We start from the raw sequence: 56,678 nt of genomic DNA, 5'->3' as shown, positions 1-56,678 counted from the left end.
CGTGGGGCGCGTCAAGCTTTCGCCGATCGTCCTCAAGCGCGGCATGTTCTCGGCAGGCGCCGGCTCGCCCGCCAACACCGACCTGTGGATGTGGCTCACCCGCATGGTGAGCGGAGTGCTCCCCGTGACTCGCTACAACGGACGGATCCAGATCCTGGCCCCCAAGGCGCGCACCCCTCTCGCAACGTGGACGTTCGAGCGCGGGCTCCCGCAGAAGGTGAGCGGCCCGAGTCTCAACGCGAAGACGGGCGAGATCGCGATCGAGGAGCTGCACATCGTGCATGAAGGCCTGCGGATGGAGCTGCCCCGATGACGACCACGCTTGTCCCGGCAACACTCACGAAGCTCGCCGACAAGGCGGCAGGGGGTAAGAACGGCTCCCGGACCTATGAGGCCGTCGGCAAGCCGTTCGAGGTGCAGTTCAATCCGACGACGCTCAAAATCTCTCGCACGAACAACATCGACAAGGGCGGGTCGACCACCAAGACGCAGAAGCGGCAAGTGCCCTCCGTGCAGCCTGCGACGCTCACGTTCGATCTCGAGTTCGACACTGCGGAGGGTGGCCCGGACGGACGTCCGAAAGACGTACGGGACCTGACGCGCATCGTCCGCCAGTTCACAGAGCCGAACGAGGACGACCCGAAGAAGCCGCCGCCGGCGATGCGGTTCCAATGGGGCAGCTTCATGTTCCAGGGGATCGTGACGCAGCTGACGGAAGACCTCGACTACTTCGCCCCGACCGGAATGCCGCTGCGCGCGAAGGTCTCGGTCACCGTCACCGAGGTGAATCCGAAATGGGATGCCGGTGACGTCGGCGCCGCGTCCAGGAATGCGCGAGCGGCCGTCCGGCTCGAGGGGAAGCCCAAGCCGGCCGCGACGGGAGGAGCGACGAGACCGACTCCCCCGCCGGGAAGCGGTCCCGGATCGTCGCCCACGTCGAACCCGATCTCGACCGCGCTGGCCCAGGCCGGGGAGAGCGTCCAGCAGCTGCTCACGCGTCTCGACCAGGACCCGGCCACCTGGCGGTCGGCGATGGCGGGCCTCGACAGCCCGCTGAGCCTCGCCGCCGGCACGCCCGTCCAGCTCGGCGCCTCCGCATCGGCGAGCGCCGGGATCGGGACCGGCGCGGGCGTCGGCGTCGGCGCCGCCGCGGTAGTCAGCGCCGGCGGCGGCTTCACGTCGTCCGCGGGTGTCGACTCGGCCGGTGCGGTGCGCGCGGCACTGGGATTCGAGGGCACGGCCGCATTGGGCGGCGGCGCCTCGGCAGAGGCGAACGCCGGGTTCGTGCTCGCCGAGGCGGGCGGCATCGCCCGTGCCGGCGCGCGCGTCGACGCGGCGGCCGCGTTGTCGGCAGAGGCGAGCGCGCGGGCCGCTTTCGCCGTTCCGGCGGGCCGGGCGGATGCGCAGGCCGGCGTCGGCTTATCGGCTCAGGCTCGCGCCGGGGCTACGGCGCAGGTGGACGCCCGCAGCCTCACGTACGGCCGCGGCATCCCGCTCCGGGCCCGCGTGTCCGGTGACGCTGCGGCGACGCTCGGGAAGTGAGACTGCCGTCACCACTCCTGGAGAGGTCACCGCGATGGCCGTGCACGTCGGCGAGATCCACACCGAGCTCTCGGGGACGCGCGCCGAGACGTCCGGCGCGAAGGACGCGGGGCCCGACGCGCCCCCCGTCTACCCGGGCGCCCGCGAAGACGAGTGGCGAGGCATCCAGAGCCACCTTTCGCGGCTCCGCAGGCGGGTGTGCGCGGAGGACTTCGATGACTGACACCCTGCTCGCGCTCGCGTCGCCGGTCTTCACCGTCGCGCGCGAGGCGGTCGGCGCTCTCGCGCGCGATTGCGTGCGTCTCGTCGTCGACGAGGGGGTCGAGGGGTTGCGGACGTTGGAGGCCCAGTTCGTCGCGAGCGGCATCGGAGCCTCCGGGCCCCCCGCGCAGATGCTGCACGTGGACGGCAGCGAGTTCGACTTCGGCACCGACGTCGAGGTGGCCGTCGGGGGCGAGGGCAACCAGTTCGTCGTGTTCGACGGCGCTGTCTCGGGGCTCGAGGTGCTGCTCGGCGACAGCGAACCGCCACGGGTCGTCATGCTCGCCGAGGACCGGCTCATGCGCCTGCGGATGACGCGCCGCATGCGCACCTACACCGATGTGACGGACGCCGATGTCGTGCGACAGGTCGCGCAGGAGCACGGGATGGATGCCGAGGTCTCGGCCGACGGTCCTCGCTACGACGTGCTGCAGCAGGTGAACCAGAGCGACCTCGCGTTCCTTCGCGAGCGCGCGCGCCTGCTCCAGACCGATGTGTGGTGCCAGGGACGCACGCTCCATTTCAGCGACCGGCCATCACGGCGCGGCGAGAAGATCACGCTCGTGCACGGGGCCGACCTGCTCGACTGCCGCATCTCGGCCGATCTCGCGCATCAGCGCACCGACGTCGTGGTCGGCGGCTACGACGCGCGAGCCAAGGCGGTCATCGACGAGCGCGCCGGATCGAGCACGATCGAAGCCGAGGCATCCGCCGGCCGCACGGGGCCGCAGGTGCTCGAGCGCGCACTCGGCGGCAGCGCCGGAGTCCGGGTGCGCGAAGTGCCCCAGACCACCGCGGAGGCGTCCGCCTGGGCGCGCGCCGAGATGCTGCGCCGCGCTCGGCGGTTCGTCACCGCGCGTGGCATCACGCGGGGCACGCCTCAGCTCACCGTCGGCAGCCAGCTGCGGCTCGAGCTGGTCGGGGCGCCGTTCGAGGGCGACGGCTACTACGTCACGCGGGTCACGCACACCTACGACAACGTGCGCGGACTGCGGACCTCGTTCGAGGCCGAGCGCGCGACCCTGAACGAGGCGGCGTGATGGGACTTCCGGAGCCGTCGGACGGGCAAGGCCCCCGCTTCTTCGGGGTCTACCCGGCGCTCGTCACGAAGATCACCGACGATCCGGCGAATCTGGGCCGCGTCCAGGTGAGGTATCCCTCGCTCGGCACCGACGGAGACCGCGACGTCCGCGGATGGGCCACCTTGTGCTCGCCGTACGCCGACAAGGACCAGGGGCTGCAGATCATGCCGGAGGTCGACAGCGAGGTCATCGTCGCCTTCGAGGCCGGTGACTTCCGCCGCGGATACATCGTCGGCGCCGCATGGAACGGCAAGGCCGGGCAACCCGAATCGCCCGCGGCACCCAACAACATCCGGGTTCTGCGCACCCGCGAGAACAGCCGCCTCGAATTCGACGACACGGTCGGGTCGCCGAAGATCAGCCTGACGACCAAGACCGGCCACAAGGTCGTGCTCAAGGAGAGCCCGCAGGAGATCACGATCACGCACATCAACGGGTGCACGATCACGCTGAACTCCTCGGGCGGCATCGACATCACTGCGAACACGAGCGTGACCGTCACGGCCCCGTCGCTGTCGGTCAACGCCGCGACATCCACCTTCAGCGGCGCCATCACGTGCCAGACCTTCACGGCGAATGTGTCGGTGTCGTCGCCGCTCTACAGCTCGGGAGTGGGGAACCTCTGGTGAACGAGTCCGGTTTCGTCCTGCGGTCGCCCTGGTACGAGAGGAGCAGGGAAGGCCTCGACCTCCGCTCGCCGGTCGCGCGACGCCCTCTCATCCAGATGTACGACAACCCAGACTTCGTCGCGCGACTGCTGGAGGATCCGGCGGACAGCCTCGAGTTCGGCGAGGACGACGTGTGGACCTACCCGGTGCCCGTCATCCCCCCTCCCACCGGCAGCACCCGCGTGCGGCTGTCGACGTCGCGGCTCGTGAAGTCGCACCTGCGCAAGCTGTACCAGCCCGTGCACGAGCGGTTCTACGTCGTCGTGGTGGAGATCTTCTGCGATGTCCCGGGCCTGCCCCGGGCCGGCTCGCACCGCGAGATCAGCGTCGGGTTCCGGATGCGGCGGATGCACACGTCGCTCACGGCCAAGGGCCGTCCGGCACGACGGGTCGCGGCCGACCTCGTGGCTGCGATGGCCAAGGAGCAAGGCATCCAGACGCGTGTCACCGCCTCCGACGTGCGCGATGTGTGGTGGGCGGATGCCGCGTGGCGGCGCCAGTTCGAAGAGGACCACAAGCTCGAGCTCGCCGAGATCGACTGCCATAGCGACTACCAGCAGTGGCTGAAGAGTCCCAAGGGGACCGGTCGATGGCGCACGCTCCGCGATGCCGGCGATCCCGTCCGGGAAGGAGAGGTCGAGGAGATCATCCCGATGTGGAAGCTCCCGGTGCGCGCCGTCGATGCCGAGTGCGCCGAGGAGGCCGGTCCGAAAGGACCCGAGTCCCGGTCGCTGTGGTTCGGCGTCATCCCGACCTACTCGGGTGAGCACTGGCTCGCGCCGCAGCCCGGTGGGCGGCCGTCCCTCATCCAACAGAAGCTCGATGACCGCGGCATCTTCGAGATCGAGTGCGTCGTGACCCAGCCGCGGGAAGGATGCCCTCCGCTCACGTGGGTGAGCGCGCCCAGCGAGCCGTTCCGCCTCGCCGACCCCATGGACCCTCAGGGCACGAAGAACCGCACGGTCACGATCAAGCTTCCCGATCTGCGCCGCCTTGCTGCGCGCGCGGGCGAGAAGCAGGGCCCCGGAGGGGTGCGCGTCATCACCCCTCCCGGTTCCCAGCTGAAGGTCAATCCGTTCAAGGGCATCCCGGGGTCGGGTGCCGGCCGTGTCGGAACGGGTGCGGCCATCTGCACGTTCGCGATCGAGCTCTTCTTCATCGTCGCGTTCTTCCTGTTCCTGCTGTTCCTGCCGATCGTCATACTCGCGTTCCAGTTGTGGTGGCTTCTCGCGCTGAGATTCTGCATTCCCCCGCAGGTGGGGTTCTCCGCGATGGCCGACTTCGTCGGGACGGCAGGTCTCGGCGCCCTCAGCGCGACGCAACGTGCCGAGTTCAACATCGCGATGGGGATGGAGTTCGGCGACTTCGCGGTAGGCGATCGCACGCCCGACTGGGTGGACTCGCTCAACGCCGCGAAGAACCCCGACAACACACTCGTGTTCGCCGACAAGGACCTCGCCAAGGCCGTCGTCAAGGGCACCGATCCGCTCGACACCGTGCAGCCCGCCGCGCTCCCCCACGAAATGAGCCCGGACGACCCGCTCTGCAAAGTCCCGGCGGGGCCGTGACCACCGCACCGCCGGAGGTCGAATCCAAAGCGGCTCCCGCGATCCGACCGGCCACGAGCCGGACGGAAGGAAGCCCGGCGTCGAACGGCTCGGTTCGGCGCGCCGAGCCCGGCTGGGACCGATTAGGTGCGGCCTCTCTTGCGACGAGCCTCGCCGTCAGCTCGCCGGGCGACCAGCTCGAACGCGAGGCAGAACGCGCGGCGGACCGGCTCCTGGGCGGTCAGAACGATGCGTCGCGCTCACCGGCCGAAGTCGAAGGTGCCGACGTGCAACGGACCGCAACCACCTCGGGTCCCGCACGCGTTGACGCGGACCCGACTCCCACGGGCCCGGGGAGGCCGCTCCCCGCGGCCGTGCGAGCCTGGGCCGAGCCGCGACTGTCCCCCGACCTGTCGCGAGTTCGCGTGCATGCCGACGGTGCCGCCGCGGCCGCCGCGGCTCAGGTCTCCGCGGATGCGTTCACCGTCGGTGACCACATCACCTTCGGTGCCGGACGTTTCGCTCCGGATTCGCTTTCAGGGCGGCGCCTCATCGCGCACGAACTCGCACACGTGGTCCAGTCATCCTCCACGTCACGCGGGCGCGTCGTCCACCGACAGCCCCATGACACGAATCCGCCGGTGGAACCCGACCTCTCCGCGCAGGAGGCAGCTCTTCGGGATCCCAACCTGATCGCGCATTGGAAAGCTCTGGAGGGACTTGCGACCACACCGTCGGCGCGCGCCTTCGACCTCATCCTCACTCGCATCGAGGATCTGTACGACGCGCAGCACGCGCTCGATGCGGCGCTTGTCTTCTTCATCTTCCAGCCAGACCTCGCGCTGTCGCGATTGGATGCCGCCACAGCCGGCGGCTCCCAAGCTCCCACCGCAGTGACCGCCCTCACCGGACTCCTCGCCAGTAGGGGAGGAGCGCGCGGACCCGCCGTCGACACGGCTTACCGCAAGTTGGACGAGTGGATCCTGGCGAAGGACCGCCGGGAGGGTGGGGCGCTGACTCGGGTTCTCCAACGTCGGCAGATCAAGACGACCGTCGAACGCCTGCGCGCCACTATCGCGAAGTCCTACTGGATCAAAGCCGAGAAGCTGCCCGGCGCTGCGATCTTCGTCGCAGCAGCCGACACGCTGCTGGCGGGGCTTGCGACGCGCCCGGAGAGCGAGATCACCACCCTCCACGCTGCCGTCCTCGCCGCCGACCCCGTAGTGATTCGCGTCGAGCGACGGCTCGACGCACTCTTCCGGCGACGCGTGTCCCTGATCGTCGACGAACACGTGCCGGTCGACTCCGACGAGATCAGGTTCATCGACGAAGAGCTCATCCGTCCCTACGATGCCGTTCTCGCGAAAGGCACCGACTTCGCGGCCATGGCTCCGGCTGCCGCCACGGCAGACGCGGTCCACCGGGATCAAGCCTCGCGCTATCAGGCCCGTAAGATCAAGCAGCTGCGGGGCATCTGGTCCGTGATGGAGCCCCCCGGGGGTGCATGGCCGGTCAAGGACAACAGTGGTCTCCGTGCCGGCGCGGAGACACTCTATACCCTGTGGGAGAAGCACCACGAGAACCTCAAGCCTCGGATGGAGTCACTCCTCACGCGCCACGAATCCGGCGAGCGACTTCCCCTTGCAGACGTTGCTGAGATCCAGAGGGACCTCCTGACACTGCAGATCGAACATGCGGCCGTGCGCGACTACATCAGCATGTTCCTCCTCTATGAGGAGATGTGGCGGATCGAACCCAAGGGCGTCAGCCGGCACGTGGTGTTGGATTTCGAGGACCTCAAGACGAACGCACTGTCGTTCGCGATCACCATCAGGAAGGCGGTCACCGGAGGCGATCTCAAGCCCTATGTCGCACTCACCGAGAACGTCGAATTCCGGGTCATCTTTGACCTTGCCAAGAGCCGCGCCGAGGCGATACAGGATGAACAGCTCGCGCTGGAGATCGGCGTCCTCGCGCTGAGTTTTCTGGCAGGCTTCGGTGTGGGCCTCCTAGCCAGAGGCGGCGCCGCTCTCGCATTCGGGGCCGAGGCGATCGAGGCCGGCACGCTTGGCGCGCGAGCTCTCGCGGGGGCCGAATTCGTCGGCAACGTCACGGCGTTCACGCTGTCGAATGAGGCACTCAACTCGGCGGCATTCGGCACCAAGTTCGATGTCGCCGGGCTGCCGTCGAAGCTCGCCGAGAACGCAATCATGTTTGCGGTATTCGGCGGCGTGTCCAAGCTCACGGCGGGCATTGGCAAGGAGGCTGCAACCTCCCTCGAGGCCGTTCTGGGATTCAGTGCGAGGCATGGACTAAACATCGCGCTCTTCACCGGCGTGGGCGCACTCGGCCAACGCGTCTTCCACGGCCAGTTCCCTTCCGACTGGAAGCGGTTCCTCATTCAATCTGTTGCGTCTTATGCCATGCTCGCGGCGCTCGGCGCGGCGCTCGACCCGCTCCGCATGCAGCTCGACGCCAAGACCCTCGGCCCGATCATGGCCAAGCGGATGGCGTCCCTGGAGGCGCGACAGGAGGCACTGGGCAAGCGGCTCCACGAGATCACGGGAGGCGAATCCGCGGAAGCGGGCGCCACGAAGGCGGAGGCCGAGGCCCTCCGCAAGCAGATCAAGGAGTTGATCGGCGACTATGGGCGCTTGCTCGATTTCCTCAAGGCGGGCGGTCACCTAAAGGCGTCTGACGCCGACCTCCTCCGGGATGCTCTCGCGGGAACTGAGAAGGCTCTGAACGATGCCGTGCTGAGCGCCGAGCGCGCACGAATCGTCTCACTCGACAGGCTCCCCGACCTCATGCCGACCGGCGATGGCATCACGTACCGATACCCTGCACGGAAACCAGCGAAGACCAAAGAACGGGGTGGGCGGCCGAAGGCGAGCGGCCTGGACAAGGCTCTGGCAGCGTTCGGCGAGGCGAAGTTCGAGATCGAGATCAACGCCGAATCAGGCGAGATCAGCGTCTTCACGCCCGGCCGAGGCGAGCTGGCTGCGCGGTTCGTGCCCGATCTGGCGGCGATCCCCGACGCCGCCAGCGAACCGGGCAAAGCGCCGCGCCGGGCCAAGGATCTCAGAGAGTTGCTGCGCCGCAACGGGTTCGAGGAGTGGGAGATCGTCGGTCTCGGCGACGCGGACGCGAAGTCGCTGCGCGCCCATAACGCCGACCGCGTCGCGCGACTGATGGAAAAGCTCACACTCGCCGACATCCGGGCGCTCGCTCGTGCCCTGTTTGAGTCGGACACCGTGCTCACCGAGCGGATGACGAAGCAGATCCTCGAGCACGTCGAGGCCGGGCGAATGCAGGAGTTCCTCGAGGGACACGAGGCAGCGGCGCGCACCAAAGCGGGAGATGCCGGCGAAGGACCCGGCGCGGGCACAGAGGTCGATGCGGAGCATGCCGCCGAATCCGGACTCGCGGTGCTGGACATCAACGTGCGCAAACCCCGCCAGAAAGGGACGGGTGGTCAGCCACCGTTATGGCGGCTGGCTGAGCTCCACACAGGCGTCGCCCTTTCCGCTCAGTTCGGTGGTGAATGGTCGCCTGCGCGCCGGTTCGAAGCACCCGGGACCGAGAAGGGCGAGGCCCAGCTCAGCACGGTCCCAGACTTCTATCGCGAGTCCAGCAACACGGCAGCCGAGGTCAAGCGATGGGACCTGACAAAGATGGGCATCGACCCGCAGAGTCCAGCGGCGCGGACGAAGCCCACCTCCGACTCCGTCGATGCATTGCGGCGTGCCGCGAGCCAGCTCGGCAGTCGACGCTGGAATCTCCCCGGGCACGAGCAGGGCGTGACAGCGGCCGAGCAGTGGCTCGTGCTGGATGTGCGAGGGCAAGGCTTGACGGACGTGGGCGCCGCGAAAGGCAGCATCAACTCGCTTCTCACCGAGTACAACATCTCTTACGACAAGGTCATGGTGCTGACCAAGAACGGGTTGGTGATCATCAAGTAGCGTGCGTCGCGTGCGATGTAGTCTGCCGACCGCTCAGGGCCCCTTGTACGTGACCTTGACCTTCGTGAGGCCGATCACGCTGTGGTAATTGAGCTGCTTGATCGCGTCCTCGTTGTTCCAGTCGATGTGGACGCAGCCGTGCGACGTGAGGTCGAGCGGACCCGCGTGGAGGGCCTCGCCGCCGTTGTAGAACACCGCGAAGCTCATGTTCGCGGCACGGAATCCCGTCGAATCCTTCTTCGTGTATCGCTTGTTCGGACCCTCCCGGTCCGACCAGTTGAAGTCGACTCCTGGAGTGCCCGACGCACTGCCGCTGTTGTACCCGAACCCCTCGATGCGCTGCACGGTGAACGAACCGGCGTCCGTCCGCATCCCGGCCGAACCCCCTGAGATCGACAGGACGAAGCCCGGAAGTTTGACCGCGTTCGCGTAGTAGCTCACGGTGGCGGTCCCCGTGGAGAACACGGCGCCGTTGGCATCGGTCTTGGTTCCCGTGAACTCCACCTCAACGAGCTGGATCCACGGCTTCTTCTCCTTGTCGGCCTTGACGTCGAACGGCTGCTCGACGAGCGCCTTGGTGTCGCGCTCGCCGAAAGCGAACGATCCCATTGGGCGGTATCGATGCACCACGGCAGCCGGCTCGGGCGTCGAGACGACGTGGGCCAACTCGTGCGCGAGCAGGTGTCGACCGAAGCGCGATGACGATGTCGGCGCGCCCAGCACCACGTGCCTCCCGACGGCGAAGGCCGTGGCATCCACATCCCGGGCAGAGCGCGCGGCGCGGACACCGTCGTGGATGCGCACCGTCCCCAGGTCCGCTCCGAAACGGTGCTCCCATTCGGCGCGGTCTGCCGACGCGAGCGGTCGGCCGGGCTCGCGCAGCACCTCTCGAACGGAGGACGGAGCGGGTTCCGAGCTCGGCGAGGGCACGCCGCTGAGCGACCGCGAGAGTCGCCCGGCCTCGACTTGGCGACCGGCCTCATGCGCCGACCGTTCCGCAGCGCCCTCGTGGTCGTCGAGGACGAGGGAGGGCCGGGCCGCGAGCCGATGCGCCCGCGCGCGTGTGCGAGGCATGCCCACAGGTTAAGCCGCGGTCGCCTGCTCGGCAACGCTCGTGCCGCGTCGTGACCTGTCCCGCGACGCCCCCGTGACGCCTCACCCGTGACGATCGAGCCATGGTCGACGTCGTGGATCAGTGGACGGGTACCGGCATCCGGCTGCCCTTTCTTCCGGCGCCCGATGATCACGGGCTGTCGTGGCTCGATGGGATGGATCTGATCCGGCAGTCGGTCACCACGATCCTCGACACCGAGCCGGGCGAGCGGATCATGCTGCCGGCATTCGGGTGCGGGCTGCGGCGCTATCTGATGGCGCCGAACAACCTCACGACGCGCACGGCGATGGCCTCCGACATCCGATCGGCGCTCGAAGCGTGGGAGCCGCGGATCCAGCTGCTCGAGGTGACCGTCGCCGAGGGTGAGGATCCCTCCCTCGTATGGGTCGACATCGCCTATGTCCGGCGGGCCGACCTGCGACCGGACAACCTCGTGTACCCCTTCTATCTGAGGTGACACTCCGATGGCACTGATCGGGCCGATCCTCGACAATCGCACGCAGCCACAGCTGCACGACGAGCTCGTGCGCCGCATCCCGGCGTACTCACCCACCTGGACGAATCACAACGAAAGCGACCCGGGCATCGTCCTGCTGGAGCTGTTCGCGCATCTCGGCGAGTCGTTGCTGTACCGCTTCAACCAGATCCCCGAGACGACGAGGGTCGAGTTCCTGCGCCTCCTCGGCGTGCAGCCGCGTCCGGCGCTTCCCGCGCGGGTGCTCCTGTCGGCCGTGACCGACGTCCCCGGCGGCGTGCAGGTGCTGAAAGGGTCGCAGGCGGCCGCGGGCAAGGTGTCGTTCCAGACCGTCGACGAAGTGTACGTGTGGCCGCTCGAGGCGGTCGCTGCCGGCAAGACGGCGACCACCGGCGGCGCGGCCGACAGCCGCGCCGACGCACTGAGCCGGGCGAAGCTCAAGAGCGGTGAGACGCCCGCGTTCTATCGCACCGTGCTCACCTCCGCCGACCCGAGCGCTCCCGACGCGCAGACGATCGATGTCAGCGAGCAGATCGACGGCGCGCTGTGGGTCGCACTCCTGTCGACTGCGACGACGGATGCCGCGGCCCTGGCCGGGCAGACCATCTTCCTCGGGGTCGCCTTCGACGAGAAGCTCGACCCTCCCCCGCTGCTCGAGAAGCTCGCACCGGGCGCGGCCGAGGAGTTCCGCGCCGGCATCCTCACCGGCGACCCGCCGCCCACGCTGTGGGAGCTGTGGCAGGGGCCTGGTGCGGCGCGGCCGCTCGTGCGGCTGGCGGTCCTCGGCGACACGACCCTCGGCATGGTCACAACGGGCATCGTCAAGCTCGAGATTCCGGCGCTGCCCGGGCTTACCGGTCTGGGCGGCGGGGGCGAGGACAGCCCTCCGCCGCTGGATGACGAGGAGCTGAGCAGCAGGGTGATCGCCTGGCTGCGCGTGTCACGTCCGGCCGGCAACGATATCGGCGACGCCATCCATCGGGTGCGCTGGATCGGTGCGAACTGCGTCGACGCAGAGCAGTCGATCACGCCTCCTCCCGAGTTCATCGGCACCGGGACTGGCGACTTCGACCAGAGGTTCCCCCTCACCCACTCGCCCGTGCTGCGTGGCACCGTGCAGCTGCAGGTCGAGGAGCCCGACGGGTGGACCGACTGGGTCGAAGTCGAGAGCTTCGCGCGCAGCGGGCTCGACGATCGGCACTTCACCGTCGACCTCGAGAGCGGTGCCGTCGTCTTCGGGCGCGCGCGGGTGCCGCAGCTCGGCGAGCGCGTACGGGTGCCGTCGTACCGCTACAGCGACGGCAAGGACGGCAACGTGCCCGCCGGGACTGTGGCATCCTTCCCGCAGCATCCCGCCGTGACCGTCGCCAACCCGTTCCCCGCGCGCGGCGGCGCGGACGCCGCGCCCCTCGCCGACGCGCTCGCGGCGATTCCGGCGGAGGTGCATCGCCGCGACCGGGCCGTCACGCCGGACGACTATCGCGACCTCGTCGAGGAGCTTCCCGAGGTGGCACGCGCCGAGGTGCTGCCGACATTCCACCCGGACACGCCCACCGTCAAGGCGGCCGGAGTCACGTCGGTCGTCGTCTTCCCCAAGGAGGACATCCGCAATCCGGCGGCACCCATGCCCGACATCGGGCTCCTCCGCCAGGTCGCACGGCATCTCGAGCCGCGCCGCCTCGTGACGGCCGAGCTGTACGTGATCCCCCCCGAATACGTCCCGGTCGCGATCTCGATCGGCGTCCAGGTGCGCGCCGGCTATCAGGTCGACGCCGTCCGGCGCTGGGTGGAGACGATCGTGGAACAGTACCTTTCGGCGATCCCGCCCAGCGGCCCCGACGGCCGCGGATGGCCGCTCGGCCGCCCCGTGCGCGCCGCCGAGCTCGAAGCCGTCGCCGTGCAGGTCGAGGGCGTCGAGTACGCGATCGACACGCGGCTCGCACTGGTCACCGCCGCGACGCCGACGAGCCCGCAGGTCGTCACGGAGCAGGAGACCGTGCCGATGCAGGCCTGGCAGCTCCCCGAAGTCGTCGCCGTCGAGGTGGTCCGCGGAGATCCGCCGGCGCCGGGCACATCCGCCGGACCGGTCCCCTCCGGGAAGGTGCCCGTTCCGCTGCCCCCGGAGGTCTGCTGATGTACGGCGACCGCGGGCTGGCCCTGCTCGCTCACGAAGATCAGTGGGCGCGCTGCGCTCATGAGAACACGGTGCTGCTCCCGGGAGGCGGCATCAGTCTCGACTGGGTCGCCGTGTCGGCACCCGCACCGTCCCGATGGGATGCCGAGAGGGAGCGGTGCGCGGACCCCCGACCAACGCCCGATCCGTTGTGCCCGGCGGGCATCACCCACGATCGCTGGTGCCGCACCTGGCGGACGCGTCCGCTGGAGGGCTGCGTCGAGGTGACGGCACCGAACGACACCGCCCCCGCCCCGAATCGCCCGGGCGCGCTCCGACGACCCACCGGCATCGCGATCGACGGCCTGGACCGCCTGTACATCGCCGAATCCGCCGCGCGGGCCGTGATGGTCGCCGACCTCTGGACGGGTCGGGTGCTTCGGCGTGCGCCGGTGCAGGGCCGACCCGTCGATGTCGTCGCGCGCAGCGGGGGGATGCCGGGCGTCTTCGTCCTCACGACGTCGCCCCATCGCGTCGTTCAACTCGAGGGTGACCGCAGGGCATGCGACCTGGTCCGGCCTCTTCGCCGGCCCTGCGCGCATCCCGATCTGAAGCCCGCGCGAATCGCGGTCTTGGCGGGCGACGTCGTCGTGCTGTGGCGAGGTGGCTATGAAGCGGTCGTCGCCGACGTCACCGGCCGCGAGTTGCTCGACGAACCGGCAGCGACCGATCTGGAGGGCACGGACGACGGCCTGCTCGTCGTCGCGCTGGCCCCCGGCGACGCCATGCGCCGCTTTCGCATGCGGAAGGGATCGCTCGTCGAGGAAGAGCCGCTCGCAGCCGACGAGTACGACGGCGGAGCAGTCACGATCGACCCGCGAGGACGCGTCGTCTACACGACCACCGGCGAGCCGCGCACGACGCAGGGGCCGCGCGCGAAGCACGCGCGGACCGGAGCCGTCACGACCTTCCGACTCGACAGCGGCAGGTACCGCACCCGGTGGGGGCGGATCTTCGTGGATGCATGCCTGCCGACGGGCACGGTGCTGCGGATCAGGACGCTGACCTCCGACGAGGACGAGGTCGAAGGCGCGATGCCCGCCGCTGCACCGGCCCGCGGCATCCCTCCGGTCCGCGATCCCGACGACACGCCGCCGCTTCCGCCCAAGGATGCGATGGCGGCCGTGGTGGCGCAGCCGGTCGTTCCCCGCGGCGACGCGGGGGCGCTCGGCGCCGTGGACCCCCTCGTGTCGGGCAGGGAGTGGGCGACGTACGAGTCGGGGGTCGTCGCCCCGCCGGGCAGGTATCTGTGGCTGCGCCTCGAGCTGACCGGGACGGAGCGCACGTCGCCGCGCGTGCGGGCTCTGCGCGTGGAGCGTCCGGGACACGCCCTCCTTTCGGCGCTGCCGCGGATGTTCTCGAGCGTCGACGAACAGGCCGATTTCCTGCACGGCTTCCTCACGCCGGCGGAAGGGCTGTTGCACGACCTCGACACCGCCGCCGCCGAGCGCCGCCTGCTCGTGGATCCGTTGACGACCCCCGACGAGTTCCTGCCATGGCTCGCGACGTTCGCGGGCATCATCCTCGACCGGCGATGGCCGGAGGATGCGCGCCGCGCCCTGCTCGCCGAGGTCTACACGCTCTTCGCCGGGCGCGGCACCGCCGCGATGCTCGAGCGGATGCTGCGCCTGTATCTCGGCCGCGACGCGCGCGTCGTCGAACGCTGGCGCTTGCGCGGCCTCGGGGGCGGGTTCCTCGGCCTGACTCCGGACGGACTGGACTCCCCGACCGTGGCCGGCACGACGCGCAAGGCCGGAATGCTTGGCCACTTCACGATCGGGGGCGAGCTTCCCGGTGCGGGTTCCTACGAGCGGCTCGCGCACCGGTTCACCGTTCTCATTCCGGGATGCCTCACCCAGGAGCAGCGCGAAGTCGTCGACGATCTCATCCGCACGCACAAGCCGACCCACACTCTGGGCGAGATCTGCGAAATCGGCAACGGGATGCCGCTGGGCCGAGCGCGCATCGGGCTCACCGCCTACATCTCCCCGCCGCCCGGTCGGTCGACCAGTGTCGTCGGTCGCACCCGTCTGGGCGGCGGAACGGTCGGCACACCGACACTCGCCTCGCGCCTCAACGAGACGAGGCTCGGAAGGGTGCGTGTGGGATGAGCGACCTGCACGTCGGCCGGATGAGCGCCGCGGTCGTGGACTGGCCGGACCCCGCACAGGTGCCCGAGATGCTCCGCCATGTGATCGACGGGCGACTCGAGGACGCCATGCGGGAGCACCCGCTTCCCGACGGGGAGTGGTGCGTCCGGCGGCTCGACGTGGCCCTCGACCTCGATCCGGAGCGCCCGCTCAGCGCCCTCGAAGCGGGCTGGGCCGACCGGATCGTGACGAGTCTGCGGCAGTCCCTGCGCGACGGCTCGACGGATGTCATACGGTACCTGCGTCCAGAGGACGCCGTGGACGACATGCTCACCGGCCTCGTGTCGCTGCGCGTCGACCATTCCTGGGCATGGGCCCAGGTGCGACTCCTCATGCCCGACGATCCGCCGCCCGACGGTGATCCGCGGGCACTCATGCTCATCGTGCTGGAGCGACTGCGGCAGGGCGGGGTCGCCGCCCTCGCACGGCTCGTCGCGACCGCTGGTGTCGCGCGAGTACACCGGCTCATCGGCTCCGAGGGGTGGCAGCGCGTCGCGGCACGTGCCGCACTCGAGGGTGGCGCTGCGTGGACGCCGGAACCCGTGGGTCGTGCCCGGCCGGCGCGCGCCGGCGATGAGACGACCCGCGGCGCGCATCCCGACCCGCGCGGTGTGACCGGCTCCGGCGAACCAGGTCGCACGACGGGCCGCGCGGCTCGCGCCGTCGGCTCCGGCACGCCGTCCGCCCGCGACGACATCCCGTCGCCGGCCCTCGCACCCTCAGGCACCCAGCGCGTCGCCGCCCTCGCAGCAGCGAGCGCCCTGGCGGACGCCTTCCGCCGATCGGGACTGCGGGTCGACGACGCGACGCTCCAGGCGTGGGCCCTGCTGACCCTGGCCCACGACGACGTCGTGCTGCTGCGGCGTCCGTCCGTCGAGCTTCGCGACCTCGTCGCCGCCCTCGCTGAGCGCCTGCGGCCCGAGTCGTCGGCGGGCCTGTCGATCGAAGCGCCGGCACCCTCGCGCGCGCCCGCTGCGCGCGCGGCGGCTCGACCGCCCGCCGATGTCGGGACTCGCCGCGCCGACCACCCCCGCCAGGCTGCCGCTTCCGCATCGCCCGAGGGAGATGCGCGGCCGGATTCGGACGACCCTGAGGCGCCCGCCGGCGCGGGGTCGAGGACGTCGTGGGGCGGCCTGCTCTTCCTGCTCAATACCGCCGCGCGGGCGGGTGTGCCGGAATCGCTCGACGAGCCGCCGTTCCGTGCCCGCCCCTCCGGGTGGGTGCTCCACCAGCTCGGGCGGCGACTCGCGCCCGCCGCGGTCGACGACCCGGCCCTGCTCGCGTTCGCGGGTCTCCCCGAGCCGCCCGCCGACGAGCCGGACGCGATCGAGCGCCGCGCACTGGCGGCACGTGCCGCACGCTGGACCGCCCAGACCGCGACCGAGCTGAGGGCATCGGGCTCCGTCGACGGACCGGATGATCTGCTCGTGCAGTCCGTCGTCCGGCGAGACGCGACGATCGAACGCGAGCCCGGCTGGGTCGAGATGAGTCTGCGCCTCGGCGACGTCGACCTGGACGTCCGGAGGGCGGGACTCGACATCGACCCGGGGTGGGTGCCGTGGCTCGGATGCGTCGTGAGGTTCCGCTATGAGTGAGCTCGCCTACCACGCAGCACCCGTGACCAGCCGCGACAGCCGCGACCTGACCTCGCGCGCCGGCCGGGTGGCCGCGATGGTTGCGACCGTCGTGGAACAGCACTGCACGCCCGAGTCGGGTGCGATGGATGCCGTGACCTTCCTCCGCGACTGGGCGGCGTCCGCCGACCCCGCCGGCGCTCCGACGCACCCGCACGTCGGGTCCCCGCTTCAGCGGGTCGTGCGCGCCTTCAGCCTCACCGACGAGGAGGTCGACCTGATCGTGCTCGCCGGCGTCCCCGAGGAGCACGAGGGACTCGCGACGACGTTCCGGTCGCTGCACCCGACCGGAGAGCCCCGGCCGACGGCGGGCCTGGCCGCACTGCTCCTCGGCGGCGGCCGATCCGAGCGGACACGGCTGCGGGGCATGCTGTCCTCCGGTTCCGCCGTGCGGCACGGTCTCGTTCAGCTGGAAGGCGCGGGCCCGTTCTTCGAGCGCTCGATCGTCCTGGCCGACGAGCTGTGGTCGGCGCTGCACGGCTGCGACGCGTGGCCGACGGAGCTCACGCGGGTCGCGAGCGTGGGCACTCCGCCGGGGATGCGGGCCTGGCTCGATGTCGCCGAGGTTCAGGCATGCATCGGCGTGATCCGCCAGGGTGCGCGGGCCCTCATCGCCGTTCCGCACGAGGATGCCGTCATCGGACGCGCACGCTGCGAAGCGATCGCTGCGGCGGCGGGGCGCGAGGTCGTCGGGGCGGCCGTGTCGACGATCGATGAGCGGACGACGCGGCTTCTCGTCGCCCACGCGACCGCACGGGGAGGCGTGCCGATGATCGTGCTCGATCGCGCGGATCGTCGCGTCGGTGTGCCGCTGGGGGATTTCAACGGGCCGGTTCTCGTGACCGCAGCCCCGGGGTCGCTGGAGCCACCGCCCGATCGCGCGCTGCTCCGCGTCGACGCCGGCCCCGTGCCCCTCGGTGCGATGCGCGATGCATGGGCCGCGGCGGTACCCGGCCTCGCCGGCGACGCGGGCGTACTCGTGGCGCGGCACCCGCTCGACCCGACCATCACCGCCCAGCTCGGCCGGGATCTCGCGGTGGCCGGTCGCGCGCTCGACCCGCGCGACGTGTCGAAGGCCGTACGGACTCGCACCGGGGCGAGCCTTCCCCCGGGAGTGCGGCTCGTCGTTCCCGATGTGGATTGGTCGCAGCTCGTCCTGCCCCCGGATTCGCTCGGTCAGCTTCATGCGGCCGTGAACCGACTGGCCGCGCAGTCGACGGTGCTCGACGACTGGCGGATGCGCGAGCACACCCAGGCGACGAGGGGCGTCCGGATGCTGTTCACGGGCCTTCCCGGCACGGGGAAGTCGCTCGCCGCGGCGGTGCTCGCGGCGGCGGTCGGCACGGATCTCATGGTCGTCGACGTCGCCCGGCTGGTGTCGAAATGGCTCGGTGAGACCGAGAAGAATCTGGCCGCGACGTTCGAGGCTGCCGAGCGCACGCGGGCCGTGCTCCTCCTCGACGAGGCCGACGCGCTCTTCGGCACGCGCACCGAGATCTCCGATTCCCACGACCGCTACGCCAACCTCGAGACGGCGTACCTCCTGCAGCGGATCGAGCAGTTCGACGGCCTCATCGTGCTGACGAGCAACCTGCGCCAGAACATCGACACGGCGTTCACGAGGCGACTCGACTTCGTCGTCGATTTCCCCCTCCCCGACCTTCCGGCGCGGACCGCCCTGTGGCGGCGCTTCGTGCCCGAGGAGCTCGGCTCGGTGCGCGCCGCCGACCTCGACCTCGACGGCCTGGCCAGGATCTACCCGGTTCCGGGCGGATGGATCCGCAACGCGGCCGTCACGGCCGCCTTCGCCGCGGCGTCGACGGGAGAGCCGATCACGCAGCGCCGACTCGTCGACGCCGTGCGCCGCGAGTATCTCAAGACCTCGACCCCGTTCCCCGGGGAGCCACCAAGGAGACGCGATGACCACGATCGATGAGCAGACCGCTCCGAGCCGCGCACGCGAAGTCCCGGATCCGTCGGCCCTGCTGCCCCTCTGGCCGTGGAACGACCTGCACCCTGCGAGCGGCATGCTGCTCGACAGCGACGACTTCCAGGTGCTCCTCGGCAATCCCCGCGCGAAGCACATGCTGCACAACGCGTGGCTCCACGGGTCCGGCGTCGTGTGGGGCCTGTCGGTCGACGTGAGCGGCGTGTGGGACCTGCGCGTCTCGCCGGGGCTCGCGATCGACGGCGTCGGCCGGGAACTCCCCATGGACGCCGCGCGCTGCATATCGTTCCGCGGCCTCCTCGAAGAGGACCACGACCCGACGTGCGCGACGCGGGAAGTCGAGTTCTGCCTCATCCTGAGCTTCGACGCCTGCCTCGAGCGTCCCGTGCGGGCCCTCGCCGATCCGTGCGATGTCACGCGCGAGAGCCAGGAGTATTCGCGGGTGAAGGAGCGCGCACGCCTGAGCCTCGTGCGCGGCCACCCGCACAGCGCGCGCTCCTATCACCGAGTGCGGGTGCTGCTCGGCCTCGAGCGGGTCGGGGACGACGACCCGTCCGGTCGAGAAGCGGTCGACGCCCGGAACGAAGTGCTCGCCGCGCCGGCGCATAAGCAAGCGGCCGAACTGCTCCGGTGGGTCCGCTGTCTGGCGGCGCGCGATGCCGGCGACCTCATACCGTCCGGTGAGGAATGCGATCTCGGACTGTTCCCCGTGCCCGAGCAGGATGCCGGCATCGTGATCGGCTGCATCAGCCTGACGATCCGCGACAACGCCGGGTGTCCGGAGATCGTCGGCGATCCTCGGATCGACGACTGCTGCCGACGGACGGTGATGCCGACGACGGTCATCCAGGACCTCGTCTCGGCCCTCGCGCCGGGACTGATCGGTGCGGGGGACGCGACCTGCAGCGGACCGCAGGCGGTACCCGGCAGCATCGAGTGGGAGGACCGGCCGGATACGTTCTCGTTCGAGGTGACCGCGGATCTCCTGCCCGAGACGCTCACGCGCGACAACGTGAAGATCCGGTCGCTCTCCGCGCACGGGTGGCACGTCGAGCGCCTGTACCGCACCCCGCAGTATGACCCGCAGCGGGGCCGGGTCGTGATCCGGCTCGAGGAGCCGCCCGCCCACCCGTACGTCCGCGTCGTGCTGGTCGGGACTGGCCCGAGCCCCGTCTACGGGGTCGAGCCGCTCGCGCCGCTGGCCGGAGTGGTCGGCGACGACCCGGACCCGATGGCACAGGGCCGTGACGCCGTGCTCACCGATGAGGACGCGCCTTTCGTGCCGTCCACCGAGGACGAGGGAGCTGAGGACAGTGACTACCACCAAGGGTGACTGCGGCTGCCACGACAGCGCCGCACCTGCCCCGGAGACCATGACAGCGGCGCACGCCGTGTCCATGACCAGCGGCGCCGTCGCGGAGCCCAGGCCTCCGGCCGCTGCCGCACCCGCCGCCGAGGCGATGCCTCCCGCCGCTGCCGCACCCGCCGAGCCGAGGCCTCCGGCCCCAGCCGCGCCCGCCGCGCCCGCCGCACCCGCCGCTGCCCGCGACGGGATCGAGACGACCGTGCTGGGCGGCTTCCGCGGCCTCAATGCCCAGGACGGGCTGTTCCTGCGCGGCGAGCACCTCGCAACCATGCAGGACTATTCGCGTGCGCTCGCGACGGCGCTCGCGACGGCGACCGGCGCGGGCATCGTGCACGGATTGGGCGTATGGATCGACGGAAGCGATCTCGTGATCTCACCGGGGCTCGCCGTCAGCCCGGGCGGCCATCTCCTGCTCCTGAGGAGGGTGGCCCGCATCGCCATCGGCGCGGGACAGCTGCCACCGCTTCGCGCGGACGGCTATTGGAAGATCGTGCTGCATTGGGCGTCGGATACGTCCGGGTCCGAACCCGCGTTCGGCAGCATGTGCGCCGACGATTGCGCCGATGGTGGTTCGACTATCCGCCCATGGCGGGACGAGGGGGTGAAGATCGAGATCTCCCCGGAGGTCGAGCGTGGGTTCGATTCCGTGCCCGCGGCGCGTCTTCGCGGCAACTGGCTCTCGTCAGCGTATTTCGAAGCCGAGCGGAAGACGTCCCAGCCGTGGCTCGTGCCGGGCGTGCCGGGCGATCCGATCGCCCCGCTCCAGTCTCACGACTGGGCGGATGCCACGTCCGCACCCGACGAGCGGGGCGTGCCTCTGGCCGTCATGTATCCCGCCGAACGATCCGGCGATTCGGGCTACCGCGTCCAGGTGTGGACCGCGCGACGGCTCGTCGATGGCATCTCCGCCCACTCGACCTGGCGGAGCCGCCTCGCGATGCGCCCCTGGCCGATCTTCCTTGCGCAGATCCTGCAGTTCGAGTCGGAGTTCACGGAGGCGGTGTCGGGAGCGAACCGGGTCTCCCTGTCGACCGCGGGGAATTTGGCGGCCACGTATCAGTCCCATCACCTCGCCAAGACGCTGTTCGATGCCATGCAGGCCTTCGACCTCAAGATCGGCGAGAACGATCCTCTTCGCAATCAAGGGCGATTCCACGAATTCGAGCGCGTGCTGGAGTCGTCCCGGACGGATCCCGTCCTGCAGCCGGACCGACCGCCGCTGGCGGACGACTATGGGCTCGGCGAGCTTCCGCCTGCGGGCTACCTCTCGATGAACGAGACCGAGCCCGCCGACGAGAGGCGCGCGATGGTCTCGGCACGCGAATTCTTCGGCGGTGGGATGGACCTGCGCTTCCGTCGCGTCCGCGCCGACCAGGTCGCTGACGAGGTTCGCGCTGCGCAGCATCGCGACCGCATTCCGCTGCATCCGGCGCCGGGGATGCCCCAGCCCAAGGTCGATGTGCTGCTGCCCACCGAAGCGCCCGACCTGCCACAGCTGACTGCCTCCTCGTACGGCTGGGTGGCGTTCGTGCGCCGCGGGCCCGATGAGGCGGAGGCGGTGCCGACGGAACCCGTCGAGGTGTACGTGGTCGTGCCCGATGGCCGCATGGATGCCGCGGACATCCCCGCCTGGATCGAAGGCATCGACAAGAGCCTCGAGACCGAGACTCCGATCGACACGCTCGAGTTCCCGATCGGGTCATGGGAGTACCCGGGCAGTGCGGCCGCTCTGCGCACCCTCGAGCGGCTGCGGGAGCTTGCCGCGAAGGGACCGCTGGCCAACAGCGTGGTCGGCCTCGCGAGAGCGAGCGACGGGTCTCCGCTCGTGGCATCCCGTGCCGGCCTGTTCCGGCTGTCGCTCGACTCGGGGTACGAGGACCTGCCTGTCCTCGCGGCGGGCGGCAGGCAGCACGACGCCATCGTCTTCATCGTTCGGCAACCGCGCTGAGCCCCGTATGGCCGACGACGGACTCGAGGTGGCGATGAGAAGCGAAGCCATGTTCGGAGTGTGCACGCTGCGCGTCGAGGTACAGCCGGAACACCTCCTGATCACGATCACGACGAGCCGATCGCTCGACGCGAGCGCCCAGCGGTTCTTCATCTCGCGCCCGAGACGTGTCGCCTCCACACGTGAGGCACTCGAGCTGACGGAGGACTTCCTGCATTCCTTCGGAGTCTGGCAGGAGGAGCTGCGCCCGGCGACTCCCCGACACAGTGACCACTGAGAGATGTGGAGATGCAATCATGCGGCCGATCGGTGATGTCTACGGCCTGCCGACCTGGAATGCCTGGCAGTCCGAGCCGCACATCGACGACCTGAGCCACACCAAGCATCCGTCGGGATCACACGAACTCCTCGAGCCGATGCCGACGATCACGTCCTACTTTCAGCTCTCCGAGATCGTCGCCTTCCTCGCCGTCATGAACAAGAATCTGACGCTGCTCTTCCGTGGTCAGATGTCGGACAGGCCGCTTCTCCCCACGCTCCATCGGCCGAGCCGGCCGGGCAATGCCGGGTCCGAACTCGACCCGACCGCGCGCTGGAATCAGCTCGGCGCCAGGGAGAGCGACGTCATGACGGCTCTCCAGAAGATCGGACTGCCCCGGTATCGCCACATTCAAGATCCTGGCATCCGCTACGCCCGCTGGGCGGTCATCCAGCACTACGAGGTCTGGCCCACGCCGATGCTCGACTTCAGCACGTCGTTGAGGGTGGCTGCGTCCTTCGCTTTCGGCCCAGGCAGGTCGGATCGCGGATTCCTCTACGTGACCGGCACCAGGGAGCTTCGAAGCAATCTCATGCCGCTCCGCGACGTGGAAGGTGACAAGCCCGAGAGGGCCGACGGCGTCCTGACCATCCGACTTAACTCGGTGTGCCCGCCCGGCGCGAGCCGTGCGCATATTCAAGAGGGTGCGCTGATGTGCCTCTATCCCTTCACTGGCGAGTCGTCACAGCTCACTGATGGATTAAACGACTTCACCACCCGCGTGATCGCGAGGTTCGAGTTACGCGACTGGGGGAACTTCTGGTCACCACCCGACTTCGGCTGTCTCACCGAACGAGTCCTCCTCCGGACCGATCGCCTGTCCTTCGAGCTGGCGGAAGCTGCACGATCCGATCAGGCCGACGGCGGGGGCCCGTCGTCGGAGGCCTGATCGAACGCGCGGTCCCAGGCCTGCAGCTCCTTGCGGCGGCCGATGAGGCCGTCGAGCGACACCTGGAAGTGCAGGCCGCGCCGGGCGTTGACCTGCTTGATGTTCTCGACGAGCTCGTCGGAGACGCCCTGGAGCGCCCCCTCGACCTCGCGGACGCGGTCGTCGGGGTCGTCCCACAGGTGCGGGTGCGTGAGGATGTCGAGCAGGTAGTCGCGATTGAGGGCCGCAGTGAGCTTGCGCAGCTTGTCGTCGTACTCGACCGAGGCGACGTAGACCTGGTCGTCGGCGCTGCGCTTGTCGAGGCGCGCGAACAACTCGTCGACATTGTCGGCGAGCACGGAGATCTCCTGCGCCGTGCGCGCCGCCGTCTCGTGCCCGGATGCCCCGACCGCCGCGTATTCGCCGACGAGGCCGCGCAGCACGGCGACCTGGCCCTCGACGCCCTCGGGGAGCGCCTGACTCTCGTCGCGGGCCCGGCGCCGACGGACCACCGCGACGACGGCGATCCCCGCGGCGAGCAACGCCGCGACGGCCAGGGCGAGTCCGACGATGAGCCCGCCGTCGACGCCGCCGCCGCTCGTCTCGGCGGGCGTCGCGGCGATGACCTGCTGGACTGTCTGGGTCAGGGCGTCATCGACCGAGGTGGGGTTGGCACGCTCGGCCTCGTTCGCGATGCCCAGCGCCTGCCCCTTGTCGAGGGCGCTCGAGCCGGCGGCGACGTCGTTCCCGACGGCCACGACGATCGTGTCGTATTTGCCGTCCATCCGGTCGTAGAGCGCCTTCACCATCGCGCTCGCGTCGGCCTCGGTCGAGGCGATCTCCGGAAGCACGGCGATGCCGATGGAGGCATCCCCGATCTCCGAGCTCAGCTCGCCGGCGAGCTGAGCTCCATCGGCGACGCCCTGATCGACGTAGACGTTGCTGGTCGCCAGAGCGTCGGCGGCGTCGGTGATGAAAGGTCCGCCCGCGCCGGCAGCCGAGGCGCCCGCGAGCGCCCCGGTCACCAGCAGCGCGGCGAGGAACGGTGGAACGTGCATCGTCCTCCCGCCGACTAGAAGTTGTTGATCACCGAGGCGAAGACGAGGTCAATCTTCGCGGGGTCCGACGCGTCGAACCACTGGCCGCCCGTCGCCTCGGCAATGCGCTGCAGCGCCGACGTGTCGGCTCCTTCACCGTACGCGATCGGGAAGATGCGCACGGGAGCCGCGTCGCCTCCTTCGCGTGAGGCCTTGCCGATCTTCGTGATGAGCGAGTCGAGCGACATCTCGGAGTCGGTGTCCTGGCCGTCGGACAGCACGACGATCGCGTTGATGCGACCGGGTTCCGCGCGCTGGCGCATCTCGTCGTAGGCCGCCGCGATGGCGTCGTAGAGCGGTGTGCCCTGGCGGTTGGAGAACCGGAGGTCGTCGAGCGACGACTGGAGGCTCTCGAGGTCGGACCCGAGGGGCGAGGGCTCACGGAGCACCGCGACGTTGCCGCCCGGTCCCGAGCCGAGGCCCGTCGTGAACGCCCATACGCCGACGTCGTCGGTGCGGCGGAAGTGCCCGAGCGTCGTCTGCGCGCCCTCGATCGCCCCGTCGAGCTTCGAGCGGCCGTCGCCGATCGGGTCGTCCATCGAGCCCGAGATGTCGATGACCTCGAGCACCGACGACGGCTTGCGGATCTGCGTCCACTGGTCGATCGCGGCCGAGACGACGTCGACAGAGGGCTTCGGAAGCGTCACGGTGGGCTGCGCGGGATCGACCCCGTACTTCTCGGTGAAGAGCTTGCCGAGCGGCACCGACTCGTCGAGCGGGCGGAAGCCGTAGTCGGGCAGGATCTTCTGCGCCGCCTCGGTCTGCAGGAAGGCCATGAAGGCGAGGCCCGCCTCGCGCTGCTCGTCGGTCACCCAGTCGGCGCCGAGCACCGTGATGGGGTTGTCCGACCACATCGACCCGCCCTTGGGGTAGATCGCGACGAGCTTCTCCTTCGGGGGCTTGAGCTCTTCGCCCGGCTGCACCGTGTGCGAGTCGGGATTGCCCTGGTTGTAGTTGAGGAGCGACGTCTCTTCGATCGCGATCGCCGAGACGTAGCCCGAGCCGCTCGAACCGCCCTGCGTCTGGTCGTAGAGACGCTTGAGCACCTTGCCGGTGGTGTCGCCGTAGTGGATGACGCACTCCTCGAACAGGCGCGAGAAGTCGGCCGCGGCCGCGACGTCGTCGGCGGTGAGGTCGGAAGTCTTTCCGGAGGCCTCGTACGACTGCATGAGGATCGTCGAGAGCCCCGTCGTCGAGGTGTTGGGGTTGGTCTTGGAGATCTTGAACGCGCCCCACAGCGACTTGCCGACGCTCCCCCAGCCGGCAGGGTCGGCGCAGAGGTTCGCGATGTCGGAGATGCCGATCTGCTTCGACGGCCACCCCAGCGCCTTCGCCATCGTCTCGGGCACGCCGAAGACGACGGGCGTGTGCGTGAACGACTCGGGCTCGCCGACGAGGGCAGGGGATGCCGCGGCCGCGACCCGGTCGGTCCACACGGTCGACGCGGGCGACCAGAGCGTCGGCCAGCGGCGCGTGTTCTCGTCGGGCCAGTCCTGCCCGCTCGTGAGGTAGCGCGTCGCGTCACCCGACGAGACGTTGATCGGGTGCACCGTCGCGCAGGTCTTGAGCGCCTTGTGCTGCGGCGACTCCTTGAAGGCGTCGGCGAGCGCGTCGAGCATGTTGACCTTCTCCGACGACGTCGCCACGACGAGATTCGTGCAGCCGTCGTCGGCGAAGTCGCCGCCGTCGTCGCCCTGCTGCTGCGAGTCGGAGCCGAAGCATCCCGTCAGCACGGTCAGAGCCGCGACGGCGAGCATCGAGACGCCGATCAACCGCGCGGAGCGGCCACGTCGTCGGGCGGGCGAGGACTGATCTGAACCGGCGGGGGTGCGCCGTGGGCCGGCGGTCATGGGGCAAGCATAAAGCGCGCGATACACCGCCGCATCGTCGGCTGTGGAGGGCGGCGGGTCAGCGCACGAACGGGATCGAGAGGGGGTAGGTGTACCACTGGCCCGAGCCCGCCTTCACCGCCGCGATGATCGGGAACACGATCGCGAGGATGCCGGCGGCGATGAGGATCGGGATGCCGATGAGCACGACCGAGAGGATGCCGCCGACGATGTAGGCGATGAGCAGCGTGAGCTGGAAGTTCAGCGCGGTGGCGGTGTGGGAGCGCACGAACGGCCCGCGGTCCCGCAGGACGAGATAGCCGATGAGCGCAGGGAAGAAGCTGAAGAAGATGCCGCCGAGGTTGACGAGCACGGCCCACATCTTCTCGTCGGACGGGTTCATGGGGGCGGGCGAGCCGCCGTACGGGCGGGGGTCGGGGTAGGTCACGGCACCAGAGTAGGCGGCGGGCGGCGGAAGCACCCGGGGGTCAGCCCGACACTTCTCGTCGGGTTGGTCAGATGCGGCGCAGGCTGTCGGGGCCGAGCTCGGCGATCGCGGTGCGACCCGACAGCCCGAGCGTGATGTCGAGTTCGGCGACGACGTTGCGCACGACCTCGCGCACGCCTTCCTCGCCGGCGATCGCGAGCCCGTACGCGTAGGGACGTCCGATGGCGACGGCCGTCGCGCCGAGGGCGAGCGCGATGACGGCGTCCGCTCCCCCGCGCACTCCGGAATCGAAGACGACCGGCACGCGTCCGCCGACGCGCGCGACGACGTCGGGCAGAGCGTCGAGCGTCGGCACCGACCGGTCGATCTGACGACCGCCGTGGTTCGAGACCCATACGCCGTCGACGCCCGCGTCGAGCGCGCGCGACGCGTCGTCGGGATGCACGATGCCCTTGAGGATGATCGGCAGTCTCGTCCAGTCGCGGGCCTTCGCGAGGTCGCCCCACGTGAGCGCAGGCGTCGAGAAGACATCGAGGAACGTCTCGACGGCGGCGCGGGGCAGCGGCGAGCGCATGCTCGCGCGCAGGCCTTCGCCCGTGAGCGCGGCGCCCTTGCGCGCGATCGAGACACCGGCGGCGACGGTCTTCGGAGTGAGCCTGACCCTGTCGCCGGGCCCGGCGTCCTTCGGGCCGCCGGCGCGCTCGCGCACGAGCTGCTGGAACACCGGATCGCTCGTGTACTGCGCGATGCCGAGGCCGCGCGTGAACGGGAGGTAGGCGAGGTCGAGGTCGCGCGTGCGCCAGCCGAGCAGGTGCGTGTCGAGCGTCACGACGATCGCTTCGCACCCGGATGCCTCGGCCCGCCGCAGCAGCGACGCGTTGAGCTCGTCGGACGCCGACCAGTACAGCTGGAACAGCCGCGGCGCGTCGGGCGCGGCATCCCTGACCTCCTCCATGGGGAAGGATGCCTGGTTGCTCAGCGTGTACGGAATGCCGAGGGATGCAGCGGCCCGGGCGACCGCGAGGTCGGCGTCGGCGTGGGCCATCTCCATGACCCCGAGCGGCGCGAGCAGGAGCGGAGTGGGCCGACGCCGGCCGAGGAAGTCGATCGAGAGGTCGCGCGTCGAGACGTCGCGGAGCGGCCGCGGCCAGACCTGCCAGTGCTCGAACGCGGCGCGGTTGGCGACCATCGTGCGCTCGGCGCCGGCGCCGCCCGCGATGTAGGCGAAGGCCTCGGCGCTCAGCGCCCTGCGCGCGGCTCGTTCGAGTCCTGCGAGGTCCACCGGCACGCGGGGCTTCGCGCCGCTGATGCCGGCCCGGTAGATCTCCGACTGCGTGCGGCGGGAGATCCCCCGCGCGGCGGCGGGGTCGTTCGGAGCGACGATGCTCATCGGGCCAGCCTAGGGGTGCGACCGCGTCAGGATCCGAACCCGCACCACTGCCCGACCCAGGTCAGGATCGCGCCGCGCATGTCTTCGCTCGCGGCGAGCTCGATCTGGCCTGGGGCGCCGTCGACCTCGACGTCGAGGGTGAAGACGGTGCCGCGCTTGTCCTCCTGGACCGCGTGCGGGTCGCAGCGCAGCGGCTCGATCGGCACGTGCACCTCGACCGTGTCGGAGTCGCCCTCGGCGATCGCGAGGTCGAGCGGGTACGTCTCGACGTCGTCGCCCGCGAAGGTGAGGAGGTTGGTCGCGTGCATCGCGACGAGGGACGCGGATGCCTCGCCGGTGGGCACGACGGTGAGCGTGAGGTCGGCCGGCTCTCCCGCGGGCGAGGGCGTGAACGACGACAGCGACACGTCCGCCGCCGCGGCGACCGCCGCCGCGCGGCACTCCCGCTCGTGCAGCGGGGCGATGACGCTGAGTTCGTCCGGCAACGGGCGACCGAACGCCATCCCCTCGCCGAAGGAGGGGACCTCGAGCCACACCGAGGTCTGCCCCTCGCTGACATCGCAGTCCATCGCCGGCAGCTGGACGCGGATGTCGACGGTTCCACCCGCCGGGATCGTCGAGACGCGGCCGGCGTTCACGCGGGTCGCGACGCCGTCGAATCGGTCGTCCCTCACCTCCACGTCCCCGACCTGAACCGGCACGTCGCCGTCATTCGTGACCCGCACCTCGGCCTGACGAGCCGCCACATCGGAACGGAGCTGGACGAACTCGGCGCTGATCACAGCGAGCCTCGGGTCGAGATCGGGGTCCCCGACCGGTGCCGTGCAGGCGGCGAGCACGAGGACTCCGCACAGTGCGGCGGCGCTCAGCAGGCCGCGGTGCATCAGGCCCTCACGACGACACGGTCGACCGTGAAGTCGTCGAGGGCGACCGGGTCGATCTCGACGCCGAGCCCCGGGCCGGTCGGCACGCGCACGTGGCCGTCTTCGAGCACGGCGGGCTCGGTCACGATGTCGCGGTGATAGAAGCGGCTCGAGGCCGACACGTCGCCGGGCAGGGTGAACCCGGGAAGCGCGGCGAGAGCCGCGTTCGCGGCGCGGCCGATGCCGGTCTCGAGCATGCCTCCGCACCAGACCGGGATGCCGGCATCCCGGCACAGATCGTGGATGCGCACGGCCTCGAGGTATCCGCCGACGCGTCCGGCCTTGATGTTGACGACGGATGCCGCGCCCAGCGCGAGCGCGTCGGTCGCGGCCTTGAGCGACACGATCGACTCGTCGAGGCACACCGGCGTCGAAAGGCGCCGCGCGAGGGTCGCGTGGTCGACGATGTCGTCCTCCTGCAGCGGCTGCTCGATGAGGAGGAGGTCGAACCGGTCGAGCTCGGCGAGAGTGTCGACGTCGGCGAGCGTATAGGCCGAGTTCGCGTCGACCTGCAGCGGGATGGCGCCGAAGGCGTCGCGCACCGCGGCCGTGTCGGCCACGTCGCGGCCGGGTCTGATCTTGATCTTGATGCGCACGTAGCCCTCGTCGAGGTATCCGCGGATCGTCTCGACCAGGGAATCCGGGTCGCGCTGGATGCCGACGCTGACCCCGCTCGGCACCCGGTCGCGCACGGCGCCGAGGTATTCGCCGAGCGGGCGTCCGGCGGCGCGGAGCGCCGCGTCGAGCACCGCGAGCTCGAGCCCCGCCTTGGCCATGCGGTGGCCGACGAACGGCTCGAGGATGCTTCTGATCTCGTCGGGCGCGACCGTGCGGCGCTCGAGGAGGGCGGGCGCGAGGAAGCGGGTCGCGACGTCCCACGCCCCCTGCGTGTACTCGCTCGAGTACAGCGGCGACGCCTGCGTGACCACCTCGCCCCAGCCCTCGCCGTCGGCCGTCAGCGCGCGGACGACGATCACCTCCCGCACGGTCTCGGTTCCGAACGAGGTCGTGAAGGGAGCGACGAGCGGCAGGTGCAGCACGCGCAGCTCGAAGCCTTCCAGGACGACGGCGGCCGCGGGCCGGGCGATGGGCATGCGCTCAGGCTACGCCCGGGGTCACTCAGTTCAGGGTCTGGGTGCCCTCCGGGACGCCGCCGCCGGCGTGCACGTCGCGCACGAGGTTCTGGAGGGCGGTCAGCGCGACGCGCTGCGACCACGGGCCGTACGATACGCGCGCGACGCCGAGAGCCTCGAGGGTCTCGAGGGGCAGCGAACCCGGCACGGCGATGACCGAAAGCTTGCGCGGCCCGAAGGCGTCGACGAGCGTCCTCACCTGCGCCTCGTCGAGGCGGCCCGGCACGAACACCACGGGCGCGCCGGCGGCGAGGTAGGCCTGACCACGGGTCACGGCATCCTCGAGGTTCTCCTCCGGAGTGCGATCCCGGCCGCGGACGAACGCATCGGTCCGCGCGTTGAGCACGAAGCGGATGCCCTCCGCCTCGCCCGCCGAGAGCGCGGACTCGACGCCGCGGACAGCGTCGTCGATGGGCTTCAGCTGGTCCTCGATGTTGGCGCCGACGACGCCGACGCCGATCGCGCGGCGGATCGTCTCGCCCACGTCGCCGTAGCCCGCCTCGAGATCGGCCGACACCGGGAGGTCTGTGGTCTGCACGATGCGGTCGATGGCCTCGAGGTGCAGATCGAGCGGGATGTGCTCGCCGTCGTCGTAGCCGAAGCTCGCCGCGATCGAGTGGCTCGCCGTCGCGAGGGCGGTCGTGCCGGACTCGGAGGCCACGACCCGCGCCGAGACGGGATCCCACACGTTCACGACGGTGAGGAGAGTGGGGTCTTCGTGCAGCGCCAGCAGGCGATCGGCCTTCTCGTGGAGTGTCATGCTCCGAGTCAACCGGGTGGCGCCCCGGGCGTCACGCCTCTTGACGTCGCGTGACGATGCCGCACCCGAACGAGTGGACCGCTCACCCGAAGGGCGTCGTCGTCGTCTCGCCCCGGCGGCGCGGGCGCAGCTGCGCGGGCGGAGGCCACGCGAGCTCGAACCGCTCCACCGGCGCGTCGATGGCGCCGAAGTCGTCGGTGTGCACGACGACCCGGCCCACCTCCCCGACACGGCCCGGAGTCACCTCGACGAGCTTGACGCGCAGGGGCGCAGCATCCCCCCGCTCGAGCACCCAGACGTCGGCGAGCCACGAGAGCCCGGCAGAGTCGAGAGCCTCTTCCGCCTGGAGCCAATCGCCGGCGGCGGACGCCTCCCGCCCGAGCAGGTCGACGGCGACCCAGTCGTCACCCTGCGGTCGGATCCAGCCGAGCAGTTCGCCGTCGTCGCGGCGATGCGGGGTCCAGTCGTCGGGGAGCATCCCGCCACGCTATCGCGGCCCGATGTCACGCACGCCGCGCATCCATGTGCTGCTCGAGCCACCACGTCTCACCGCCGTCGGCGGACGACCAGCCGTCCCACGTGAAGGTGTCGCGGGTGATCCCGGAGAAGTTCCAGCGGATCGGGGTGTCGCGGTCGGGAAGGTGCTCGACGCCGTCCTGCCGGATGCCGTCGTCGCCGTGCGGTCGCGCGATGAGCGTGCCGAAGTTCGCGTGCAGCGTGCCGAACCAGTTGACGCGCCACGCCCCGATGCGGGGGTCGAACGCACGCACCGTCGTGCCGGCGACGACCGGCTCGTCGCCGCGGTCGCTGCCGAGGATGACGTCCTGCACGGCGCGGCCGCCCGCGATCCAGGAGAAGACCCACGTGCGCGCGCTGGTGGTCCACTCGTCATCGGGCGAGGAGCGGTAGCGGTTCTCGACGCGCCATTCGCCGACAAGCCGGCCGAACAGATCGAGCTCGGCGGCGAGGGTGGGTTCGGGAGCATCGGCGACGAGGCCGGACACGAAGTCGCTCATGGGCAGACGGTACGACGGGGCACCGACATCCGCCGTTCGTGACATCGCCGTGACGCGACGGTGAACGCCGTCCGACCACGTCGCCGGGCGTGCGGCACGGGAGGAGATGGCGCCTCGGGAGGATTCGTCGGTCTCGGGCATCCTCCCGCTCTGTCATCTCCTCCGCGGGCGCACGCGCTAGGCGGGAACCTCGGCGAAGGCCCGCACGGGGAACGTCCCGAAGCCCTCGACGGCCGGCGGAGCTGCGGTGAACCGCGCACCGCTCGGGGGCACCGCGCCGAGATTGGTGAGGTGCTCGACGACGTGGATGCCGGCATCCAGCAGCAGCGAATGCGCGGGCCGCTCGCCGCCGGACTCGGTGTCGTCGATGTTGAGCGAGTCGATCCCGACGAGCACGGCGCCGGCCTCGATGAGGTGGCGCACACCCTCCTCGGTGAGGAACGGCGCGCCGACGCCGTATTCGGGCCGCCCGAACCAGCGATCCCAGCCCGTGTGCAGCAGCACGGCGGAGCCGCGCACGTCCCGGTCCAGCAGCGTCTCCGCGCGGATGCCGCGGCGTTCGGGTGTCCAGGCGTCCTCGAGGTGGAAGACCTCGGCGCGAAGGCCGACGAGCGTCGACAGGTCGAGGCCCGCGAGATCGGGGCCCTCCGCGTAGCGGTGGAAGGGCGAGTCGAGGTACGTGCCCGTGTTGCCGATCATGTGGATGACGTCCATCGCGAACTCCGTGCCCGGCGCGTAGCGCGCCCGCGAGTCCTCGCGCGTCAAGTGAGGGGTGATCGTCGGCGCGGGCAGCCCCGGGTAGGTCGCGAGCCCGGCGCGGATCGTGTGGCTCAGGTCGACGACACGCGCACCCGGGGCCTGTACCACGGGAACCCCGCGGCTTCCCCGGTGCGGCTCCTCGACGATGCGCAGCCCACGCAGCTCGACTTCGTCGACGAGCGCGAGGCCCAGGTGCTGCACGAGCAAGCGGCCGATCACGTCGACGTCGAGGTCGGGCGACGGCAGGTCGAGACGGAAGCCGGTGCCGGCCAGCTCGCCGCCGTTGGCGAACGAGAGCTGGAAGTCGAAGTGGGCGCGGTAGTCGGGCATGCCGGTCAGCCTAGGGGCGACGGATGCCGCGGCACGCGGCATCGTCGGAGATCGGCAGTTCGCCGGACCCACGCGGCAGGAAAGCTCCGACGATGCGGCGATCTCCTGCGTTGCGGCGCGAGGTCGGCGACGCGCGTCTGCCGGAGACCGACGATTCCGGCCGGTCTCCGGCAGACGCTGGGAGGGGTCTTCTCAGTGCAGGCCGAGAGCCTTTCCGGGCTTCCCGTCCTTGACCTTGACGATCGTGCCGGGCGCCGCGGGCTGCGACGGGTCGAGCGTGATCGTCGTGCCCGCCCACAGGGCGCCGTCGGCATCCGTCTCGAGCGCGATGACGTTCTGCAGCGGCAGGTAGTCGGATTTCTGGCCGTTCTTCTTGACGAGCGAGATCTTGCCCGCGAAGTACTCCGCGACGTAGATCTCGCCCTTCAGGCCCAGTGCGAGGTTCGTCGCGCCGAGGAATCCGCCTGCGATCTTCACGAGCTTGCCGTTGGACGGCGTGTACTTCCACAGCGCACCGCGGGCGCCGAGCACGGGGCTCTCCGGGCCGCCCGGAAGCGTCGTGATGTAGAGCGCGCCGTCGGAGCCGACCTCGACGTCGGTGGGCACCGGCTCGAACGAATATGTCACACCACCGGCGAAGCACTGCGGCGACGGCAGCCCGACCGCCGCTGCGAGCTCGGGTGTGACCGTGAGCGGCTGCGGCGGCAGGACGGCGAGCGTGCTGATGGCACCCGACGAGTCGATGCTCCAGAGCGCGTTGGCACCGGCATCCGCGACGACCCATCCGCTGCCGTATGCGGCGACGGAGTACGCGTGCGAGTCGATCTGGCCGGTGTAGTCGTACGGGAACCCGACCGCCGTGAAGGAGTCGATGACGCACTGGCTCGGTTTGTCGACGCCGTAGTGGTTGACGCTGTCGGGATTGTGCGCCGTCTCGTACGCATGGGTGTCTGCGGAGATCTTCGATCCACCCGGCCCCCAGATGTTGAGGCCGCTCGCGGTGTTCTCACCGGTCACCTCATCCGACACGGTGGTCGTGAACGCAAGCGTGCCGCCCGAGGTGGCGACCCCGGACGCGCCCGGCTGGTCTACCGCGACGGGTGCGAGCGATCCGTCGGGCTGCAGCGTGCCGACGAGCCCGATGAAGCCGTCGGCGACGTAGATGTCCGGCGCCGAGAGCGCGAGGTTGAACGGCGCGACCATCTGATCCGAGAGGACCTTCGGATCGGGTTTGCCGCCGACCCCCGCCGACGCCATCATCGGCGTGGCCAAGACGAGACCGCCGGCGAGCACGCCGGCGACGAGCGCACGTGACGAGCGCATGAGGACCTCCCCAGTATCCGCCCGCAGCGTCGCGAGCACTGCCGACCGGGCGCCGAGCTTCCCCAAGTGACGTCCGGCGACGCGCCCCTCAGCGGCGCATCACCGCTCATCCTTCAGCTTCGACGAAGGTCCGTCAACAGGTCTTCGCGAAACGGATGCTCACGGCCGGACGAACAGGTACCCGCGCTCGTCGTCGAAACCGGCGACGACGAGCCCCTCGGCGAGGTGCGCGAGGAATCCCTCGCGCACACGCAGGCGCCAGGATGCGGCATCCATCGGCGACTCGCGACGCAGGGTCTCGATGTCGTGCGGGATCTCGACCGCCCCGACCACGTCCTCGGGGTCGGGTTCGGGCGCGGCGGGCGCCGCCATCGACCACGTCACGAGGATGCGGTCGGTCTCGTCACCCCGGTTGATGCCGTCGTCCATCGCCCCGTAGCGATTGACGAAGTAGTCGGTGACGCGCGCGCCCAGCACGCGGAGATTGAAGTGCGCGTTGCGGGCGACGAGCGGATCGTACGTCCACGTGATGCGGCCGACTCCGCGCGCGAACGCCCACTCGCGCTGGTGCTGCTTGAGCAGCCGGCCGAGTCCCTGGCTCTGATGGTCGGCGAGCACGCCGGTGATGTGCGAGTGCATCGACCTCGTGTCGGGCGGCCCGAAGAAGGCCACCGAAGCACCGACGATCCGGTCGCCGTCGTAGAGTCCGACGACGTAGTTCCCGGAGTAGGCGAGCGCCGCCATGAGGTTGGGCGGCATCCCGCCGCGGTCACCGCCCCACACGTCGGCGAGCACGGCGGCGGCGGCGAAGGCGCCGTCGACGGTCTCGATCGTGCGGATCTCGATGCCCGGGGGCGTGACGACGAGAGGCTCGGCCATGGGGCCACGATACGCCCGCGCGAGCCCTCGCCCCCCGAGCCGCCGATAGCCTGGATCCGTGGCGTCGAAGGATGAGGAAGCAAGAAGAAAGCTCACCCGGATGCCGCCGCAAGGCGCGATCATCGCCGTGCTCGCGATCGCGGGGCTGGCCTCGTCGTTCATGTTCACCCTGGTCGTCCCTATCCAGTCCAAGCTCCCCGAGCTGCTGGACGCGAGTCGCGAAGACACCGCGTGGGTCGTCACGTCCACGCTGCTCGCCGCCGCCGTGCTGACGCCCATCTCGGGGCGCCTCGGCGACATGTACGGCAAGCGGCGCATCGTTCTGGTGCTCATGGCCGTCATGGTGGTGGGCTCGGTCATCGCGGCGCTGTCGCCCGGCATCATCGGCATCATCGTGGGGCGCACGCTGCAGGGCGCGATCGTCGGCGTCGTGCCGCTCGGCATCTCGATCCTGCGCGACGTGCTGCACGAGAACCGCGTCGACACCGCGATCGCCCTCATCAGCGCGACGCTCGGCGTCGGGGGCGCGCTGGGCCTGCCGATCAGCGCGTACATCACCGAGACCGCCGACTGGCACGTGCTCTTCTGGGTCGCGGCAGGGCTCGGCGTCGTCGTCTTCGGCCTCGTGCTGTGGATCGTGCCCGTGAGCGTGCTGCGCACGGCCGGCCGATTCGACTACGTCGGCGCCGCGGGGCTCACGGTCGGCCTGCTCGGCATCCTCCTCGCGATCTCGCGCGGCAACGAATGGGGATGGACGTCGGCTCCGACCCTCGTGCTCGGTTTCGGCGGACTCGTCGTGCTGCTCGTGTGGGGATGGTACGAGCTGCGCATCGCCTCGCCGCTCCTCGATCTGCGCGTCGCCGCGCGGCGGCCCGTGCTGCTGACGAACATCGCGTCGGTCGCGATGGGCTTCTCGCTGTTCGCGTCGAACGTCTCGTATCCGCAGATGCTCGAGCTGCCCGCCGTGGCCGGCGGGTTCGGGCTGTCGCTGCTCGCCGCGAGCTTCGTCGTCATGCCCGCGGGCGTCGTGATGATGGTGCTCTCACCCTTCTCGGGGCGTCTCGCCCGCACGGTCGGTCCCAAGCTCCTGCTCGTGCTCGGTGCGATCTCGCTCATCGCCGCCTACGCCTTCACGCTGCTGTTCTCGGCCGAGGTGTGGCAGCTCGTCGTGGCGAACTTCCTCATCGGCGCCGGCATCGGCTTCGGCTACGCCGCCATGCCGATGCTCATCATGCGCTCGGTGCCGCAGTCCGAGACGGGAGCGTCCAACGGCCTCAACGCCCTCTTCCGCTCGCTCGGCACGAGCACGGCGGCCGCCGTCATCGGGGCCGTGCTCGCAACCTTCGTGGTCGACGTCGGTGGGACGCCCGCCCCCACCCCGACGGCGTTCCAGCTCTCGTTCGTGCTCGGCGGCGTCGCCGCGGTGATCGCGCTCATCGTGGCGCTGTTCATCCCGCGCCGGCACGCGGCCGAGGAGCGGCATCCCTCCCTTCCGGAGTGACGCGCCGTCGGGTTCGGGACGACCCCTCGACAAGCTCGGGGACCGTGGGCCGAACAGGCCGAGGAGTGACGCGCCGTCGGGTTCGGGACGACCCCTCGACAAGCTCGGGGACCGTGGGCCGAATGGGCCGAAAGGTGACGCGCCGTCGGGTTCGGGACGACCCCTCGACAGGCTCGGGGGCCGGAGGCTCGTCGAAGAACCCCTGTTGAGGCGGGAGTGCCGCCGCTAGCCTGACCCCATGAACGACCAGGCGCGGGGGCAAGGCGGCGGGGCGGACGAAGAACCGGCACAGGTGCCGGTGGGGGCACCGGACGGTGCGGCAGCGGCGAGCATGGCATCGGTGGATGCGACCGGCATGATCGCGGCGGACGCTTCGACAGGCTCAGCGACCGTTTCAACGGACGCCGGCACGACCGGCAAGGGCGACATGGACACCCGGTTCTTCGGGCAGCCGTGGCCGCTGTGGCACATCTTCGGCGTGGAGATGTGGGAGCGGTTCAGCTTCTACGGCATGCAGGGCATCCTGCTCCTCTACATGTACTACTCCGTCGAGCAGGGCGGGCTCGGCATCGACCAGGCGACCGCGACGGGCATCGTCGGGGCGTACGGCGGCACGGTCTACCTGTGCACGATCCTGGGCGCGTGGCTCGCCGACCGGCTCTTCGGCTCGGAGCGCGTGCTGTTCTGGAGCGCCTTCGTCATCATGGCCGGCCATATCGCGCTCGCGGTGCTGCCGAACGTGTGGGGCCTCGGCGTCGGCCTCATCCTCGTCGCCGTCGGATCGGGCGGCCTCAAGGCCAACGCCACCGCCGTCGTCGGCACGCTGTACCGGGCCGGCGACACAAGGCGCGACGCGGGCTTCTCGCTGTTCTACCTCGGCATCAACCTCGGCGCGTTCCTCGGCCCGCTCGTGACGGGCTTCCTGCAGACGAACTACGGCTTCCACTGGGGGTTCGGCGCCGCTGCCGTCGGCATGGCCATCGGCCTCATCCAGTACTCGTTCGGCCGCAAGGAGCTGCCGAAGTCGGCGAGCGTGGTCGCCAACCCGCTCCCCCGCAACCGCTACGGCGCCGTCATCGGCATCGCTCTCGCGGGCATCGCCGTCATCGTCGCGCTCGTGCTGCTCGGGGTCATCCGCGCCGACAACCTGGCCGGCGTCGTCATCATCGTGACGCTCGTCGCCGCGATCGCCTACTTCTTCGTCATCATCTCGTCGCGGCAGATCTCGTCGGACGACCGATCGAGGGTCACCGGGTTCATCCCGCTGTTCATCGTCAACGTCGGCTTCTGGTCCCTGTACCAGCAGCAGTTCACGGTGCTCACGATCTACTCCGACGAGCGGCTGAACCGGAACATCCTGGGATGGGAGATGCCCGTCTCCTGGATCAACTCGATCAACCCTGTCTTCGTCATCATCCTGTCCGGCGTCTTCGCCGCGATCTGGACGAAGCTCGGCCCGCGCCAGCCGTCGGCGCCCGTCAAGTTCGCCCTCGGCGCGATCATCATGGGCATCGCGTTCCTGCTGTTCCTGCCGTGGGCCAACGGGGCGCCGAACTCGACTCCGCTCCTCGCGATCGTCGGCATCCTCCTCGTCTTCACGATCGCCGAGATGTTCATCTCGCCTCCCGGCCTGTCGGTCACCACGAAGCTCGCGCCCGAGCGGTTCCACACGCAGATGGTCGCGCTCTACTTCCTCTCGGTCGCGCTCGGCACGTCGATCGCCGGATGGCTCGCCCAGTTCTACGACCCGAAGAACGAGGTGCCGTACTTCACGATCCTCGGCTTCATCGCGATCGGCCTCGGCGTCGCGCTGTGGTTATCGGTCAAGCCCGTGCTCGCGCTCATGCGCGGCGTGCGGTAGCGGCCGTTCCGCCGCGATGCCTGATATCGCGATGCCGACGTTCTGCGCGGCCTCTTGTCGGTCCTAGCGTGGGGGCGTCCCGTCCGACGACGAAGGAGTCCCGTGCGCGAGGAGACGTTCCGCGAGTACATCCGCAGGTTCAACGCCGAGGACGACACCGCCTTCGACGACTACGTCGCGCCCGACATGCACATGAAGAACGGCACGCTCGAGTTCACCGGCGTCGACGGCATGAAGGATCACTACCGCAACAAGATCTGGCCGCACTTCGTCGAGCGCCTCACCGTGCCGCGGTTCCTCGCCGACGAGGGTCGCCTCGCGATCCAGATGAACACGCTCTTCACGGCGAAGCACAATGCTCCGGACACGCTCTTCGGCCCCGTGCGTGCGGGCGAGACGTTCGAGTTCGACGGCATCATCATGTACGAGCTGGACGACACCGACCGGTTCGCCGACATCCTCGTCGCCTACAACTCGTTCGTGCACACCGACCTCGCGGGCACGCGCCGGGATCTCGGCATCCCGCACTGACGAAAGTCGCCACGAGGGGTCAGGCGTCCTCGTCGGCGAAGTCGTCATCGAGCGGATCCGCGCCGAACTCCACGAGCTCGGCCGCGCGCCTGAGCTGCTGCACCAGCCATTGCAGCGCGGGGTCGTCGGATTTCGAGGGATGCCAGTGCGCGGCCTCGACGAGCACCGCGGGCGCGATGGGGGTGCGGGCGATGACGAGGCCGAGCGTGTCCGCGTAGCGGTTCGCGGTGCGCTCGGGCACCCACCCGACCCACGGGGTGCCGGCGACCGCGAACGGCACCGGCATGAAACCCTGCACCGTGACCGCCGTGCGCGGAACGATCTCGGCAGCGCTGAGCATGTCGTCGACGTGGGTCGAGACGTGCGGTCCGAACACGGATCGCACGTAGCGGAGGCGCCGCAGCGCGTCGAGCGACAGCGCACCGTCTTCGAGCGCCGGGTTGCCGGCATCCACGATGCAGACGTACCGGTCGGAGAACAGCGACGCTCGCTTGCCCGGCACCCCGCGACCCGCCCCGGCGATGGTGACGTCGCGCCGCAGAAGGTCGATGGGCGACACCATGTCCGTGACGGGGAGGCCGTCGAACTCGACCCTGGTGTGCGGCGCCTCGCGCTGGAGCACCGAGAGGAGCGGGCTCGTGATCTCGGCGAGCACGTAGTCCGACGCCGACACGAGAAATGTGCGCGTGCTCGTCGCGGGATCGAAGGTCGGCAGGATGTCGAACGTGCGGTGCACCGACGTCATGCACTCGGCGACGACCGGGATGAGCGCCTCCGCGCGCGGCGTCAGCACGAAGCCGCGCCCCTCGCGCTCGAGGAGCGGGTCGTCGAACAGCTCGCGCAGACGGGTGAGCGCGCCGCTCACCGCGGGCTGCGTCATCCCGACCTGCTCGCCGGCGCGCGTGAGGTTGCGCTCCGCGAGCAGCGCGTCGAGCACGACGACGAGGTTGAGGTCGAGCTTCCGGACGTCGGACACGGCGCTCATCATATGCGCGCCGCCTACGACTACCCCCGCCTCTTGCTGCGGCCGAGGTAGGTCGACAGCGCGACCGCGGCGAGCAGCGCGATGCCGTTGAACACATTCGACGCCCAGCCGCTCGCCCCCGACAGGGCGAGGCCGCTCACCGACACCGACACGAAGATCGCGCCGATGATCGTGCCCCACACGTTGAAGAAGCCGGGACGGATCGTGGTCGCGCCGAGGAACACGGCGGCCAGCGCCGGGAAGAGGATCGTGCCGCCGTCGGAGGCCGTGGCGCTGCCGACGCGGGCGAGCTGCAGGACGCCGGCGCCTCCGGCGATGAAGCCGGCGACGACGAAGCTCCACCACACGTTCTTCGACACGGGGAGGCCGACGAGCTTGGCCGCCGTCGCGTTGGAGCCGATGGCATAGAGCGAACGGCCGAACGGCGTGTGCGTGAAGAAGTACCAGGCGACGAGCGCGACGAGGAGGGTGATGTAGAAGACCACCGGGATGCCGATGAACCGCATCGAGCCGAATTTGATGATCGCGGGGTCGATGCCGGTCACGAACGTGCGGCCTCCCGTGAACCACGACATGAGGCCCGCGAGGAGCATCGACATGCCGAGCGTCGTCACGAACGGGCTCATGTGCAGCTTCGTCACGAAGTAGCCGTTGATCACGCCGACGATCGTGCCGAGCGCCATGGCGATCACGATGGAGAGCCAGAGCGGAAACCCGTAGAGCGACATGAGGCCCGCCGTGACGACCTGCGTCATGGCGGCGTTCGCGCCCAGCGAGAAGTCGAAGTAGCCGCAGACGAGCGGGAACAGCGCCGCGATCGCGACGAGCGCCACGACGGCCTGGCTGCCGAGGATGACGTTGAGGTTGTTGATCGTGGGGAACGACTGCGACGACGGCGGGTAGAAGCAGAAGAACGCGTAGACGAGGATCGTCAGGAGCGGGAGCGCGTAGTTCTCCAGGAGCCGCAGCGGCCGGGGGGTGCGCTTGATCGGGATGCTGACGGTCGCCGTCGTCTGCGGTGTCTTGGTGTCGGTCATGAGGTCTGCTCCGGGGAGGCTTCGGGTGTGGTCTTCTCGCGCAGGACGAGGCTCGTGAGCCCGTCGACGTCGAGGGTGCCGGCGGCCACCTCGTCGGTGACGCGGCCGCGGCTGAGCACGAGGGTGCGGTCGCACAGGGCGTGGATCTCGGCGAGATCGCTGGAGGCCACCACGACGGCGCAGCCGTCGGCGGCGGCACGGCGGATGCTGTCGTAGATGTCGGCGCGGCTCATGACGTCGACGCCCTGCGTCGGCTCGTCGAGCAGCAGCACGGTCGGGGTGCGCTGCATCCAGCGCGCGAGCACGACCTTCTGCTGGTTGCCGCCCGACATCGAGGAGTACGGGGCCTCGGGCCCGGCGACTTTGACGCCATACGCGGAGATCAGCTTCTCCGCCGTCGCGCGTTCGCGCGAGCGGGGCATGAATCCGCGGATCCAGTTCTCGGAGAGGGTCGCCAGGGCGAGGTTCTCGGTGACGGTCTGGTCCATGAAGGATGCCTCGTGCACGCGGTCCTCCGGCACGAGCGCCACGCCGGCATCCATCGCGGCACCGACGTCGGCGGGCGCGTAGGCCTCGCCGTGGAGCGTCATGGACCCGCTGTCGGGGGCATGCTCGCCGAAGATCATCTTCAGCACGCTCGAGCGGCCCGAGCCGACGAGGCCCGTGAATCCGAGGATCTCGCCTCGGTGAACGGTGAAGTCGATGCCGCGCACGGGGCCTCCGCGCAGCTTCGAGGCCGAGAGGACGGGCGTCCGTTCACCGTGAGCGACGTCGCCCGTCGGCCGCAGGGCCTTGACGGAGCGCCCCGCCATGATCTCGATGAGCTGGTCCTCGGTCGGCGACTCCCCCACGAGGGCGCCGGCGACGCGCCCGTCGCGGTAGATGGTGAAGTCGTGCGCCACGGCGAGGACCTCGCGCAGGCGGTGGCTCACGATGAGGATCGTCTGGCCCTGGTCGGCCCGGCGGCGAACGCGTTCGAGCAGCAACTCGGACTCGTGCGCGGCGAGGCGGGCGGTGGGCTCGTCGAGCACGAGGAACAGCTGCTGATCGGCATCCTGATCCTGCAGGGCCCGGGCGATCGCGACCATCGTCTGGTCGGACGGGCGGAGGGTGCGGATGGGCGCGCGCGGGTCGACGTCGAGCTCGTAGTCGGCGAGGAGCGTCTCCACGCGTCGTCGCAGGCCGCGCCAGTCGATGCCCGGACCGCGCCGGGGATAGCCCGAGTCGAGGGCGAAGTTCTCCTCGATCGACAGGTCGTCGAACAGGCCCAGGTCCTGGTGCACGAAGCGCAGGCCCGCCTGCTGCGCGGTCGCGGGGCTGTAGCCGTTCAGGTCGAACGAGCGGCCGAAGATCTCGAGCTCTCCCGCGTCGGCCGGGTAGACGCCCGCGAGGATCTTGATGGTCGTCGACTTGCCCGAGCCGTTCCCGCCGAGGAGCGCGTGCACGGTGCCGCGTCGCACGCGCAGCGAGGCGTCGTTGAGCGCCCGGGTGCCGGCGAAGTCCTTGTCGAGGTGCCGCACGTCGAGTGCGAGATCGGAGGCCGACGCGCCGGGAGCGGCAGAGGTGACCCCTGCCGCTCCCGGGTTCGTCGTCGCGTCGGTCACTTGCCCCACGATGTCAGGAACGCGGATTTCCAGTCGATGGCACCGTTGTACGCGCCGGAGTCCGGCATGTTGTTGTCGGCGTCGACCGCCTGGATCGTCTGACCGATATAGGCCGGGTCCTTGCCGTCGAGCACGCGGATCGCGGTGTCGATGGAGCCCCAGGCCTCCCAGTCCTGCGCGTCGCCGATGGTCGCCGTGATGCCGGGTGTGCCCGAGCGGATCATGTCGAGCGCGGCCTCCGAGCCGAAGTTGCCCACGACCACGAGCTTGTCGGCGAGGCCGGCCTGGTTGATCGCCGCGGCGAGGCCGTTGACGAGGTAGCCGTCGGTCGGGACGATCAGGGCATTCGCGTCGGGGTTGGCCAGCAGCGCGGAGGTCACCTTCTGGATGTACGAGCCGTCGGCGGTCTCGGGGTCGGTGACGTCGACCTGTGCGAGCACCTCGCCGCCGCCGAGCTTCTTCAGCTCGTCGGAGAACGAGTCGGTGATCAGCTGGCCCCACGGCTGCGAGGTCATGTTGATGACGACGGCCTTCGGGTCGCCGTTCGTCTTGCCGAAGACGTAGTCCGCCTGCAGCGTGCCGAACGCGCCGAAGATGCCGTACGGGGTGGGCTGGTCGTCGGCCGGAAGCCAGAGGCGCTCGGAGTCCCAGACCTTCGGGCTGCAGTCGTCCTGGCCGCCTCCGCCGACGATAGTGACGCCGGCCGCCTTGGCCTCCTGGAACGCGGCCGCGGCCCCGCTGCAGCTGATGCCGATCGGCACGAGAACCGTGGCACCGGCTGCGGTGGCCTGACGGATCGCGGTCGCGAAGCCCTCGGGGCTGAGCTTGCCGTCGACGATCTCGCCGGTCCAGCCGGCCGCCTTCGCCGCGTCGACCATGGCCGCCGCCGGAGCGTGGCAGGTCGGGTTCGACTCGCCGCACGACATGACGTAGAACTTCTGGTCGGCTTTGGGCGTCACCGAGGTGAGGTCGGAGAGGTCCGAGCCGAAACCTGTGAACGCCTTGTCGAGCGCCGCCTGCGCGTCGGCGCTGAGCGCTGCGGACTCGGAGGGCGACGACGACGGCTCGTCGCCGGAGGAACATGCGCTCATGGTGAGTGCGAGCGCTGCGACGGCGGCGACCATCGCGAAACTGCGAGATGTTCTCACTGACACTCCTGCTGTGTGTCTGGAGGGAGGATGCCGGGGCGTCCTCGCCTCGCTTCGGGTCTGGCGGCTTTGCCAGCACAGTCATCACACCAGCGGGCGCTCAGTACGGGAATGCCGCCACGGTGATGCCTTGCATCGAGAGCGGCTATACGCCGCTGCGCACTAGACGCGGCTCTCGCCGCCGTCGACGAGAAGGGTCTGACCCGTGATGAACGCCGCATCGTCGGAGACCAGGAACGCGACGGCTGCGGCGACGTCGTCGGGCTCGCCCGTGCGGGGGATCGCCTGCCGGCTGCGCACGAGCGCGAAGTGCTCCTCGGGGATGTCGCGGCGCGCCTTCTCGGTCGCGGTGAGCCCGGGAGCGACGGCGTTGACGGTGATCCCGTCGCGCCCCAGTTCGACCGAGAGCCCGCGCACGAGCCCCGTCAGGGCGCCCTTCGTCGCGATGTAATGCGCCATCCCGGGCGGCGGCGTGAAGTAGCTCGACGAAGTGATGACGACGACGCGGCCGTCGCCGGCATCCCGCAGATCGGGAAGCGTCGCCCGCAGCACGTGAAAGGCTCCGTCGACGTTGACGGCGAACGACCGGTGCCAGTCCGCCGGATCGAGCTCGGCGAACGGCGCGACCCGCTGGTGGGCGGCGCAGTGCACGACGACGCGGACAGTGCCCCGCTCGACGCGGATCGTCGCGACGGCGGCGGTGACGGCATCCTGGTCCGCGAGATCGCACGGGAGGTCGAGGATGCCGGGGCGCTCCGCCTGCGGCGCGACGACGTCGAGGCTGGCCACCGCGTACCCGTCGTCGCGAAGTCGGGCGGCGATCGCCGCGCCGATGCCGCGTGCCGCGCCGGTGACGACGGCGACGCCGGGTTCAGTCCGAGGCAAGCGTTCCTCCGTCGATGACGATGTTCTGACCGCTCACGAACGCGCCCGCGGGCGAAGCGAGCCAGACGACGGCTCCGGCGACCTCGGCGGGCGTGCCGAACCGTCCGAGCGGCGTCTTGGCGAGTCGCGCGCGTGCGGCGTCGGGGTCGCCGGTGATGGGCGTCGCGAACTCGGTCGCGATGACACCCGGCGAGAGCGCGTTGGCGCGGATGCCGCGGGGACCCCACTGCACCGCGATGTTGCGAGCGAGCTGCGCGTTGGCGGCCTTCGTGATGCCGTATCCGCCGATGGCACGATTGCCGCGGAGTCCCGACAGGCTCGACATCACGAGGAAGAGGCCGCCTCCGCCCTCGGCCATCGGGGGCAGCGCCGCGTCGGCGAGCCGCAGCACGGAAGCCACGTGCAGATCGAACATGATCTCGAGCCGGTCGAGGGCCTCGGGCGAGCCCGGGTCCTCTCCGGGGACGTCGAGGGCGGCGCCCGCGTTCGCGAACACCGTGTCGAGGCGTCCCCAGCGCTCGAGAGCAGCATCGACGAGCGATTCCGGGACCGTCGGGTCGGTGAGGTCGCACTCGACGCCTGCCGCCTCGAGCCCCCGCGCCTGGAGGGTGGCCGCGACGCCCGGCGCGTCGCCCAGGCCCGCGAGCAGGACCCGCGCGCCGGCCGCCGCGAGCGCCCCGGCGCAGGCGAGGCCGATTCCGCTCGTGCCGCCCGTGACGATCGCCGCCTGCCCTGCGAGGGAGAACAGGCGCTCGGGCGACAGCAACTCGACAGGCTCGGGGACCGTCATGCCCGAGCCTCCTCGCGTTGCCAGTGGTTGACGTTGATCGTGTCGGGGTCGGCGGCGAGATGGCGGTGGAAGCGGCCCTCGGGATCGCGCGCCGCGATGATCTCCTGCAGCTTCGACCAGTTGTCGGGCGCCATGAACCTGAGCTGACGGTTCGTCATGTCGGAGTCGCCGAGATACTGCCCGGCCGTGACCGGCTCGGCGTGCGCGAACACCTCATCGACCCACGCACGGTTGCGGGCGTACTCCGCCGGGTCCTCGTACACCGTGTACGCGGCGACGTACGCGTCGGTGTGCAGGGAGAAGGCCATGTCCTCCAGCTCGCGGCGCGGCGCGTTGCTCATCCAGATCGCGAAGCCGTGCGCGGTCGGATTGGTCGTGAAGAGGGGCCGGATGCCGTCGACCATTGCCGCGACACCCGCCGGCGTGTTCTCGCCGTCGATCCAGGCGTTGTCGCAGATGTACTGCCAGTGCTCGGGGTTGTTGCGCAGCTGCTCCTCGCGCTGCTGCGCGAGCGTCGAGGGCGCGGCATCCTGAACGAACACCGCGCGGTCGAGTGCGGGCGACGTGTTGAACGCGGCGAGCGAGTCGCGGGCGTGCGCCTCGTCGTCGCCGAACGCGAGACCCGTCACGAGGAAGAGCCGACGCTCTCCCCCGTCGGGCACGGGGACCGGCATCGACACGGCGACGATCTCGACGTTGTCGGGCACCCGGTGGTGCGTGTCGTAGAGCCACGTCATGACCTCGGTGAAGTCGTCGAGCTCGTAGCCGTGCACCGTGTGGGCGAGCGCGCCGAACAGCGGCCGCGTTGCGAGGTGGAAGCGCACGACGATGCCGGGGAAGGCCGGACCCGCCCCGCGCGCCGCCCAGTAGAGGTCGCTGTTGTGGTGCGCATCGGCGCGCACGAGCTCGCCGTCGGCCGTCACGACGTCTACCGCGACGACCGACTCCGCCGCCCAGCCCCAGCCGCGCTGGTTCCAGCCCTGGCCGCCCTGCAGCAGGAAGCCGCCGATCCCCACCGTCGGGCAGTGGCCGCCGTGGAAGAACCGGCCGCGCTCCTCGAGGTAGGGCGAGAGCACCTCACCGCCCTTCGTCGCGGGGCCGGCGCTCACGACGTGCGAGTCCTCGTCGTAGGCAAGGTCGGTGAGGGCCCTGAGGTCGATCAGCAGTCCTCCGTCGCGCACGCTCCAGGCGGCCCAGGAATGGCCGCCCGATCGGACGGCGACCGTCCAGCCCTTCGCGGCCGCGAGCCGCACCCCGCGCTGCACGTCCTCGACGCTCTCCGCGACGAGCACGGCGTCGGGTTGGCGGCCGGGCCGGCGGCCGTTGAAGACGCGGCCGACGCGCGCGTCCTCCCAGTCGGCGTCGCCGGGCAGCACGATGCGGCCGTCGAAGGCGGAGGCATCCAGGTCAGAGGTCATCGTCGAGCTCCTCGGGTCGGGTGTGAGGCGGGATTCAGCCGAGCGTCGTGCTGCCGCCGTCGACCACGAGGTTGACGCCCGTGATCCACGAGGCCTCGTCCGACGCGAGGAACACGGCCGCGTTCACGACGTCGGCCGGCTGGCCGATGCGACCGAGCGGGATGCGGTCCCACGTCGCGCGCATGGCGGGCGGCGGGGCTTCGACGAGGAAGCTCGTCGCGGGCGTCTGGATGAAGCCGGGCGAGATGCAGACGGCGCGGATGCCGTGCGGGCCGCCTTCGACGGCGAGCTGCTGAGTCAGGTTGATGACGCCCGCCTTCGCGGCGCCGTGGGCGTTCTGGGGCATGAACTCGACACCGCGGGTGCCCGCGATCGATCCGATGTTGACGATGACCCCGCCGCGCTCCTTCAGGTGCTTCCACGCGGCCCGCACCGCGTAGAAGACGATGTTCAGCTCCATGTCGATCGCGAAGTCCCAGTCCTCGACGCTGATCTCGTCGATCGCGCCGAACCGCTGGATCGAGGCGTTGTTGTAGAGGATGTCGACACCGCCGTAGACGCCGGCTGCCTCGTCGATCCACGCCTCGACCGCATCGGCGTCGCCCGCGTCCACGGGCGAATGACCGGTGATCTCGCCGCCGTCGGATCGCACGAGGCGCACCGTCTCGTCGAGCCCGTCACCGTTCAGATCGCAGCCCACCACCTTCGCACCCTCGGCGGCGAAGCGGCGGGCCGCCTCCCGGCCCATCCCGCCGCCGATGCCGGTGATGAGCGCGACCTTGTCCTCGAGCCGTCCCATGCTCACACGGTAGGACCGGCCACTGCCTCGTGGAACGACGTGCCCGGGATACCAGCTATCGCGCATCGTGGGCGCCACAGGTGCGGGCGCTACCATGCCGTGCATGGCAGGCGACGGTTACGACCTCAATCTGCTCGTGCCGCTGCGGGCGCTGCTCGAAGAGGCGAACGTCACCCGAGCGGGCCAGCGCGTGCAGATGGGCCAGTCCTCGATGAGCTCGGCGCTCTCGCGGCTGCGTCTCGTCTTCAACGACGAGCTGCTCGTGCGCGTCGGCCGCGACTACGAGCTGACGCCCCTCGCACGCCTCCTGCTGCCGCAGGTGCAGGAGACGCTCCCCCTCATCGAGCGGGTGCTCGCGGGCGAGCGCGCGTTCGATCCCCTCTCGTCCCGCCGGAGCTTCACGCTCATGATGACCGACTACGGCGCGATGCGCCTGCGCGGACCCATCGCAGCGGTCCTCGAGCAGGCGCCCGAGATGGAGGTCGACGTGGTGCCCCTCCCCGAACGGCCGATGGAGAGCGAGCGCGACCTCATCACGCACGACTTCGTCATCACCGTCGCCGGCATCGGCATCGAGGGGCAGAGCCACGACCTGATCCTCGACGAATACGTCTGCCTCATCGATCCGGGCAACCCCGCGCTGGTCGACGGCACGCTGTCGTTCGATGCGTTCGTCGCCCTGCCGCAAGCGGTCGCGCAGTTCGGCCGGCTGCACTTCACGCCTGCCGATCGGCGTCTTCGCGAACTCGGAGTGGACCGCAGCGAGCCCCGTGTGACGACGGCGAGCTTCCTTCCGCTCCCGTCGATCGTGGCAGGCACCGATCTCGTCGCGGTCGTGCCGCGGGTGCTCGCCGAGCGGCTCGGCCCGGTCAACGGGGTCATCGGCGTCGAGGCGCCCTTCGGGCGGGTCCCGATCGACCTCAAGCTGTGGTGGCACGAGAGCCATGACGGCGACCCGTCGCACGTGTGGTTCCGAGACCGCCTCATCGAGGCCGTGGAGGCCGCGGCCCTCCGATAGGTGTCATCGACGGATCCGCGTTCCGGGCGCGGACCTGTCGCCATACCGTCGGGGCAGCAGCGACGTGGCTGCAGGCGGACAAGACGGCAGGAGTGTCGATGGCGGTCACATCGGTCCTGGTGAGCAGCGCGAGCTGCAGCGGCTGCGAGGCGGCGATCGCCCTCGCCCGGCTCGGGGTCGAGGTCACTCTCCTCGAGCGCGCTTCGGCGTGGCCCGACGACGAGGCCGAGCCCACGATGCGCGATCTCGGCATCGAGCCGCGGCTCGGCACGGAACTCGTCGGCTTCGTGCCCGTCGACCGGCACGTGGAGGCGGAGCTGTCCGACGGGCGGATAGAGAACTACGACGTCGTCGTGGTCGCCGGTGACGCGTCGCCCGTGGCCGAGCGCCGCGCCTGGCGTGTCATCGCGAGCGGCGCGGCGAGCGGATCGGATGCCGTCGCCGCCGTCAACGCCGTGCTCGCGACGCTCGCAGACCAGCGCTGAGGCCGGACCGCGGCATCCCTTCAGTCGATCTCCTCGCCGGCGAACTCGACGCGCTCGGCGACTTCGCGCAGGATCGAGAGCAGCCATTGGAGCGCCGGATCCTCGTTGCGTGAGGGATGCCAGAACGCCGACTCCACGAGAACGGGCAGCGGCACCGGGATGCGGGCGACCTCGAGGTCGAGGTTCTCCGCGTAGAGGTCGGCGAGCCGGGCGGGGACGAATCCGTAGCGCTCGGAGCCTGCGACGGCGAACGGCACCGGCAGGAACCCGGGCACGGTGCGCACGACCCGCGGGGTCACGCCCGCGGCGGCGAGCTCGTCGTCGGCGTACATGACGATGCCGTCGGCGAACGCGACCCGCACGTACGGGAGCTCGGCGAGCTCCCGGAGCCCGAGCGCGCCGTCGCGCAGGCGGGGGTGCCCGCGCGCGACGATGCACACCATCGAGTCGGAGAACAGCGCCTGGCGCTTGCCGGGCACCCGCGGCGAGGCCGACGCGATCGCGACATCCTCGCGCAGCAGGTCGACGGGATCGAGGAAGTTCATCGGGCCGAACTCGACCGAGACGTTCGGCGCCCTCTGCTCGAGCAGCTCGAGCAGAGGCGCGGTCATGACCGAGAGCGCGTAGTCCGACGCCGTGAGCCGGAACCGCCGGTCGCTCGTGAGCGGATCGAACAGGGGGCGCAGATCAAGCGTGCGGTCGATCTCGGCGAGCGCCGCGCGCACGATCGGCTGCAGTTGGATCGCGCGCGGGGTGAGCTCCGACGAGCGGCCGCTGCGCACGAGCAGCTGGTCGCCCAGCATGCTCCGCAGCTTCGCGGCCGCCCCGCTCACGGTCGGCTGCGTCGTGCCGAGCACCTCGGCCGCACGGGTGAGATTGCGCTCGGTGAGGATGGCGTCCAGCACGACGAGCAGATTGACGTCGATGCCCCGCAGATCGGCCATTGCCCTCGAACCGCCCCTTCGCGCGATCCTCTCAGGGTAACCGTGCGACCGCGGCGCTCGGTCGGGTTCGGGGTGTCACGACACGCGCCGATGCCCGCGGGGTCGCCGCGTGTCGTGACACCCGAGGCGGCGCTACAGGCGGTCGGGTCCGTAGGTGCGCCGCGCCGGCGGCACGGTGTGGCCGGGGCTCGCCGTCTCGACGATGCGGTTCTCGATGGTGCCGAGGCCTTCGACCGTCATCGTCACGACGTCCCCGACCTGCAGTGGCGGCGGCGTGAGCTGCCCCGAGCGGGCCCAGCGCTCGGAGAGCGCGCCCGTCGACGCGGTGCCGGTCGCGAGCACGTCGCCCGCGCCGACCCACGCGTCGCGTGAGGCGTGCACGAGCATCTCCTCGAACGACCACGACATGTTGCGGAGGTTGTCGGTGCCGACGACCTCGCCGTTGATCGCCACCGACATCTCCAGCGCGTAGCGGTCGTCCTCGCGGTACTGCTCGAGCTCGTCGGGGGTCGTGAGCCACGGTCCGAGGGTGTTCGCGAAGTCCTTCCCCTTGGAGGGACCGAGGCCGATGCGCATCTCATTGCCCTGGATGTCGCGCGCGCTCCAGTCGTTGAAGATGCAGAAGCCCGCGATGTGCTCGGCGGCCTCCTCGATCGGCACGTCGCGCACGGTGTGCTTGACGATCATGGCGACCTCGAGCTCGAAGTCGAGCTTCTGCGTGAAGGGCGGCATCGGGATGTCGGCGCCCGTCGGCAGCACCGACCACGGGTTCATGAACAGGAACGCGGGCGCCTCGTACCATTGCGGCGGCACGCTGCCGTCGCCCGGCTCGTTCTTCTTCATGCCCGCGATGTGCGCCTCGAACACGAGGAAGTCGCGCATCGCCCGCGGCTGCACCGGCACGGCGAATGTGGCGTCCTGGATCGGCAGCTTCTGCTGGCGCCCGGCGCGCACATCGAGGTCGCGACGCACGTCGGCCGGCCCGTTCAGCAGGTCGAGGATCTCGGGATCGCCCGGGATGTCCTGGAGCTTGCCGTGCTGCACGCGCCCCGTGTGGATGATGCCGTTGGGACCGACATAACGCGCGTACTGCGCCACGTCAATAGTCCAGGGTCTCGTAGAAGTCGCGCTGGCGGGTCTCGAGAGCCGGGATCGCCTGGCCGAGCGCCCATTGCTCGAAGTGCGGGTAGGTCGCGTGCGCCTTGAAGGCGTCCTCGTCGTCGTACACCTCGAAGATGCGGAAGGTGTTCGGCTCCTCGGGGCTCTGATAGGCCTGGTAGTACCGGTTGCCGGGTTCGTCGCGCGAGGCGGGCGACAGCTTCTCGAGCGCGTCGCGGACCGTCTCCTCCTCACCGGGCTTGGCGATCCAGGTGGCGCTGCATACGAAGGCCATGGGGGTGTTCCTCTCATTGACGTCGTCGTCGGGGCGATCCCCCGTCGACGTTCACGGTAAAGCGGCGGGATGCCGCGGGACAGGCCGTCGGGGCGATGCCTGCCATCGCGTCAGGCGGTCACTCGTCGAAGATGGCGACCGCGCGCGTCCAGCCGGCCGACGCACCGCGCACCTTGGCGGGGAAGCACGCCACGGTGAAGCCGAAGGCCGGGATGTCCTCGAGGTGCTGGAGCTTCTCGATCTGGCAGTAGCCCACGTGGGCGCCGGCCTTGTGGCCCTCCCAGACGATCGACGGATCACCCGTCTCCTCGAACTGGCGGCGGTTGATGCTCACCGGCAGGTCCCACCCCCAGGCATCCGTTCCCACAACGCGGACGCCTTTGCCGGTGAGGTGCAGGGTCGCCTCGCGGCCGAACCCGATGCCCGTGTCGATGTAGTCCTCGCGGCCGTACGCACCGGCGGCGATCGTGTTCGCGAGGACGATGTCGAGGGGCTTCAGCTCGTAGCCGATGCGGTCGAGCTCGGCGTCGATGTCGTCGGGGGTCACGAGGTGCCCGTTGGGCAGGTGGCGGAGGTCGAGCTTGACGCCGGGGCGGAAGAACCAGTCGAGCGGCACCTCGTCGATCGTCCAGGCGCGCTCGCCGTCGTTCATGGTGGGGTGGTAATGCCATGGGGCGTCGACGTGCGTGCCCGAGTGCGTCGTGATCGTGACGGTCTCGGCCGCGAGTCCCTGCCCCTCCGGGAGCTGCTCGGGGAGGATGCCGTACATCGCGTACATGTCCTTGAGACCGCCGATGTGGTCCTTGTACTCGATCTTCGGGCGAAGGAACGGCGGGTCGACGGGGATCACGTCGTCGAGGGGCATGGACAGGTCAACGAAACGCACGGGAGCTCCTTCGGTCTCGTCCATCTTCGGCGGGCGGGGTCGGTGGCGGGAGTGGCCGGCGGTGATGCCACGTATTCTTGCGGTCGCCACCCGCCCGGGGAGAACATCGCCGCATGAGCGACCGCATCTTCAGGAGGGCTCCGCTGCGATGACCCTCCCCCAACGGAAGATCACGCACGTCGGGTACGTCGTGACGGACATCGACGACGCCGTCGAGTGGGCCGTGTCGACCCTCGGCGCCGGCCCGTTCTTCCTCATCCCGAATCTCCACTTCGACACGTGCACGTTCGAGGGCCGGCCCGCCGAGTACGACCACACCTCGGCCTTCGGCCAGTGGGGCGAGATCATCGTCGAGCTGACGGTCGTGCACTCCTCGACGCCGCCCGAGCTCGCCGAGACGATCGGCCGCCCGGCGCCGCGTGTCGGCCACGTCGGATGGCTGGCCGACGACCTGCTCGCCGACAGCGCCCTCCTCGAGGCCGAGGGACTTCCCGTCTTCCACACCGGGGCGTCGGGTCCCGTCTCCGCGCGCTGGCACGACGCCCGCAGCCGCCTCGGGCATCACATCGAGATCCTCGGCCGCACGCCGCAGCTCGAGGCGTTCTACGCGCTGATCCGGTCGTCGTCGATCGGGTGGGACGGCTCCGAGCCGCTGCGTCCGGGACCGGGCGGCTGATGCGCTTCGGCGTCGTCGTCGGCGCACCGACGCGTGCGAGCCATCTCACCGCGGTGCAGCGCGCCGAAGACCTCGGGTACGACGTCGTGCTCTGCTCCGACCACCTGGAGCTCGCGGGGCGGCACGCGTCGTGGTTCACGCCGATCCCGGCGCTCGCCGCCGCGGCGACGACGACAGAGCGGGTGCGCCTCGGCACGGCCGTCATCAACCAGGATCTGCGGCATCCCGCCGTCCTCGCTCGCGATGCGGCCTCGCTCGACGTGCTCAGCGACGGGCGGCTCGAGCTCGGGCTCGGAGCCGGCTGGAACGAGCCGGAGTACGACATGGCGGGCCTGCGGTTCGACCCGATCGGGCCCCGTGTGCGGCGCTTCGCCGAGTACGTGCAGGTGGTCAAGGGCGTGCTGGCGGAGCCGGCGTTCTCGTTCGAGGGCGAGTTCTTCCGCATCCGCGACATGCCGGGCGAACCGGCACCGGCGCAGGCCCCGCACCCGCCGATCATGATCGGCGGCGTGGGCCCGAGGATGCTCGCACTCGCGGCCCGCGAGGCCGACATCGTCAGCATCAACATGCCGAAGTCGCCCGACCCCGGCGAGGCCGCGCTCGCGGAGCGCGTCGCGTGGGTCCGTGAGAGCACGCCGCCCGGCGCGGACCGCGAGCTGCAGCTTCCGCTCGCCGGAGTGGTCCCGACGGCGCGCTCCGCCGAGGAGGCCGTGCGCGCGGCCGCCGCGACGGGCGACCAGTTCCTCCTGTCGATGCTGGCGCGCAGATTCGGCGTCGAGGCGCTCGCCGACTCGCCGATGGTGCTCGCCGGCTCGACCGCCGCGATGGCGGACAGCCTCAGCCGGCTCGAGGAGTCGTTCGGCATCGGCTATGTCATGATCCCGATGGGGCAGCTGGAGGCGCTGGCTCCTGTGATCGAGGCGCTCCGCTGACGCTCAGGCAGGGTTGCGGCCGGCGAAGAACTCGCGGAACGGGTCCATGCTCGGCTCGAAGCCCGCGTCGAGGAGGCCCTTGCGCAGCTGGTTCATCTGAGGGTCGTGGATGCGCTGCGTGGGCAGCCGCAGCGGACCGCCGTTGTAGCCGCGCAGCCAGCCCTGGAACTTCCACAGCTGGCGGTTGATGAAGTTGCCGCCGTTGAGCTGCATCGAGACGGCCGACTTGGCCTTGCGTGCGGGGTGCATCCGCCAGTACAGGTCGGTGACCTCCTGGAACTTCTCCTCGCGCAGCAGGCGCATCGCCTCGGGGATCGTCGGCCCCCAGAATTCGTGGTCGCTCGTCGCCGACAGCTGGATGGGGAAGAGCTGGCCGAGCGGCAGCAGCTCGCCTTCGATCGGGCACGAGATGACGACCTCGTCGCCGAACAGGCGCTGGCACTCGATGATGCCCATGATGGACGGGAACCCGCCCTCGGCCTTGATGACGGCGATGTTCGGGATGTCGTCGAGCATCCGCCGGATGAGGCGCGCCGGGATGTCGGAGGGGTGGATGCGGGTGCTGAAGCCCCACAGGAACATGGGGAAGAGGATCACGGCGAGGTTCGTCGCGTCGCAGACGGCCTTCGTGTAGTCGTAGACCTCCTGCTCCGACTCCGGGTAGAAGTTGGGCGGGTACGACAGCAGGACGAGCTCGGCGCCGCGGGCCTCCGCCCCCTTGACGGCCTCGATGTTCTGCTCGAGGCTGCTCCAGCTCGCGTGGTGCACGATCACCAGGTCGTCCTTCGCCTCATCCTTCGCGATCTCGAGGAAGTCGAGATACTCGGGCAGCGTGATGCTGATCTCGCTGACGCCCAGCGAGCCGACGAAGCCGTGCTCCTTGGCCAGCCGGATGTCGTGTCGGATGCCGCGCTCGTTGAGCCGCGTCAGGTCGTGCGTGAACGACGGGATCGTGCAGTTGACGGCTCCGACGAGCCGCTCCCTCGCCCAGTCCCGGGCTTCGGACTTCGTGTATCCGGCCATGTCCGGCTCTCTTCCTCGAGGTGGCTTACTTGCGGATGGTGAGGATGCCGACGGGCAGCGGCGTTCCGCGCCCCTGCGCGACGGCCCGGTGGTACAGCTGCTCGGCCAGCACGATGTCCTGGAAGCCGCTGCCGGTGGACTTGTAGACGGCGATGCCGCGCTTCGGGCGCGAGACCTGCCGGCTCAGCAGGTCGTGGAGCGACACCGTGACGGCGTCGGGGTCGAAGCCCGCCTCGCGGGCGGCGATCATGTCACCGCTGTCGTGGAGCACCTCGGCGAGGGCGTCGGCGACGACGAACGCCGCACGACCGACGAGCGCGGGATCGAGCTCGCGCTGCGACGGCGTGGTCGATCCGACCGAGACGATCGTCGCATCCTCCTTCACCCAGCCGGCCAGGACGGTGGGCGTCTCGTCGCGCGAGCGCGCGGCGCACAGGACGAGGTCGGCGCCGGTGACGGCATCCGCTCCGCTCGCGACGGCGGTGATCGGGATGCCGAGCTCGGCCGACAGCTCGGTGGCGAACCGCTCGCGGTTCGCCTCGGTGGGGCTCGTGACGCGCGCGCTCTCCAGACGCGCGACTCGGGCGGCGGCGCGCAGCTGTGCGCGCGCCTCGAACCCGCTGCCGACCACGGCCGCCGTGAGCGGCCGATCGGGCAGGAGAGCGGTGAGCGCGGCCGCGGCCGTCGCGGCCGTGCGGATCCCCGTGATCCGGTTGCCGTCGATGAGCGCCGCGAGCCGCGAGTCGTTCTGGTCGAAGAGGGTGATGAGGTAGCTCGCGAGCCCGTTGCGGATCGAGGCGGCGATCGTCTTCGACCCGCCGAAGCGTCCGCCCGCGGGGGCCGAGGGCATGACCCGCTGCCACCCGGCGTCGGTCACGGCGACGGTCCGCTCCGGCGTGCGGCGGGAATCGTCGGGCCGCGAGTAGGCCTCGCGCAGCGCGGCGATCGCGCCGTCCCAGTCGGCGAGCGCGGCGACGTCGTCGTCAGTGAGGAACAGCGTCGGGGGCTGGGCCAGGAAGCTGCCGTCGGTCATCACGACACCTCGATCCCCTGCTCGCGCAGAACGTCGGCGAGGATGCCGTCACGCACGACCCGTTCGCCGCGCATCGCGAAGTACGACTCGAGCAGATGACTGCGGGTGGCCTGGGACGCTGCGGCCGCGTCGCGGCGGCGGCACGCGTCGAGGATCTCGCGGTGGTGCTCCTCGGCGAAGGGGCCCCGCACGTCGAAGTGCAGTCGGATGCGGTCGGCCTCGGCCCCGAGGAGCTCGATGAGCCGCAGCATCGTGGGGCTGTCGGCCGCCCCGTAGAGCACCGCGTGGAACGCGCGGTTGAGCTCGTTGAACACGCCGAGCGAGAAGTCGGCGTCGGCATGCCGTGCCTCGAGCTCGTCGAGGATGCCGGCCATGCGCTCGACGGCGGCATCCGAGAGGCGCGGCACGCCGAGCGCGGCGGCCCGCCCCTCGAGGTCGATGCGCAGTGCCGTGACCTCTTCGAGCCGGCTCACGTCGACGCCCGCGACGACGGTGCCGCGGTAGGGCTGGCGCACGACGAGGCCCGCCGTCTCGAGCTGCAGGATCGCCTCGCGGACGGGCGTGCGGCTGATGCCGAGCTCGGCCGCGAGCGTCGCGACGTCGACTCGACTGCCGGCGGGCAGCTCGCCGCCGACGATGCGATCGCGCAGGATTCGCATGACTTCGTCGGTCATGCGGCGCGGACTGATCTGGGCCATGAGTAAGGAATATCCAATATCCAATCGGTCATCCAGTCCCGTCCCGCCATGGGAGCTATCGTCGAGGACGATGGACGCGGTCCGGTC

51 protein-coding genes (1 of these 51 running past the window's edge) are annotated in these 56,678 nt (G+C 70.3%); 23 read left to right on the top strand and 28 right to left on the bottom strand.

Features of this window, described 5'->3' with window-relative positions:
* The 7 genes in view from ACH3VR_RS12895 to ACH3VR_RS12865 are tightly spaced (at most 34 nt apart) and all read left to right on the top strand, a layout consistent with a single transcriptional unit that may run on beyond the window.
* Nucleotides 1-313, top strand: partial view of a phage tail protein gene (locus ACH3VR_RS12895; RefSeq protein ID WP_397556713.1) — the 3' portion only. Its footprint begins 206 nt before the window's first position; the window shows 313 of its 519 coding nt (coding positions 207-519); its start codon lies beyond the left edge, outside the window; its stop codon occupies nt 311-313.
* Complete coding sequence (locus ACH3VR_RS12890; protein WP_397556712.1) at nt 310-1,542, top strand: CIS tube protein; 1,233 nt, start codon at nt 310-312, stop codon at nt 1,540-1,542. Before ACH3VR_RS12895 ends, ACH3VR_RS12890 begins: the two co-directional genes overlap by 4 nt.
* A gap of 34 nt (nt 1,543-1,576) precedes the next feature.
* Nucleotides 1,577-1,765, top strand: a complete 189-nt coding sequence (locus tag ACH3VR_RS12885; RefSeq protein ID WP_397556711.1) for a hypothetical protein — start codon at nt 1,577-1,579, stop codon at nt 1,763-1,765.
* Nucleotides 1,758-2,843, top strand: coding sequence for a phage late control D family protein (locus ACH3VR_RS12880; protein WP_397556710.1), 1,086 nt, complete (start codon nt 1,758-1,760; stop codon nt 2,841-2,843). The genes ACH3VR_RS12885 and ACH3VR_RS12880 overlap by 8 nt, the downstream gene beginning before the upstream one ends.
* Nucleotides 2,843-3,514: a phage baseplate assembly protein V gene (locus ACH3VR_RS12875; protein ID WP_397556709.1), complete on the top strand. Its 672-nt coding sequence runs from the start codon at nt 2,843-2,845 to the stop codon at nt 3,512-3,514. Before ACH3VR_RS12880 ends, ACH3VR_RS12875 begins: the two co-directional genes overlap by 1 nt.
* Nucleotides 3,511-5,121, top strand: coding sequence for a hypothetical protein (locus tag ACH3VR_RS12870; protein ID WP_397556708.1), 1,611 nt, complete (start codon nt 3,511-3,513; stop codon nt 5,119-5,121). The genes ACH3VR_RS12875 and ACH3VR_RS12870 overlap by 4 nt, the downstream gene beginning before the upstream one ends.
* Nucleotides 5,118-9,062 carry a DUF4157 domain-containing protein gene (locus tag ACH3VR_RS12865; RefSeq protein WP_397556707.1) on the top strand — a complete coding sequence of 1,315 codons (3,945 nt, stop codon included), beginning with the start codon at nt 5,118-5,120 and terminating at the stop codon, nt 9,060-9,062. Before ACH3VR_RS12870 ends, ACH3VR_RS12865 begins: the two co-directional genes overlap by 4 nt.
* 33 nt (nt 9,063-9,095) lie before the next feature.
* On the opposite strand, the gene ACH3VR_RS12860 is transcribed toward ACH3VR_RS12865, so the two are convergent.
* A complete protein-coding gene (locus ACH3VR_RS12860) occupies nt 9,096-10,136 on the bottom strand; it encodes an eCIS core domain-containing protein (protein ID WP_397556706.1) in 1,041 nt (346 codons plus the stop codon).
* 101 nt (nt 10,137-10,237) lie between these two features.
* Between ACH3VR_RS12860 and ACH3VR_RS12855 the strand changes: the two genes are divergently transcribed.
* The 9 genes from ACH3VR_RS12855 (at nt 10,238) to ACH3VR_RS12815 (ending at nt 23,078) form a co-directional block, all read left to right on the top strand.
* Nucleotides 10,238-10,633, top strand: coding sequence for a GPW/gp25 family protein (locus ACH3VR_RS12855; RefSeq protein ID WP_397556705.1), 396 nt, complete (start codon nt 10,238-10,240; stop codon nt 10,631-10,633).
* A gap of 7 nt (nt 10,634-10,640) precedes the next feature.
* Complete coding sequence (locus tag ACH3VR_RS12850) at nt 10,641-12,785, top strand: putative baseplate assembly protein (RefSeq protein WP_397556704.1); 2,145 nt, start codon at nt 10,641-10,643, stop codon at nt 12,783-12,785.
* A 263-nt stretch (nt 12,786-13,048) separates the two neighbouring features.
* On the top strand, nt 13,049-14,935 hold the full coding sequence (locus ACH3VR_RS12845) for a phage tail protein (RefSeq protein WP_397556703.1): 1,887 nt from the start codon (nt 13,049-13,051) through the stop codon (nt 14,933-14,935).
* Entirely contained in the window at nt 14,932-16,569 is a 1,638-nt protein-coding gene (locus tag ACH3VR_RS12840) for a hypothetical protein (protein ID WP_397556702.1), read from the top strand. The genes ACH3VR_RS12845 and ACH3VR_RS12840 overlap by 4 nt, the downstream gene beginning before the upstream one ends.
* Nucleotides 16,562-18,544, top strand: a complete 1,983-nt coding sequence (locus ACH3VR_RS12835) for an ATP-binding protein (protein WP_397556701.1) — start codon at nt 16,562-16,564, stop codon at nt 18,542-18,544. Before ACH3VR_RS12840 ends, ACH3VR_RS12835 begins: the two co-directional genes overlap by 8 nt.
* Nucleotides 18,528-19,889 (top strand): hypothetical protein, encoded by a 1,362-nt coding sequence (locus tag ACH3VR_RS12830; RefSeq protein WP_397556700.1) that lies wholly within the window; start codon nt 18,528-18,530, stop codon nt 19,887-19,889. The genes ACH3VR_RS12835 and ACH3VR_RS12830 overlap by 17 nt, the downstream gene beginning before the upstream one ends.
* Nucleotides 19,890-19,947: 58 nt before the next feature.
* Nucleotides 19,948-21,870 (top strand): hypothetical protein, encoded by a 1,923-nt coding sequence (locus ACH3VR_RS12825; protein ID WP_397556699.1) that lies wholly within the window; start codon nt 19,948-19,950, stop codon nt 21,868-21,870.
* 7 nt (nt 21,871-21,877) lie between these two features.
* Nucleotides 21,878-22,147 carry a hypothetical protein gene (locus ACH3VR_RS12820; RefSeq protein ID WP_397556698.1) on the top strand — a complete coding sequence of 90 codons (270 nt, stop codon included), beginning with the start codon at nt 21,878-21,880 and terminating at the stop codon, nt 22,145-22,147.
* A gap of 19 nt (nt 22,148-22,166) precedes the next feature.
* Nucleotides 22,167-23,078 (top strand): FRG domain-containing protein, encoded by a 912-nt coding sequence (locus tag ACH3VR_RS12815; protein WP_397556697.1) that lies wholly within the window; start codon nt 22,167-22,169, stop codon nt 23,076-23,078.
* On the opposite strand, the gene ACH3VR_RS12810 is transcribed toward ACH3VR_RS12815, so the two are convergent.
* The 12 genes from ACH3VR_RS12810 to ACH3VR_RS12755 all read right to left on the bottom strand — a co-directional run bounded on the left by ACH3VR_RS12810 (nt 23,042) and on the right by ACH3VR_RS12755 (nt 34,944).
* Entirely contained in the window at nt 23,042-24,115 is a 1,074-nt protein-coding gene (locus ACH3VR_RS12810; RefSeq protein WP_397556696.1) for a hypothetical protein, read from the bottom strand. The two genes, ACH3VR_RS12815 and ACH3VR_RS12810, sit on opposite strands and share 37 nt — an antisense overlap.
* 14 nt (nt 24,116-24,129) lie before the next feature.
* Nucleotides 24,130-26,004 (bottom strand): substrate-binding and vWA domain-containing protein, encoded by a 1,875-nt coding sequence (locus ACH3VR_RS12805; RefSeq protein ID WP_397556695.1) that lies wholly within the window; start codon nt 26,002-26,004, stop codon nt 24,130-24,132.
* A gap of 58 nt (nt 26,005-26,062) precedes the next feature.
* Complete coding sequence (locus ACH3VR_RS12800) at nt 26,063-26,431, bottom strand: DUF4870 domain-containing protein (protein WP_397556694.1); 369 nt, start codon at nt 26,429-26,431, stop codon at nt 26,063-26,065.
* A 67-nt stretch (nt 26,432-26,498) separates the two neighbouring features.
* Nucleotides 26,499-27,821: an alpha-hydroxy-acid oxidizing protein gene (locus ACH3VR_RS12795; protein ID WP_397556693.1), complete on the bottom strand. Its 1,323-nt coding sequence runs from the start codon at nt 27,819-27,821 to the stop codon at nt 26,499-26,501.
* Nucleotides 27,822-27,847: 26 nt separating this feature from the next.
* Nucleotides 27,848-28,705, bottom strand: a complete 858-nt coding sequence (locus ACH3VR_RS12790; protein WP_397556692.1) for a hypothetical protein — start codon at nt 28,703-28,705, stop codon at nt 27,848-27,850.
* Nucleotides 28,705-29,838 carry an o-succinylbenzoate synthase gene (gene menC / locus ACH3VR_RS12785; protein WP_397556691.1) on the bottom strand — a complete coding sequence of 378 codons (1,134 nt, stop codon included), beginning with the start codon at nt 29,836-29,838 and terminating at the stop codon, nt 28,705-28,707. The genes ACH3VR_RS12790 and menC overlap by 1 nt, the downstream gene beginning before the upstream one ends.
* A 25-nt stretch (nt 29,839-29,863) precedes the next feature.
* Nucleotides 29,864-30,637, bottom strand: a complete 774-nt coding sequence (locus ACH3VR_RS12780; RefSeq protein WP_397556690.1) for an isocitrate lyase/PEP mutase family protein — start codon at nt 30,635-30,637, stop codon at nt 29,864-29,866.
* 82 nt (nt 30,638-30,719) lie between these two features.
* Nucleotides 30,720-31,115, bottom strand: coding sequence for a hypothetical protein (locus ACH3VR_RS12775; RefSeq protein WP_397556689.1), 396 nt, complete (start codon nt 31,113-31,115; stop codon nt 30,720-30,722).
* 25 nt (nt 31,116-31,140) lie between these two features.
* Nucleotides 31,141-31,653 (bottom strand): hypothetical protein, encoded by a 513-nt coding sequence (locus ACH3VR_RS12770; RefSeq protein ID WP_397556688.1) that lies wholly within the window; start codon nt 31,651-31,653, stop codon nt 31,141-31,143.
* Nucleotides 31,654-31,830: 177 nt separating this feature from the next.
* Nucleotides 31,831-32,742, bottom strand: a complete 912-nt coding sequence (locus tag ACH3VR_RS12765; protein ID WP_397556687.1) for a cyclase family protein — start codon at nt 32,740-32,742, stop codon at nt 31,831-31,833.
* Nucleotides 32,743-32,934: 192 nt separating this feature from the next.
* Entirely contained in the window at nt 32,935-34,065 is a 1,131-nt protein-coding gene (locus ACH3VR_RS12760) for a ScyD/ScyE family protein (protein WP_397556686.1), read from the bottom strand.
* Nucleotides 34,066-34,224: 159 nt separating this feature from the next.
* On the bottom strand, nt 34,225-34,944 hold the full coding sequence (locus ACH3VR_RS12755) for a GNAT family N-acetyltransferase (RefSeq protein WP_397556685.1): 720 nt from the start codon (nt 34,942-34,944) through the stop codon (nt 34,225-34,227).
* Nucleotides 34,945-35,044: 100 nt separating this feature from the next.
* Between ACH3VR_RS12755 and ACH3VR_RS12750 the strand changes: the two genes are divergently transcribed.
* The 3 genes from ACH3VR_RS12750 to ACH3VR_RS12740 all read left to right on the top strand — a co-directional run bounded on the left by ACH3VR_RS12750 (nt 35,045) and on the right by ACH3VR_RS12740 (nt 38,837).
* Nucleotides 35,045-36,445, top strand: coding sequence for an MFS transporter (locus ACH3VR_RS12750; RefSeq protein ID WP_397556983.1), 1,401 nt, complete (start codon nt 35,045-35,047; stop codon nt 36,443-36,445).
* Nucleotides 36,446-36,872: 427 nt separating this feature from the next.
* The gene (locus ACH3VR_RS12745) at nt 36,873-38,306 is read left to right on the top strand and encodes a peptide MFS transporter (RefSeq protein WP_397556982.1); all 1,434 of its coding nucleotides are present in this window, start codon (nt 36,873-36,875) and stop codon (nt 38,304-38,306) included.
* Nucleotides 38,307-38,408: 102 nt separating this feature from the next.
* Nucleotides 38,409-38,837 (top strand): nuclear transport factor 2 family protein, encoded by a 429-nt coding sequence (locus tag ACH3VR_RS12740; RefSeq protein WP_397556684.1) that lies wholly within the window; start codon nt 38,409-38,411, stop codon nt 38,835-38,837.
* Nucleotides 38,838-38,856: 19 nt separating this feature from the next.
* Here the strand turns inward: ACH3VR_RS12740 and ACH3VR_RS12735 are convergent, their stop codons facing one another.
* From ACH3VR_RS12735 to ACH3VR_RS12700, 8 genes are all read right to left on the bottom strand, one after another.
* On the bottom strand, nt 38,857-39,813 hold the full coding sequence (locus ACH3VR_RS12735) for a LysR family transcriptional regulator (RefSeq protein ID WP_397556683.1): 957 nt from the start codon (nt 39,811-39,813) through the stop codon (nt 38,857-38,859).
* A gap of 29 nt (nt 39,814-39,842) precedes the next feature.
* Nucleotides 39,843-40,859 carry an ABC transporter permease gene (locus ACH3VR_RS12730; protein WP_397556682.1) on the bottom strand — a complete coding sequence of 339 codons (1,017 nt, stop codon included), beginning with the start codon at nt 40,857-40,859 and terminating at the stop codon, nt 39,843-39,845.
* Nucleotides 40,856-42,463 carry a sugar ABC transporter ATP-binding protein gene (locus ACH3VR_RS12725; protein WP_397556681.1) on the bottom strand — a complete coding sequence of 536 codons (1,608 nt, stop codon included), beginning with the start codon at nt 42,461-42,463 and terminating at the stop codon, nt 40,856-40,858. Before ACH3VR_RS12725 ends, ACH3VR_RS12730 begins: the two co-directional genes overlap by 4 nt.
* Complete coding sequence (locus tag ACH3VR_RS12720) at nt 42,460-43,611, bottom strand: sugar ABC transporter substrate-binding protein (RefSeq protein WP_397556680.1); 1,152 nt, start codon at nt 43,609-43,611, stop codon at nt 42,460-42,462. Before ACH3VR_RS12720 ends, ACH3VR_RS12725 begins: the two co-directional genes overlap by 4 nt.
* A 162-nt stretch (nt 43,612-43,773) precedes the next feature.
* Complete coding sequence (locus tag ACH3VR_RS12715) at nt 43,774-44,496, bottom strand: SDR family NAD(P)-dependent oxidoreductase (protein WP_397556679.1); 723 nt, start codon at nt 44,494-44,496, stop codon at nt 43,774-43,776.
* Nucleotides 44,483-45,286 carry an SDR family NAD(P)-dependent oxidoreductase gene (locus ACH3VR_RS12710; RefSeq protein WP_397556678.1) on the bottom strand — a complete coding sequence of 268 codons (804 nt, stop codon included), beginning with the start codon at nt 45,284-45,286 and terminating at the stop codon, nt 44,483-44,485. Before ACH3VR_RS12710 ends, ACH3VR_RS12715 begins: the two co-directional genes overlap by 14 nt.
* Complete coding sequence (locus tag ACH3VR_RS12705) at nt 45,283-46,704, bottom strand: FAD-binding oxidoreductase (protein WP_397556677.1); 1,422 nt, start codon at nt 46,702-46,704, stop codon at nt 45,283-45,285. Before ACH3VR_RS12705 ends, ACH3VR_RS12710 begins: the two co-directional genes overlap by 4 nt.
* A gap of 34 nt (nt 46,705-46,738) precedes the next feature.
* On the bottom strand, nt 46,739-47,503 hold the full coding sequence (locus ACH3VR_RS12700) for an SDR family NAD(P)-dependent oxidoreductase (RefSeq protein ID WP_397556676.1): 765 nt from the start codon (nt 47,501-47,503) through the stop codon (nt 46,739-46,741).
* A 103-nt stretch (nt 47,504-47,606) separates the two neighbouring features.
* Here ACH3VR_RS12700 and ACH3VR_RS12695 point away from each other — a divergent pair, with 103 nt between their 5' ends.
* Both ACH3VR_RS12695 and ACH3VR_RS12690 read left to right on the top strand, forming a co-directional pair.
* Nucleotides 47,607-48,521 (top strand): LysR family transcriptional regulator, encoded by a 915-nt coding sequence (locus ACH3VR_RS12695; protein ID WP_397556675.1) that lies wholly within the window; start codon nt 47,607-47,609, stop codon nt 48,519-48,521.
* Nucleotides 48,470-49,006, top strand: coding sequence for an FAD-dependent oxidoreductase (locus tag ACH3VR_RS12690; protein WP_397556674.1), 537 nt, complete (start codon nt 48,470-48,472; stop codon nt 49,004-49,006). Before ACH3VR_RS12695 ends, ACH3VR_RS12690 begins: the two co-directional genes overlap by 52 nt.
* 20 nt (nt 49,007-49,026) lie before the next feature.
* On the opposite strand, the gene ACH3VR_RS12685 is transcribed toward ACH3VR_RS12690, so the two are convergent.
* From ACH3VR_RS12685 to ACH3VR_RS12670, 4 genes are all read right to left on the bottom strand, one after another.
* Nucleotides 49,027-49,950: a LysR family transcriptional regulator gene (locus tag ACH3VR_RS12685; RefSeq protein WP_397556673.1), complete on the bottom strand. Its 924-nt coding sequence runs from the start codon at nt 49,948-49,950 to the stop codon at nt 49,027-49,029.
* Between the two features lie 132 nt (nt 49,951-50,082).
* Nucleotides 50,083-51,048 (bottom strand): fumarylacetoacetate hydrolase family protein, encoded by a 966-nt coding sequence (locus ACH3VR_RS12680; protein WP_397556672.1) that lies wholly within the window; start codon nt 51,046-51,048, stop codon nt 50,083-50,085.
* A 1-nt stretch (nt 51,049) separates the two neighbouring features.
* Nucleotides 51,050-51,343 carry a putative quinol monooxygenase gene (locus tag ACH3VR_RS12675; RefSeq protein WP_397556671.1) on the bottom strand — a complete coding sequence of 98 codons (294 nt, stop codon included), beginning with the start codon at nt 51,341-51,343 and terminating at the stop codon, nt 51,050-51,052.
* A gap of 118 nt (nt 51,344-51,461) precedes the next feature.
* Entirely contained in the window at nt 51,462-52,229 is a 768-nt protein-coding gene (locus tag ACH3VR_RS12670; RefSeq protein WP_397556670.1) for a cyclase family protein, read from the bottom strand.
* A 148-nt stretch (nt 52,230-52,377) separates the two neighbouring features.
* Between ACH3VR_RS12670 and ACH3VR_RS12665 the strand changes: the two genes are divergently transcribed.
* Both ACH3VR_RS12665 and ACH3VR_RS12660 read left to right on the top strand, forming a co-directional pair.
* On the top strand, nt 52,378-52,905 hold the full coding sequence (locus ACH3VR_RS12665) for a VOC family protein (protein WP_397556669.1): 528 nt from the start codon (nt 52,378-52,380) through the stop codon (nt 52,903-52,905).
* Nucleotides 52,905-53,837 (top strand): TIGR03621 family F420-dependent LLM class oxidoreductase, encoded by a 933-nt coding sequence (locus tag ACH3VR_RS12660; protein WP_397556668.1) that lies wholly within the window; start codon nt 52,905-52,907, stop codon nt 53,835-53,837. Before ACH3VR_RS12665 ends, ACH3VR_RS12660 begins: the two co-directional genes overlap by 1 nt.
* Before the next feature lie 3 nt (nt 53,838-53,840).
* Here ACH3VR_RS12660 and ACH3VR_RS12655 read toward each other — a convergent pair whose 3' ends face one another.
* The 3 genes from ACH3VR_RS12655 to ACH3VR_RS12645 are packed head-to-tail and all read right to left on the bottom strand — an operon-like array spanning nt 53,841 to nt 56,591.
* Nucleotides 53,841-54,860: a dihydrodipicolinate synthase family protein gene (locus ACH3VR_RS12655; protein WP_397556667.1), complete on the bottom strand. Its 1,020-nt coding sequence runs from the start codon at nt 54,858-54,860 to the stop codon at nt 53,841-53,843.
* Nucleotides 54,861-54,885: 25 nt separating this feature from the next.
* Complete coding sequence (locus ACH3VR_RS12650) at nt 54,886-55,893, bottom strand: ornithine cyclodeaminase family protein (protein ID WP_397556666.1); 1,008 nt, start codon at nt 55,891-55,893, stop codon at nt 54,886-54,888.
* Nucleotides 55,893-56,591: a GntR family transcriptional regulator gene (locus ACH3VR_RS12645; protein WP_397556665.1), complete on the bottom strand. Its 699-nt coding sequence runs from the start codon at nt 56,589-56,591 to the stop codon at nt 55,893-55,895. The genes ACH3VR_RS12650 and ACH3VR_RS12645 overlap by 1 nt, the downstream gene beginning before the upstream one ends.
* Nucleotides 56,592-56,678 lie beyond the last annotated feature (87 nt).

Origin of the sequence: Microbacterium alkaliflavum, from assembly GCF_044325405.1 — a bacterium.
GTDB classification, from domain to species: Bacteria; Actinomycetota; Actinomycetes; order Actinomycetales; family Microbacteriaceae; genus Microbacterium; species Microbacterium alkaliflavum.
The sequence above is the reverse complement of the archived record's forward strand: the minus strand, read 5'-3'. Positions and strand labels throughout refer to the sequence as shown.

What these genes read in the sequence shown, in the direction of transcription:
- ACH3VR_RS12835 (WP_397556701.1), top strand. Translation starts at nt 16,562, where the DNA reads ATGAGTGAGCTCGCCTACCACGCAGCACCCGTGACCAGCCGCGACAGC.
- ACH3VR_RS12645 (WP_397556665.1), bottom strand. Translation starts at nt 56,591, where the DNA reads ATGGCCCAGATCAGTCCGCGCCGCATGACCGACGAAGTCATGCGAATC.
- ACH3VR_RS12750 (WP_397556983.1), top strand. Translation starts at nt 35,045, where the DNA reads ATGCCGCCGCAAGGCGCGATCATCGCCGTGCTCGCGATCGCGGGGCTG.
- ACH3VR_RS12665 (WP_397556669.1), top strand. Translation starts at nt 52,378, where the DNA reads ATGACCCTCCCCCAACGGAAGATCACGCACGTCGGGTACGTCGTGACG.
- ACH3VR_RS12820 (WP_397556698.1), top strand. Translation starts at nt 21,878, where the DNA reads ATGGCCGACGACGGACTCGAGGTGGCGATGAGAAGCGAAGCCATGTTC.
- ACH3VR_RS12655 (WP_397556667.1), bottom strand. Translation starts at nt 54,860, where the DNA reads ATGGCCGGATACACGAAGTCCGAAGCCCGGGACTGGGCGAGGGAGCGG.
- ACH3VR_RS12885 (WP_397556711.1), top strand. Translation starts at nt 1,577, where the DNA reads ATGGCCGTGCACGTCGGCGAGATCCACACCGAGCTCTCGGGGACGCGC.
- ACH3VR_RS12840 (WP_397556702.1), top strand. Translation starts at nt 14,932, where the DNA reads ATGAGCGACCTGCACGTCGGCCGGATGAGCGCCGCGGTCGTGGACTGG.
- ACH3VR_RS12830 (WP_397556700.1), top strand. Translation starts at nt 18,528, where the DNA reads ATGACCACGATCGATGAGCAGACCGCTCCGAGCCGCGCACGCGAAGTC.
- ACH3VR_RS12815 (WP_397556697.1), top strand. Translation starts at nt 22,167, where the DNA reads ATGCGGCCGATCGGTGATGTCTACGGCCTGCCGACCTGGAATGCCTGG.
- ACH3VR_RS12810 (WP_397556696.1), bottom strand. Translation starts at nt 24,115, where the DNA reads ATGCACGTTCCACCGTTCCTCGCCGCGCTGCTGGTGACCGGGGCGCTC.
- ACH3VR_RS12880 (WP_397556710.1), top strand. Translation starts at nt 1,758, where the DNA reads ATGACTGACACCCTGCTCGCGCTCGCGTCGCCGGTCTTCACCGTCGCG.
- ACH3VR_RS12760 (WP_397556686.1), bottom strand. Translation starts at nt 34,065, where the DNA reads ATGCGCTCGTCACGTGCGCTCGTCGCCGGCGTGCTCGCCGGCGGTCTC.
- ACH3VR_RS12700 (WP_397556676.1), bottom strand. Translation starts at nt 47,503, where the DNA reads ATGGGACGGCTCGAGGACAAGGTCGCGCTCATCACCGGCATCGGCGGC.
- ACH3VR_RS12705 (WP_397556677.1), bottom strand. Translation starts at nt 46,704, where the DNA reads ATGACCTCTGACCTGGATGCCTCCGCCTTCGACGGCCGCATCGTGCTG.
- ACH3VR_RS12710 (WP_397556678.1), bottom strand. Translation starts at nt 45,286, where the DNA reads ATGACGGTCCCCGAGCCTGTCGAGTTGCTGTCGCCCGAGCGCCTGTTC.
- ACH3VR_RS12675 (WP_397556671.1), bottom strand. Translation starts at nt 51,343, where the DNA reads ATGGCCTTCGTATGCAGCGCCACCTGGATCGCCAAGCCCGGTGAGGAG.
- menC (WP_397556691.1), bottom strand. Translation starts at nt 29,838, where the DNA reads ATGCCCATCGCCCGGCCCGCGGCCGCCGTCGTCCTGGAAGGCTTCGAG.
- ACH3VR_RS12730 (WP_397556682.1), bottom strand. Translation starts at nt 40,859, where the DNA reads ATGACCGACACCAAGACACCGCAGACGACGGCGACCGTCAGCATCCCG.
- ACH3VR_RS12745 (WP_397556982.1), top strand. Translation starts at nt 36,873, where the DNA reads ATGGACACCCGGTTCTTCGGGCAGCCGTGGCCGCTGTGGCACATCTTC.
- ACH3VR_RS12790 (WP_397556692.1), bottom strand. Translation starts at nt 28,705, where the DNA reads ATGCACCGCGGCCTGCTGAGCGCCGCCGCACTGTGCGGAGTCCTCGTG.
- ACH3VR_RS12650 (WP_397556666.1), bottom strand. Translation starts at nt 55,893, where the DNA reads ATGACCGACGGCAGCTTCCTGGCCCAGCCCCCGACGCTGTTCCTCACT.
- ACH3VR_RS12755 (WP_397556685.1), bottom strand. Translation starts at nt 34,944, where the DNA reads ATGGCCGAGCCTCTCGTCGTCACGCCCCCGGGCATCGAGATCCGCACG.
- ACH3VR_RS12805 (WP_397556695.1), bottom strand. Translation starts at nt 26,004, where the DNA reads ATGACCGCCGGCCCACGGCGCACCCCCGCCGGTTCAGATCAGTCCTCG.
- ACH3VR_RS12695 (WP_397556675.1), top strand. Translation starts at nt 47,607, where the DNA reads ATGGCAGGCGACGGTTACGACCTCAATCTGCTCGTGCCGCTGCGGGCG.
- ACH3VR_RS12660 (WP_397556668.1), top strand. Translation starts at nt 52,905, where the DNA reads ATGCGCTTCGGCGTCGTCGTCGGCGCACCGACGCGTGCGAGCCATCTC.
- ACH3VR_RS12850 (WP_397556704.1), top strand. Translation starts at nt 10,641, where the DNA reads ATGGCACTGATCGGGCCGATCCTCGACAATCGCACGCAGCCACAGCTG.
- ACH3VR_RS12890 (WP_397556712.1), top strand. Translation starts at nt 310, where the DNA reads ATGACGACCACGCTTGTCCCGGCAACACTCACGAAGCTCGCCGACAAG.
- ACH3VR_RS12780 (WP_397556690.1), bottom strand. Translation starts at nt 30,637, where the DNA reads ATGACACTCCACGAGAAGGCCGATCGCCTGCTGGCGCTGCACGAAGAC.
- ACH3VR_RS12795 (WP_397556693.1), bottom strand. Translation starts at nt 27,821, where the DNA reads ATGAGCATCGTCGCTCCGAACGACCCCGCCGCCGCGCGGGGGATCTCC.
- ACH3VR_RS12875 (WP_397556709.1), top strand. Translation starts at nt 2,843, where the DNA reads ATGGGACTTCCGGAGCCGTCGGACGGGCAAGGCCCCCGCTTCTTCGGG.
- ACH3VR_RS12770 (WP_397556688.1), bottom strand. Translation starts at nt 31,653, where the DNA reads ATGAGCGACTTCGTGTCCGGCCTCGTCGCCGATGCTCCCGAACCCACC.
- ACH3VR_RS12685 (WP_397556673.1), bottom strand. Translation starts at nt 49,950, where the DNA reads ATGGCCGATCTGCGGGGCATCGACGTCAATCTGCTCGTCGTGCTGGAC.
- ACH3VR_RS12860 (WP_397556706.1), bottom strand. Translation starts at nt 10,136, where the DNA reads ATGCCTCGCACACGCGCGCGGGCGCATCGGCTCGCGGCCCGGCCCTCC.
- ACH3VR_RS12765 (WP_397556687.1), bottom strand. Translation starts at nt 32,742, where the DNA reads ATGCCCGACTACCGCGCCCACTTCGACTTCCAGCTCTCGTTCGCCAAC.
- ACH3VR_RS12855 (WP_397556705.1), top strand. Translation starts at nt 10,238, where the DNA reads ATGGTCGACGTCGTGGATCAGTGGACGGGTACCGGCATCCGGCTGCCC.
- ACH3VR_RS12775 (WP_397556689.1), bottom strand. Translation starts at nt 31,115, where the DNA reads ATGCTCCCCGACGACTGGACCCCGCATCGCCGCGACGACGGCGAACTG.